This window comes from Bacteroidota bacterium (assembly GCA_018266755.1).
In the GTDB taxonomy this organism is placed as follows: Bacteria; Bacteroidota; Ignavibacteria; order Palsa-1295; family Palsa-1295; genus JAFDZW01.
The window spans coordinates 1-57,671 of sequence record JAFDZW010000005.1; the positions used below are offsets into that span (position 1 = coordinate 1).

48 protein-coding genes and 1 pseudogene (1 of these 49 running past the window's edge) are annotated in these 57,671 nt (G+C 52.2%); 27 read left to right on the forward strand and 22 right to left on the reverse strand.

Annotated elements, in window-relative coordinates; translation table 11 throughout:
- The 3 genes from JSS75_04605 to mazG form a co-directional block, all read right to left on the reverse strand.
- A partial coding sequence (locus JSS75_04605; protein MBS1902964.1) for a choice-of-anchor D domain-containing protein occupies positions 1-1,689 on the reverse strand: 1,689 nt, incomplete at its 3' end.
- A gap of 649 nt (positions 1,690-2,338) precedes the next feature.
- Positions 2,339-5,176 (reverse strand): choice-of-anchor D domain-containing protein, encoded by a 2,838-nt coding sequence (locus JSS75_04610; GenBank protein MBS1902965.1) that lies wholly within the window; start codon positions 5,174-5,176, stop codon positions 2,339-2,341.
- A 179-nt stretch (positions 5,177-5,355) separates the two neighbouring features.
- Entirely contained in the window at positions 5,356-6,111 is a 756-nt protein-coding gene (mazG, locus tag JSS75_04615; protein MBS1902966.1) for a nucleoside triphosphate pyrophosphohydrolase, read from the reverse strand.
- A 221-nt stretch (positions 6,112-6,332) separates the two neighbouring features.
- Between mazG and JSS75_04620 the strand changes: the two genes are divergently transcribed.
- The 16 genes and pseudogenes from JSS75_04620 to pnp all read left to right on the forward strand — a co-directional run bounded on the left by JSS75_04620 (position 6,333) and on the right by pnp (position 23,199).
- Positions 6,333-7,316: a hypothetical protein gene (locus tag JSS75_04620; protein ID MBS1902967.1), complete on the forward strand. Its 984-nt coding sequence runs from the start codon at positions 6,333-6,335 to the stop codon at positions 7,314-7,316.
- Positions 7,317-7,458: 142 nt separating this feature from the next.
- A complete protein-coding gene (aroF, locus tag JSS75_04625) occupies positions 7,459-8,532 on the forward strand; it encodes a 3-deoxy-7-phosphoheptulonate synthase (protein MBS1902968.1) in 1,074 nt (357 codons plus the stop codon).
- A 5-nt stretch (positions 8,533-8,537) separates the two neighbouring features.
- Complete coding sequence (locus JSS75_04630) at positions 8,538-8,957, forward strand: CoA-binding protein (protein ID MBS1902969.1); 420 nt, start codon at positions 8,538-8,540, stop codon at positions 8,955-8,957.
- 3 nt (positions 8,958-8,960) lie between these two features.
- Positions 8,961-9,695 (forward strand): 16S rRNA (uracil(1498)-N(3))-methyltransferase, encoded by a 735-nt coding sequence (locus JSS75_04635; protein ID MBS1902970.1) that lies wholly within the window; start codon positions 8,961-8,963, stop codon positions 9,693-9,695.
- A 6-nt stretch (positions 9,696-9,701) separates the two neighbouring features.
- Entirely contained in the window at positions 9,702-10,616 is a 915-nt protein-coding gene (locus JSS75_04640; GenBank protein ID MBS1902971.1) for a phosphatase PAP2 family protein, read from the forward strand.
- Positions 10,617-10,680: 64 nt separating this feature from the next.
- On the forward strand, positions 10,681-11,688 hold the full coding sequence (locus JSS75_04645) for an ATP-binding cassette domain-containing protein (GenBank protein MBS1902972.1): 1,008 nt from the start codon (positions 10,681-10,683) through the stop codon (positions 11,686-11,688).
- Positions 11,689-11,727: 39 nt separating this feature from the next.
- Positions 11,728-12,282, forward strand: a complete 555-nt coding sequence (locus JSS75_04650; protein ID MBS1902973.1) for a CDP-alcohol phosphatidyltransferase family protein — start codon at positions 11,728-11,730, stop codon at positions 12,280-12,282.
- A 6-nt stretch (positions 12,283-12,288) separates the two neighbouring features.
- The gene (ftsY, locus tag JSS75_04655) at positions 12,289-13,287 is read left to right on the forward strand and encodes a signal recognition particle-docking protein FtsY (protein MBS1902974.1); all 999 of its coding nucleotides are present in this window, start codon (positions 12,289-12,291) and stop codon (positions 13,285-13,287) included.
- A gap of 3 nt (positions 13,288-13,290) precedes the next feature.
- Positions 13,291-15,207, forward strand: coding sequence for a DNA mismatch repair endonuclease MutL (mutL, locus tag JSS75_04660; protein ID MBS1902975.1), 1,917 nt, complete (start codon positions 13,291-13,293; stop codon positions 15,205-15,207).
- Positions 15,207-16,301, forward strand: coding sequence for an efflux RND transporter periplasmic adaptor subunit (locus JSS75_04665; GenBank protein ID MBS1902976.1), 1,095 nt, complete (start codon positions 15,207-15,209; stop codon positions 16,299-16,301). The genes mutL and JSS75_04665 overlap by 1 nt, the downstream gene beginning before the upstream one ends.
- A 12-nt stretch (positions 16,302-16,313) precedes the next feature.
- Positions 16,314-17,577: pseudogene (locus tag JSS75_04670) on the forward strand (ABC transporter permease).
- A 4-nt stretch (positions 17,578-17,581) separates the two neighbouring features.
- On the forward strand, positions 17,582-18,265 hold the full coding sequence (locus JSS75_04675; GenBank protein ID MBS1902977.1) for an ABC transporter ATP-binding protein: 684 nt from the start codon (positions 17,582-17,584) through the stop codon (positions 18,263-18,265).
- Between the two features lie 13 nt (positions 18,266-18,278).
- Entirely contained in the window at positions 18,279-19,301 is a 1,023-nt protein-coding gene (locus tag JSS75_04680) for a glycoside hydrolase family 88 protein (protein ID MBS1902978.1), read from the forward strand.
- 49 nt (positions 19,302-19,350) lie between these two features.
- On the forward strand, positions 19,351-20,322 hold the full coding sequence (gene rfaD, locus JSS75_04685; protein MBS1902979.1) for an ADP-glyceromanno-heptose 6-epimerase: 972 nt from the start codon (positions 19,351-19,353) through the stop codon (positions 20,320-20,322).
- A 105-nt stretch (positions 20,323-20,427) separates the two neighbouring features.
- Positions 20,428-20,694, forward strand: a complete 267-nt coding sequence (gene rpsO / locus JSS75_04690) for a 30S ribosomal protein S15 (protein ID MBS1902980.1) — start codon at positions 20,428-20,430, stop codon at positions 20,692-20,694.
- A gap of 264 nt (positions 20,695-20,958) precedes the next feature.
- Positions 20,959-23,199 (forward strand): polyribonucleotide nucleotidyltransferase, encoded by a 2,241-nt coding sequence (gene pnp, locus JSS75_04695; protein MBS1902981.1) that lies wholly within the window; start codon positions 20,959-20,961, stop codon positions 23,197-23,199.
- Positions 23,200-23,272: 73 nt separating this feature from the next.
- Here the strand turns inward: pnp and JSS75_04700 are convergent, their stop codons facing one another.
- The 3 genes from JSS75_04700 to lexA form a co-directional block, all read right to left on the reverse strand.
- Complete coding sequence (locus tag JSS75_04700) at positions 23,273-25,504, reverse strand: choice-of-anchor D domain-containing protein (GenBank protein MBS1902982.1); 2,232 nt, start codon at positions 25,502-25,504, stop codon at positions 23,273-23,275.
- A 160-nt stretch (positions 25,505-25,664) separates the two neighbouring features.
- The gene (locus JSS75_04705; GenBank protein MBS1902983.1) at positions 25,665-25,901 is read right to left on the reverse strand and encodes a hypothetical protein; all 237 of its coding nucleotides are present in this window, start codon (positions 25,899-25,901) and stop codon (positions 25,665-25,667) included.
- A gap of 14 nt (positions 25,902-25,915) precedes the next feature.
- Positions 25,916-26,614 (reverse strand): transcriptional repressor LexA, encoded by a 699-nt coding sequence (lexA, locus tag JSS75_04710; GenBank protein ID MBS1902984.1) that lies wholly within the window; start codon positions 26,612-26,614, stop codon positions 25,916-25,918.
- 359 nt (positions 26,615-26,973) lie between these two features.
- On the opposite strand from lexA, the gene JSS75_04715 reads away from it, so the two are divergent.
- Positions 26,974-27,579, forward strand: coding sequence for a T9SS type A sorting domain-containing protein (locus JSS75_04715; protein ID MBS1902985.1), 606 nt, complete (start codon positions 26,974-26,976; stop codon positions 27,577-27,579).
- 100 nt (positions 27,580-27,679) lie between these two features.
- On the opposite strand, the gene JSS75_04720 is transcribed toward JSS75_04715, so the two are convergent.
- Positions 27,680-28,360 carry a hypothetical protein gene (locus JSS75_04720; protein ID MBS1902986.1) on the reverse strand — a complete coding sequence of 227 codons (681 nt, stop codon included), beginning with the start codon at positions 28,358-28,360 and terminating at the stop codon, positions 27,680-27,682.
- A 55-nt stretch (positions 28,361-28,415) separates the two neighbouring features.
- Positions 28,416-29,639, reverse strand: a complete 1,224-nt coding sequence (locus tag JSS75_04725; protein MBS1902987.1) for a class I SAM-dependent rRNA methyltransferase — start codon at positions 29,637-29,639, stop codon at positions 28,416-28,418.
- 55 nt (positions 29,640-29,694) lie between these two features.
- Here JSS75_04725 and JSS75_04730 point away from each other — a divergent pair, with 55 nt between their 5' ends.
- The 3 genes from JSS75_04730 to JSS75_04740 are packed head-to-tail and all read left to right on the forward strand — an operon-like array spanning position 29,695 to position 32,987.
- On the forward strand, positions 29,695-30,210 hold the full coding sequence (locus JSS75_04730; protein MBS1902988.1) for a hypothetical protein: 516 nt from the start codon (positions 29,695-29,697) through the stop codon (positions 30,208-30,210).
- 17 nt (positions 30,211-30,227) lie between these two features.
- On the forward strand, positions 30,228-31,238 hold the full coding sequence (locus tag JSS75_04735) for a phosphoribosylformylglycinamidine cyclo-ligase (protein MBS1902989.1): 1,011 nt from the start codon (positions 30,228-30,230) through the stop codon (positions 31,236-31,238).
- Between the two features lie 9 nt (positions 31,239-31,247).
- Positions 31,248-32,987, forward strand: a complete 1,740-nt coding sequence (locus tag JSS75_04740; GenBank protein MBS1902990.1) for a RecQ family ATP-dependent DNA helicase — start codon at positions 31,248-31,250, stop codon at positions 32,985-32,987.
- On the opposite strand, the gene JSS75_04745 is transcribed toward JSS75_04740, so the two are convergent.
- The 9 genes from JSS75_04745 to JSS75_04785 all read right to left on the reverse strand — a co-directional run bounded on the left by JSS75_04745 (position 32,962) and on the right by JSS75_04785 (position 44,063).
- Positions 32,962-33,255 carry a hypothetical protein gene (locus JSS75_04745; protein ID MBS1902991.1) on the reverse strand — a complete coding sequence of 98 codons (294 nt, stop codon included), beginning with the start codon at positions 33,253-33,255 and terminating at the stop codon, positions 32,962-32,964. The two genes, JSS75_04740 and JSS75_04745, sit on opposite strands and share 26 nt — an antisense overlap.
- Positions 33,245-34,399, reverse strand: a complete 1,155-nt coding sequence (locus JSS75_04750) for a PLP-dependent transferase (protein ID MBS1902992.1) — start codon at positions 34,397-34,399, stop codon at positions 33,245-33,247. The genes JSS75_04745 and JSS75_04750 overlap by 11 nt, the downstream gene beginning before the upstream one ends.
- 10 nt (positions 34,400-34,409) lie before the next feature.
- Positions 34,410-35,771 carry a cysteine synthase gene (locus JSS75_04755; GenBank protein ID MBS1902993.1) on the reverse strand — a complete coding sequence of 454 codons (1,362 nt, stop codon included), beginning with the start codon at positions 35,769-35,771 and terminating at the stop codon, positions 34,410-34,412.
- Between the two features lie 130 nt (positions 35,772-35,901).
- Complete coding sequence (locus tag JSS75_04760; protein MBS1902994.1) at positions 35,902-37,965, reverse strand: T9SS type A sorting domain-containing protein; 2,064 nt, start codon at positions 37,963-37,965, stop codon at positions 35,902-35,904.
- Between the two features lie 129 nt (positions 37,966-38,094).
- Complete coding sequence (hemL, locus tag JSS75_04765; protein MBS1902995.1) at positions 38,095-39,384, reverse strand: glutamate-1-semialdehyde 2,1-aminomutase; 1,290 nt, start codon at positions 39,382-39,384, stop codon at positions 38,095-38,097.
- Complete coding sequence (hemB, locus tag JSS75_04770; GenBank protein MBS1902996.1) at positions 39,385-40,392, reverse strand: porphobilinogen synthase; 1,008 nt, start codon at positions 40,390-40,392, stop codon at positions 39,385-39,387.
- Positions 40,393-40,474: 82 nt separating this feature from the next.
- The gene (locus JSS75_04775) at positions 40,475-41,893 is read right to left on the reverse strand and encodes an O-antigen ligase family protein (protein ID MBS1902997.1); all 1,419 of its coding nucleotides are present in this window, start codon (positions 41,891-41,893) and stop codon (positions 40,475-40,477) included.
- Between the two features lie 57 nt (positions 41,894-41,950).
- Complete coding sequence (hemG, locus tag JSS75_04780) at positions 41,951-43,276, reverse strand: protoporphyrinogen oxidase (protein ID MBS1902998.1); 1,326 nt, start codon at positions 43,274-43,276, stop codon at positions 41,951-41,953.
- A gap of 13 nt (positions 43,277-43,289) precedes the next feature.
- Positions 43,290-44,063, reverse strand: a complete 774-nt coding sequence (locus JSS75_04785; protein ID MBS1902999.1) for a hypothetical protein — start codon at positions 44,061-44,063, stop codon at positions 43,290-43,292.
- 398 nt (positions 44,064-44,461) lie between these two features.
- Between JSS75_04785 and JSS75_04790 the strand changes: the two genes are divergently transcribed.
- Positions 44,462-47,920: a hypothetical protein gene (locus JSS75_04790; GenBank protein MBS1903000.1), complete on the forward strand. Its 3,459-nt coding sequence runs from the start codon at positions 44,462-44,464 to the stop codon at positions 47,918-47,920.
- A 110-nt stretch (positions 47,921-48,030) separates the two neighbouring features.
- Positions 48,031-49,932, forward strand: coding sequence for a 2-oxoacid:acceptor oxidoreductase subunit alpha (locus tag JSS75_04795; GenBank protein ID MBS1903001.1), 1,902 nt, complete (start codon positions 48,031-48,033; stop codon positions 49,930-49,932).
- 32 nt (positions 49,933-49,964) lie between these two features.
- On the opposite strand, the gene JSS75_04800 is transcribed toward JSS75_04795, so the two are convergent.
- On the reverse strand, positions 49,965-50,561 hold the full coding sequence (locus JSS75_04800) for a TlpA family protein disulfide reductase (protein ID MBS1903002.1): 597 nt from the start codon (positions 50,559-50,561) through the stop codon (positions 49,965-49,967).
- 108 nt (positions 50,562-50,669) lie between these two features.
- Here JSS75_04800 and JSS75_04805 point away from each other — a divergent pair, with 108 nt between their 5' ends.
- From JSS75_04805 to JSS75_04820, 4 genes are all read left to right on the forward strand, one after another.
- Positions 50,670-51,386 (forward strand): succinate dehydrogenase iron-sulfur subunit, encoded by a 717-nt coding sequence (locus tag JSS75_04805; GenBank protein ID MBS1903003.1) that lies wholly within the window; start codon positions 50,670-50,672, stop codon positions 51,384-51,386.
- 102 nt (positions 51,387-51,488) lie between these two features.
- Positions 51,489-52,166 carry a DUF4159 domain-containing protein gene (locus JSS75_04810; GenBank protein ID MBS1903004.1) on the forward strand — a complete coding sequence of 226 codons (678 nt, stop codon included), beginning with the start codon at positions 51,489-51,491 and terminating at the stop codon, positions 52,164-52,166.
- Between the two features lie 16 nt (positions 52,167-52,182).
- Positions 52,183-52,929, forward strand: a complete 747-nt coding sequence (gene dapB / locus JSS75_04815) for a 4-hydroxy-tetrahydrodipicolinate reductase (protein MBS1903005.1) — start codon at positions 52,183-52,185, stop codon at positions 52,927-52,929.
- A gap of 2 nt (positions 52,930-52,931) precedes the next feature.
- Positions 52,932-53,837, forward strand: coding sequence for a 4-hydroxy-tetrahydrodipicolinate synthase (locus JSS75_04820; GenBank protein MBS1903006.1), 906 nt, complete (start codon positions 52,932-52,934; stop codon positions 53,835-53,837).
- Positions 53,838-53,897: 60 nt separating this feature from the next.
- Here the strand turns inward: JSS75_04820 and JSS75_04825 are convergent, their stop codons facing one another.
- The 4 genes from JSS75_04825 to JSS75_04840 all read right to left on the reverse strand — a co-directional run bounded on the left by JSS75_04825 (position 53,898) and on the right by JSS75_04840 (position 57,468).
- Positions 53,898-55,163: a hypothetical protein gene (locus tag JSS75_04825; protein ID MBS1903007.1), complete on the reverse strand. Its 1,266-nt coding sequence runs from the start codon at positions 55,161-55,163 to the stop codon at positions 53,898-53,900.
- Positions 55,164-55,240: 77 nt separating this feature from the next.
- Positions 55,241-55,483, reverse strand: a complete 243-nt coding sequence (gene rpmE / locus JSS75_04830; protein MBS1903008.1) for a 50S ribosomal protein L31 — start codon at positions 55,481-55,483, stop codon at positions 55,241-55,243.
- A gap of 88 nt (positions 55,484-55,571) precedes the next feature.
- Complete coding sequence (locus JSS75_04835) at positions 55,572-56,615, reverse strand: aminopeptidase (GenBank protein MBS1903009.1); 1,044 nt, start codon at positions 56,613-56,615, stop codon at positions 55,572-55,574.
- Positions 56,616-56,691: 76 nt separating this feature from the next.
- A complete protein-coding gene (locus JSS75_04840) occupies positions 56,692-57,468 on the reverse strand; it encodes a DUF2520 domain-containing protein (protein ID MBS1903010.1) in 777 nt (258 codons plus the stop codon).
- A gap of 61 nt (positions 57,469-57,529) precedes the next feature.
- Between JSS75_04840 and gap the strand changes: the two genes are divergently transcribed.
- A protein-coding gene (gap, locus tag JSS75_04845; protein ID MBS1903011.1) for a type I glyceraldehyde-3-phosphate dehydrogenase crosses the window boundary here: on the forward strand, positions 57,530-57,671 show its 5' end (the start). It continues 863 nt past the right edge of the window; 142 of the gene's 1,005 nt are visible here — the first part of the coding sequence; the start codon lies at positions 57,530-57,532; its stop codon lies beyond the right edge, outside the window.

The following is a 57,671-nucleotide window of genomic DNA, read 5'->3' on the forward strand; positions in this document are numbered from 1 at the left end:
ATAGATCAAGAAGCCGCTAAACAACTCGTTCGGACTCGGAGAGAGACAGGTACGGATACCAAGCGTATTGAGCGTGCTGGTACTGCCGACCGTCTTTCCGCTGCTGGTACCGCTAAGAGTCAATGTTGCAGTACGCAAGCCGCGCTGAGTTGGTGTTGTACAAACATTCACAACAACAAAACTACCGATCTTGAGAGTGTAGGGGAGGGTGATACCCGAGACGGTAAATTCCGTTGCGTTAGTACCCGACAGATTCAACGAACGGATCACAACGTCGGCGCCACCGGTGTTACGGATAGTGTCGGTCACACACACTTGTGTTCCAACGATGGCCGTATCGAGGATGTTTTTGTTTGCAGAGGAGATCGATAGTCCTCCATACGCCACGGCTGAACCCATCACAGGGATAATGACCGTCCCGGCAGTGTCGCGACGAGGTGTCTCGAATGTCGGAATGATATTCGTTTTCAGAACGATTGTGCCCTGACGAGTACCAGCCTGCAACGGACGGAAACAGACGTTGACGTTGCGCGTCTTGTCCGGTGGAATGCGTACATCGGTACCAGTAATCTGAGCATATGTAAAGTCACCGTCGCTGCTCGGCATACTGTTCGAGACGAGCACCAATGTATCGCTGCCCGGATTATAGACCGAGAGGGTCTTGCAGACGGTGTCGCCAAGAGCCGTCGAGTCGAATCGCATCGGATTCGGTGAGACGACAATATGTGGCAATATTCCTGTACCAATCAGAGATATTTGTACTACAGGGGTATTGATTGCATTGCTTGAGATATTAAGGGTAGCAGTTCGACGCCCTTCTCTGGTCGGAGTATATTGTACGACGAGGGTATCACTTGTACCTCCCGGAAGCGCAGATGCCGGATATCGAGCGATCGAGTATTGATCCGCATCGATGCCGGTAATCGTGAAGTTATTGAGGATCAACGTCGGAATTGCTGTTGAACTGATCAAAATGCGTCCGGTGGATGATTGCCCAAGTTTTGTAAGCGTTTTCTTGAACAAGATCGTAGTATCGACCCCGATGAACGGAGCAAGACCTATGCCTTTGAAGGTGACTTGCTGAGTGCCACTATCAAGACCGTTTGAAGTGAGTGTCAGCGTTGCAGCGCGTGCTCCGGAGGTCTGTGGTGCGAATCGAACGGTGATCGTCGCGGACTGTCCGATACCGAGGGAATCGGGAAGAGCACCAATCACGCTGAAGTCAGGATCGCCGACCAGTGTTGCGGAATTTACTTTCAATTTGCCTTCGGTGCCGGCATGTTTCACTGTCACCTGATAGTCTACATAGTTGCCGGTACTGACGGCCCCGACATCGATGCTTTTCGGTGTAGCGGAAAGCTGGACGTTCGGGACATTCTGGAACACGAGCATCACGTTTGCATTGAATTTTACCGATGCAAGATTGATACTGTTGTTTGCCGAACTACCGCTTGCAGTCGCAGAAGTACCACCGGTAGGTGTGACGCTCAGGTAATTATTCGAACCATTCGACAGCCCCATTGAGGCCGTTGTGCTCAACCCCGTACAACCATTACACCAGTTACACGTCGGGACGTTTGTGAGCTGCGGATAGATAAATTCGATACGTCCGCCTGCTTCATACAAGCGAACCTGAAAAGTACTGTAAGCAGCGTAATATGCAACGACTTCAACTTTATACCACTCCACTGTGAGAATGCGTGCGGGGGCCGAACCTGTGACCGAGTATTTTACTGTCGGTGTGTAGCACCCGGCTCCTCCTGTCTGCCATAGCTGGTCCCAATAGGGGGCAATGACCGGTACAGTTGTACTAGAGATCGTGTTGTTGGAATTGTTTGGCTGGGTACCACTGCCAAGTGAAATAAAACCGCTTATATATGGACGGAATTGTGTATAAGTCACTCCGTCAAATGTGAAATTGAATCCAATGTTGTATAATCCGTAAGCTACATTGGGTGTACGTGACCCTGGATAGCCGGACCATATCGTTGTTGCCGACGACATGTCAGTTGGCGTACCTGTTGTGACGGTCATCTTGTATGCTGAAAGTGCAGCGTTGGATGAGTTGGTCCAAGCACTTAGAAACACGAGGGAAATCATCAGCACGAGGCCGGGGAGAAGCCTCTTCTTAGTGTCCACAGTATTGATGTTCATGAGTATGAGTAGATACGATAAAAAGATACTCAAATATACACAAAACAGGGCAAAAATCCAAACCCAATTGGCCATTAACAGTAATTTGTTTTTAAGCTAAGAAAGGCTCTAAATACAAGAGGCCACGCCATTTACGGCGCGGCCTCTAACTAAGATACCTTTGTTCTGGAATCGTATTCCGCTCTTACTTTGCGATAACGATCTGCCTGTTGAGTAGTATGTTGCCGCTCTGGAGCGAGATCACGTATGTCCCGCTGGCGAGTTCGTTCGCGTCGATAGAGACGGTGTGTTCGCCGGCCGAGACGCGTCCGGTGGTGATCGTGCGAACGATACGACCGGTCATATCGCTGAGCGTCAGCGAGATGGCTGCTTCGGTCGGCACCGTGTACGAGAAGGCCGTCATCGAGGCAAACGGGTTCGGACGGTTCTGTCCGAGCACGAAGCCATCCTGTTCGGTCTGCTGACGCACCGACTGCGAGCCGGTCTGCTGCGAGAAGTTCACCGTCAGCGTATCATCCTGACACGGACCGCCGTTCGGGAAGCTCACCTGAGCCGTATAGGTATGGTTGATATCAGTCGGATCGTAGTTGACCGTCACCTGCTTATTCCCGTTACCGGCCACCGTACCGACAGACGCGACATGGAAGACGCCCGTATCGCCGAGGATCTGTAGCGATCCTGCATTCCAATCGCAGCCACCACTATTGTTGATCGTCAGCGTGAAGGTGCTGTGACCACCCGCATTGGTCGGCGGGATGATGACCGCATCGGCCGTCAAGTGTGCGCAACATGCCGCACCACCGAGCGAGACGGTCTGCGACTGGGTGTTGGCAGCCGAGATCGTCATCGTCGCCGGCGACGAGCCGGTGACCGTCGGATGATAGGTCACACAGAAGACGGCTGTTGCTCCCGGGGCAACACTCTGCGTAGATGACGGGGACACCGAGTAATCGGATGCGTTGGCGCCGCTGATTGATGCCGTGTAGACGGCGGCAATATCGCCGCAGTTGGTCACCGTGTCGCACATCGTCGTATCGCTGCCGCGATAGATCAAGAAGCCGCTAAACAATTCGTTCGGGCTCGGAGAGAGACAGGTCCGGATACCAAGTGTCGAGATAGCAACGGACGTATTTGTGACTCGATCATTCGATTTCCCGTTGATCGAAAGCGTGGCTGTACGCAAACCACTCTGTGCCGGGGTGCCGCAGATGGTAAGAATCATTTGCGAACCCGCTTTCAGAAGGAAAGGGAGTAACACTGGATTGAGAGTGTATTCCGCTGCGTTGGCGCCCGAGAATGCGATCGACGAAATCAGAATATCGGACTCGCCGCGATTGAATATCGTATCGGTTGCGCAGACTTGAGTGCCGACGATGGCAGTATCGTTAAGAACACCGCCGTTCGAATGTGCGAACACCCCAAACGGGACGCCGGTACCCTGAATGTCAAGCGTGATCAGACTTGCCGTATCACGACGCGGACTTTCAAACGTCGGGATAATATTGGTACGGAATGCCAAGCGTGCGCTTCGTTCGCCACGCTGCTTCGGCTTGAAGCAAATATTCATCGTCCGTGTTTTGTCAGGTGGGATAAGTGTATCGCTCCCCACCATTGAATAATAGGTATAGTCTCCATCGTTACTCGTCAGTGCGTTCTTTGAAATGATCAACGTGTCACTACCCGAGTTCCAAACAGTGACCGTCTTACACACGGAGTCGCCAATAGCTACAGAATCAAATCTCATCGCAACGCTGGGTGTAACGACGATATGGGGGAGGATTCCGGTCCCGATCAATTGGATCGGGAGAGCCGGACTATTCAACGCATTTGAATTTATGGTAAGGGTTGCTGTCCGTCGCCCCTCCCGTGTTGGTGTATACCGGACCAAGAGTGTGTCGGTTTGTCCAGCCGGTAATGGGTTCACGGGTGTCCGAATTACTGAATACTGATCTCCGTCGATACCGGAAATCGGATAACTCGTAAAGAAAACCGGAGCAGGTCCCGACGCTGTCACCAAGATTCGTCCGACAGTACTTTGTCCCATCTTGGTAAGTATCTTCTTGAATAGTATTGTCGTATCCACAGAAATCAATGGCGCAAGCCCAACGGCCGTCAAGCCGATGGATTGCGAACCGGAATCTCTGCCGTCAGTAATGATGGTAAGTACACCAGTGCGTGTACCGTTACCAGATGGCGTGAGACTAATTGTAATCGTCGCAGAGGCTCCTGGGGCTAACGTGCTGCCGAGCGGTGGGGCAGAAGCAATCGTAAAATCAGGAGAGCCAGACATTGACAGGTTATTTAATGTCAGGTTGCTTTTCACTCCGAGGTTTTGGATCGTGACAATCTTTGTGGCAGTGACTCCCGCAGGTTGTTGACCAAAATCTACGACCTTCGGCGAGCTTGTCAACTGGGCGTCAGAATTACTCGGAGGCGTCAACCGAATTTGTCCCGAGGGGGTAGAACTGGTTGTGGTAACGGTCAAAGAAAGGAAACTTGGAGAAGTAAAACCATTGAGACCGATGCCGGCAGATCTGCTGCCCATCGATAGGGAGTTAGTCGAATACCAGTATTCAATATTGTTGGACGTCTCATAGAGCTTTACTTGCATGTCGCAAAACGCAGTATTTCCGCTATAAAAGCGGAGGCTTTGCCATTCAACAGTAAACACACGATTAGGCGCCGTACCGGTTGTTGCATAATACATCGCTCCGGTAGTATAATCATCTTGGGAGAACCATAACAATGTGCCCTGATATGAAGTAGAGCCAAGCTGGCTCGAACAACAACCGCTTCCGGAAGTATAGAACGAAAGCAGTCCGTTCGTGCTGGCATAGATCGTCTTTCCGCTTGTTTGGACGGTGCTATCGTAATTGAATGCAAACGGAAGCGAAAGGGCATACGTATTGTCATCCCCTCCCGTGCTTGTGATTTGGGTTCCTATGCCGGCTATACTTGAATAGGTCCCTACAAATGTATTGTAGGTGTACCGGTTGACCCTCCCAATCTGAGCATGAACCATTGAACTGCACAAGAGTGCAGCCACTATGGCGACTACAACTAAACTGAAGGGCGTTTTACGAGAAATGGTATGGATTTCTTTCATAGGGGTTGATGGATTTTGGCTGAACTTATTAAATTTAGAGATGTACTACACACTACAACTGATTTAGTAACCATACAGGCGCGAATTAATTCCCCTCACTTGACAGTGCGCCAAATGTCATCTAATGCGTCGAGAGATAACTCGCTCCAGCGACTGCCACTACGTTCTACAATGTCTTCCAGACGTCGGAAGCGCGATTCAAACTTCCTTGTCGCTTCCCGCAAGCTTCGCTCGGCTTCAAGGTGGATATGCCGACTTAGATTTACCAGGGAAAATAGTATGTCGCCGAACTCATCCTCACGTTCTTCCGGGGTAGTAGCCGCCGCAAATTCCTCAATTTCTTCGCGGATCTTATCGAGCACCCCTTCAGTCGTTGGCCAATCGAAGCCCACTTTTGAAGCTTTATCCTGAATACGCGCGGCACGCTGTAGTGCGGGAAGCGATGCAGGGACGCCGTCGAGAACAGATGTTCGCCCCGTCTCGGCACGTTTGAGCTCCTCCCAGTTTTTTGCGACATCTTGTGCGGAAGAGACTGCTGTGTCGCCAAAAATATGGGGGTGTCGGTAAATGAGTTTTTCTGATTCCGAGCGCAGGACGTCTTCCAGAGTAAACGAATTCTGTTCTTCGGCCATAAGGGCTTGGAAGATGACGTGTAAGAAGAGATCACCAAGCTCTTTTTTAAGTTCGTCAACATTATGGTTTTCAATGGCTTCCACGGTTTCATACGCTTCTTCGATTAGCGGTGCGGCAAGGCTCTGGGGTGTCTGTGCTTTGTCCCAGGGGCACTCCTTGCGTAGTCTGCGGATGATTGCCTCGAAGCGTTCGAACTCCTGAATAAGATTATTGCTCATGTGTTTGTCGTATATTCGATTATCAGGGCTTGAAATTAGCCTTCAATCAGGTAGTGGGTAGAAGTGGTCAACAATTTTGATAAATTTGTAATTCTTGGCTCACTTCTTGCATAAATCATTGCAGTTGAGTATTTTTGTGGACTCCGCTAGGGGTACAAAGATACACTGAGTTGTGAAACAAGCACGTTCATAATCCATTCACGTTCTAACAATAGAAAACTATGGCAGACACAGTAGCGACCCGAGGTGCGGCACGGACGGCTCCCAAAGCAGCCAAGATCGGCCCAAAGCCCTCGGCGGTTCCGGTAATCATGCTGACGATCTTCTTTGCGGTCGTCGTTCACGTGCTCTTTTGTATGGCCGTTGGCGGCGCAGCGGATAAAGTTGAGTGGCACCCGTTCGGATTAGAGGCGAACGTCGCATTCGGCGAAGCGCAATTTATTATTAATGCCATCGTAAGCTTTGTGCCGTTCGATATATTCTTCGGCTTCTGCTTCGCAGTGCTTGCCGGGTTTGCATTGCGCGTTCCGTTCTTCCGTGATCGTGTGTATCACACCGTCAGCGATCTGAAGAAGCGCCTCATGGTGCAGCTTTCGGCTTCGCAGGAAGAGGTCGAGTCGATCCTTCGTAACGATCCGGAGAACAACCAGCGTTTACTTTCGCGCCGTGAGGATGTGAATCTCGAAAGCGTGCAGTCGGAAATTGAGTACATCAATATCGGCCAGCGCTATCTCGAAGGAAAGGCCGGCTTTATGGGTGGCATCGCGACCTACATGCGCTTCCACTTCGTCGAGCACTACGCCAACACGACACAGGGCTTGGCATACGCCGGCGCCGCATTCCTTATTATCGTCGTCGGTATCCGCGGTCTGAAGTTCATCCCGGCCGTCAAGCCGTCACCGATCCTCTTCGCACTTGGCGTTGAGTTTTCGATGCTCTGCTTGCTCGCTCTTACACTTCTCTACACGGAAGAAGAAGAGCGTACGGATCGCATTTTGAAGCAGATGGTCGATGCCGTCAAGGGTGGCAAGGGCCGTCAGGCTGTCGCAGCGATGGAAGAGCAGGAAGCATTGCTCTCGCGTACCGACTATGAGAAGATCGTCCGCGATCAGCTCGACCAGAAGCTTATTGCAATCCTTAAGGACAAGGACGAAGATGCAGTACGTCGTCTTGCGCTCGACCTCGTAAGCGGCAGCAAGAAGTAAGTTCGTTTCTTAATACTGTTTCTCACCGCACGAACGCAACCGATACCAATCGGTTGCGTTCGCGTTTTATGCTACAGCGGCACTACGGCTTGCGGGGGATTGTTTGAAAACCCTACAGGATTTGTTTGCGTACGGTACAGTAATGATTATTATTATGGAGAGGGGCGCGCGCGAAAGCGATACCGCGCATGTGGAGAAAATTCTTTCGCAACAGGGCATTCGATCCGAGCGTCTCAACGGTGAGAAACAGGTCGTCATCGGGATCATTGGTGCGACGAATGGGCTTGATGTGACGGCACTCGAATCGCTCGACGGCGTGCAGAGCGTCGTACGGGTCTCATCGCCGTTAAAACTGGTTTCTCGTGCCCATCATCCTCAGGACACCGTCATTACTTTTTCAGACGGCACCAGAATTGGCGGTTCTGCTCCGAGTATCGTCATTGCGGGGCCGTGTTCGGTCGAGAGTGCCGATCAGCTTCGCCGTACTGCAGAGCTTATCCGCTCGAGCGGCGTTCGTTTCCTTCGTGGAGGCGCATTTAAGCCGCGTACGTCACCGTATTCATTCCAGGGGCTTGGTTTTGACGGCTTAGAGTTGCTTCGGAAGGTAAGCGAAGAATTCGGGTTATTCGTCGTTACCGAAGTGATGGAGCCAGGACATGCTCCGCGTGTCGCCGAGTTTGCAGATGTATTGCAGGTTGGAGCCCGCAATATGCAGAATTTCCCTCTACTGCGTCAACTTGGGAATGTAAATAAACCTGTGCTGCTCAAGCGAGGTCCTGCAAACACCATCGAAGAATGGCTATTGGCTGCCGAATATATTCTCGCCGGGGGAAATGAAAATGTCATCCTTTGTGAGCGGGGAATTCGCTCGTTTGAATCAGCCTTGCGATATACGCTCGATTTGAGCGCAGTCCCGGTTGCAAAACAGCTTTCGCATCTTCCGGTTGTCGTCGATCCGTCGCATGCGACCGGTAAGCGGGAAATGGTTCTTCCGATGGCTCGTGCTTCGCTCGCAGCCGGTGCCGACGGGGTGATGGTTGAAGTCCATCACGATCCGATCCGCTCTCGCAGTGACGGTGCACAGGCACTGACATTCCCGATGTTTGAAGAGATGATGGGCGAACTGGTACGCATCGGCGATGCGCTCGATCGCCCGGTGCTCGTCGAGCCGTTGTCGTCGCAAACAAAGACGAAGTCGAACGTTCGAATTTCCTGATCGTTGTGACTATTTCAGAGGTCTTTCGTGATTCGAAGGTAATCGCCGTCGTCGGGTTAAGTCCCGACCCCTCGCGTTCGAGCTACTCCGTTGCAGAGCGCATGCAACGCGCAGGCTATACGATCGTGCCTGTGAATCCATTGATCAACGAGTGGAACGGCTTGGCAGCTTATCCTTCGGTTTCCTCTATCCCTTCGGATATCCAAGTCGATATCGTCGATATATTCCGACGCGAGGAGTTTATACTCGATATCATTAAAGACTCTCTCACCCGGATCCCGTTGCCGAAATGTGTGTGGTTGCAACAGGACCTGTATTGTCCAGAAGGGCGACAACTCGCAGAGGCAGCAGGGGTGACGTTTGTCGAGGATTCGTGTCTCGCTGTGAAATTCGGGTATTACCACACCCTTGGTAAGACGCTCTGATACATGGAGTGCTTCATTGTTACCCCCGAAGATATTGATCTCTCGCGCCGCGAACTTTCGCTGCAGGGCGACGAGGCCCGCCATGCTGCCAGATCGCTGAGAATGCGTGTGGGAGAGTCGTTCATGGCGACGGACCTATGTGGCTCCTGTTATCTGGCAACGATCAATAGGATTGATGACGTAGGAAAGCACGATATCGTCGTTCGTGCAACGATCGACGACGTGCTGCCAGAACATAGCGAGCCCACTATTTCCGTGGAGCTTATTCAGGGCATTCTCAATCAGCCTTCTAAGTTCGAGGAAATCATCGAACGATGCACCGAGATTGGCATTTGCGTGTTCACCCCGATGGTGAGCGAGCGTGTCGAACGGGATAACGTAAAACGAGACCGGCTAGAAAAGCTTCTGCGGTCCTCTTGCAAGCAGGCCCATCGTGCTCGTATGCCGTTGTTGCAGCGCACCCAATCATTCGACGAGGCACTGGAAGCTGCGAATAGGGCCGGAAAGGTGATTATTCTTCTGCATGAAGGGGCCGAACTCTCGAAATCGATTCGCAGTGCGCTGGGAGCGAGCTCAGGTAGCCAGTTAGCTCTTGTCATTGGGCCGGAAGGCGGCTTTAGCGAAGCGGAAGTGAAACGGGCAGTTTCGAAGTTCGGCGCGTTCGTTGCCTCACTCGGTCCCAGACGACTTCGCGCTGAGACTGCCGCATTCACCGCTTCGGCAATAGCCCTTGTATAATCAGAAATGAAGCGTTTCATATTCATCGGTGCATTGTTTTTCACGCTGGTTCACAGCGCATTTGGCTTTGGGGTTGCTGATTCCTCAGTAGCACCGACTCCGGATAGTCTACACAGCATTGCCCCGATCCGGGTGTTGGGACGGCCAGGGCCGCTCGACTGGGTCACAAACTTGCCGGGGGATTGGTGGCGTTGGGGGAAACAGACATTTACCGTCAAGCAGTTGCCGGTAGTTGCCGGACTCACCGCGATTACGGCGGCAACGATCCTGACCGATTACGACTCGTGGCAAGCGACGAAGAAGCCTTACGATCACAATTCTACCTTCCACAAGATCAATGACGTTACCGCCTATCTCGGCGATGGTAAGGTACAGTTCGGTATCGCTGCCGTCTATGCTGCATACGGATTTGCCTTTAACGATGATAAAGCGATCAGGACCGCAAGTCAAACCGTAGAAGTGATCCTTGCCTGCGGTGGCGTCGTGCAATTGCTCAAGCACGTTACCGGGCGCGAAAGTCCATTCGTTGCGACGACACCAACGGGTGCGTGGCGCTTTTTTCCGAATCAGATCGACTACGCGAAGCACGTTCCGCACTACGACGCGTTTCCATCCGGTCATATTGCAACTGCAACGGCAACGCTGACGGTTATCATAGAGAACTACCCTGACCAGAAATGGATACCGTATGTCGGATATCCGATCCTTGCAGGAGTTGCAACTGGGCTTGTAGCGACGAGTATCCACTGGTGGAGCGATATTCCGCTTGGCGTAGCGCTTGGCTATAGCTTCGGGCGTCTTGTGGCGCATCCCGAATCGTCGGTTGCCGAGGCAGAGAAGCCCGGGACGCCAAAGACCGATCTCGGCATGTCGGTACGTGCCGATGGAAGCCCCGCGCTCGCTCTGACGGTGCGGTGGTAGTTTTCTTCGTAAATTTGAGGGTTACGGTATTTCAACGGATTCATTTAATTCGATCAAGTATACAATGTCGGACATCCTGCTGGAAGTGAACGGGCTCAAAAAGTACTTCCCGATCAAGAAGGGAGTGTTCTCTAAGACGGTAGGGCACGTCAAAGCCGTGGACGATGTGTCGTTCACGATTCGCAAAGGCGAAACCCTTGGTCTCGTCGGTGAATCCGGTTGCGGGAAGACGACGACCGGTCGTTGCATTCTTCGCTTGATCGAGCCAACGGCAGGCTCCGTAAAGTTCGAGGGGGAAGAGGTCACGACGATGACGGCGAACCGGTTGCGTGAGATGCGCCGTCAGATGCAAATCATTTTTCAGGACCCATATTCTTCGCTTAATCCCCGCATCACGGTCGGTGGCATGCTGACGGAAATACTAAAGGTCCATGGACTTCGTAAAACAGATGCCGAGATTAAGGATCGCGTTGACGAGTTGCTTGACCTCGTCGGATTAAGTCCTTTGCATGCAAGACGTTATCCGCACGAATTTTCGGGTGGCCAACGCCAGCGAATTGGTATCGCCCGCGCACTCTCAGTAGAGCCGAAGTTCATCGTGTGTGACGAGCCGGTAAGCGCACTCGATGTGTCCATTCAGTCGCAGGTGCTTAACCTGCTCATGGATTTGCAAGAGAAGTTTGGCCTGACGTACCTATTCATTGCTCACGACCTTTCTGTCGTAAAGCACATCTCGAACCGAGTCGCTGTCATGTATCTCGGAGAGGTGATCGAAGTATCCGACTACAAGACGCTGTATTCCGAACCAAAGGCGCCATACACGCAGGCATTATTGTCCGCTGTGCCAGTAGCCAATCCGCGTTTCGAACGCGAACGTATTGTGCTCACCGGTGATGTTCCGAGCCCCGCGAACACGCCAAGCGGCTGTTACTTCCATCCGCGTTGCCCGAAGGTGATGCCTGAATGCAGGGATATACATCCCGTTCTTTCAACCGATGCGGATGGCCATACGGTACGGTGCCTGATCTATCCCGATAGTTTTCCGAAGACCTCACAGGCGAAAGCGGCGTAAGCTGCGATCCGGCGCCGCTGGGGTTTCGTCATCACCACCATGACCGACCGTCCGCTGCTTCGGGCTTCCGGAACGATCCTGACGCTTTCGAATAGCATCAGCTTTTTCCGTGCACTCCTGTCTATCCCTACGGTGCTCACCTTTCTCGGTGGGCAGTATACTGTAACGTGCATATTGATGGCCGTAGCATATCTAAGCGATATTGCCGACGGCTATGTCGCGAGAAAAACAAATACGATCAGCGAATTTGGTAAAGCGATCGACCCGATTGCCGATAAGATATTCGTGATCTCGCTTGTACTCGCGATGGTCACCCGTGAGCTGATTCCAGGTTTCCTTGTCGCCATTATTATCGCGAAAGATGTGCTTACCATGATCGGGGCCGTGCTCGTGCGCAAACAGTTTGCTGCGATTCCGCCGTCAAACTACTGGGGCAAATCCGCAATCCTCGTGACCATCATCTTCCTTTTTCTGGCTGTGGCCGGAGTTTCGGGGCAGGTTTTGGTGTTTGGTTGGTTTCTGGCCGCGAGCCTGCTCATTGTTTCGTTCATGATCTATATCGCACGAGCCTGGGCATTGTTGCGCCGAACGTGATCACACATGGGATTCTTCGATAAATTCAAGCTCTCTCGACTCAAAGAAGGACTTGCGAAAACGCAGGAGACCTTCGTGCGCAAGATCACGAGGATCCTGCACCGCAGTCGCAAGATCGACGCGGAGTTGATGGCGGAGATCGAAGAGACATTGCTGCTGGCCGATGTCGGCATGATGACCACCGAGCAGATCATGGAAGGCCTTCAGGAGACGATGGCCCGCATGAAATGGTCCGATGCCTCCGAACTCCGGGACGAACTTCGCAAACAAATCACCGATGCGCTCACACATCAAGGTGCGTATCGGATGCCGGAAGACCCATTTGCACTCCCGGCAACGAAGAAACCATTTATCGTAATGGTCGTCGGTGTCAATGGAGTGGGGAAGACAACGACTATCGGCAAGCTCGCACATAACTATCGTAACGCTGGGATGAAAGTCTTGATCGGCGCCGCCGATACGTTCCGAGCCGCTGCGAACTCTCAGCTCGAAGTATGGGCCGAACGTGCGGGTGTAGAGATTATTCAGCAGCACCATGGCGCTGACCCTTCTGCTGTCGCATACGATACACTCCAGGCAGCGATCGCCCGTGATGCCGACCTCGTGTTGATCGATACTGCCGGCCGCCTGCATAACAAGGCCCATCTGATGCAAGAGCTTGAGAAGATGACTCGTGTCATGCGGAAGCTCATTCCGGATGCTCCGCATGAAGTACTCCTGGCCCTCGATGCAACGACCGGTCAGAACGCACTTCAACAAGCCAAAGAGTTTTCAAAAGTCGCACCGATCACAGGTCTTATTCTCACGAAACTTGACGGTACTGCAAAAGGTGGGGTTGTGATCGCACTTGCGAACGAGATGAAAATACCAGTCAAGTTTATCGGTGTTGGGGAGCGTATCGACGATTTACAGCCGTTCGATCCGAATGAATTTGCGAAAGCACTCTTTGGCGATGAGTCGTTCCAGGGTGAATCCTACACGGTCGAAGAAGAGGTGAAGGCCTAACGCATGGCGACCATCCACAAACTCACGCCGACGTTAGCGCAGAAGATCGCGGCCGGTGAGGTAGTGACCCGGCCTGAATCCGTCGTGAAAGAACTTGTCGAGAATTCTCTCGATAGCGGTGCACAGACGGTAACCGTGGTGATCAAACAGGCAGGTCGCACACTGATTCAGGTGATTGACGATGGCTGTGGCATGTCGAGGGAAGATGCCGAACTCTCGATCGAACGTCATGCCACTAGTAAACTCAGCGAGATTGACGATCTCGAATCCTTGAAAACGTATGGATTCCGCGGCGAAGCACTTGCTGCGATCGCGTCCGTCTCTCAGTTCGAGATGCGAACTCGTCGACGCGAAGACGAACTCGGAACATTCGTTCGGGTCGAGGGAAGCATAAAACGGGAGGTACGCTCCGAGGCATGCGACGAAGGCACGACGATCTCCATCCGAAATCTTTTCTTTAACGTCCCCGCCCGTCGCAAATTTTTGAAAAGCGAAGCAACGGAGTTCAAGCACATCATCGACACTGTTACACGCGCGGCGCTCTCGAATCCTGGTGTCCGATTCGTTCTTGTAAGCGATCACGATTGCGTATTCGATCTTCCGGCGTTTCGTCCGTTGCCCGAACGTGTCGAACAGATCTTCGGCTCGAAGCTTCGTTCGGCACTGATCGCCGTTGAAAGTGTCACGCCCAGCTTCCATTTGCATGGTTTTGTCAGTGCACCGGGCTTTGTCAAGCGCGTGCGGTCGGAACAGTTCTTTTTCGTGAATAACCGTCCCGTTCATTCATCGCGCGGACTTGCCTTCGCTGTATCGAATGCATACGAGCATCTTGTGGAGAAAGGCGCATTCCCATCGTGTTTTCTCTATATAGATATTGATCCGGCCAAGGTGGATGTGAACGTCCATCCTCAGAAGCTCGAGATCAAATTCGATGATGAACGCTCCATCGTTGATGAGATCCGTCGATCACTTTCCGATGCGCTGCAGCGCGCAACGCGCCTGAGTGCAACCGAGGGGGCAATGTCGCCAGAGATGACGATGCCGGCGAATGTGAATCAGACCGATGCAGCACGGTTACGTTTCCCTGAGTATGGCTCTGCGCCGCTCATGCGCTCAGGCCGTGATAGTGCTGTAGCGACGAAGCCGCCGGTTCCGAATAACGGGTTGGGGACGGTCGACCGCCTCTTCGGCAAAGGTACACAAGATCTCTTCGGAACGACAACATCTCGGCTTGTACCGAGCCCACAGACGACTGAAGGCGAACCGGAATTATCCCCCACCACGTCGGCAGCGGAACGCCGTGCGATTACGGCGGAAGCGCTTGCCGAAAAGCCGGTACTCTGGCAGATGCACAATAAGTACATCTTTAGCCAGATCAAATCCGGAATTATGATTGTCGATCAGCACGTCGCGCACGAGCGTATTCTGTACGAGCGTATTCTGCATTCACTCGAATCGGGTTCGGCTGGCTCGCAGGAACTGCTGTTTCCGCAGCCTGTCGAATTGTTACCGCGCGAGATCGCTATGATTCGTGAATTGCAAGAACCGCTGACCGGGATCGGATTTCATATCCGTCTCTTCGGTGGAACATCGGTTGTGATCGATGCGGTACCGACGGATGTTAAAAGCGGCTCCGAGGCAACCATCCTCCACGAAATGCTCGAATCCTACGACGAATACGAACGTCTTGGTACGTTCTCGTCTCGTGAGGCGCTCGCGGCAAGTTTTGCGTGCCGGGCAGCGATCAAATCGGGTGATAAACTCTCCCAGGAAGAGATGCATTCGTTGATCGAACAGTTGTTTCAAACACGCATGCCGTACGTTTGCCCTCACGGTCGGCCCATCGTGATCAAATTGGCACTGGATGAACTCGATCGCCGATTTGGACGAACCCCAGTTGCACTCAAAACAGAGAACTGATGAGACTCAGGATTGCAGCACTGCTTCTGTTTCTTCTTCCACTGTCCGCCTGCAAACAGCATCCATCGACCCGTCCGCAGCGAAAGAATATTGTCGAAACCGTCTATGCATCCGGGACGATCAACCCAGAGAACGAGTATACGGTCTACTCGCTCGTGAGCGGTACGATCGTGAGAAAGCTCGTACACGATGGCGATTCTGTGTCGAAAGGGCAAGTAATCTACATTGTCCGAAACGAAGCACAGAGCGCGCTCTACGATGCGGCTAAACAAGCATTCGAGACGGCACAGCTAAATTCGTCAGAGACATCTCCGATCATTGCAGACCTGCGCCTGACGATGCTCAATACCGAATCGAAATTCCGCACCGATTCGCTTCAGTATATCCGTTCCAAACGTTTGCTCGATAGTGGGGCGATCACACAATCTCAGTTCGACGATATGTCGACGCTGTATACGCTTTCGTTGAATGCAAAACGCTCGGCCGAACAACGTTATCGCTCAACCGTCCGTGATCTTGCCGTAGCAGCAGCAAACGCAAAGAGCCAATTAGCTGCGGCTGAGAACGATCTCGAAAACTTTTCGATCAGAAGTGACGCGGACGGTGCAGTATTCCAGACAATGAAAGAACTTGGGGAGGCGGTACGTGTGAGCGAACCCGTTGCGATCCTTGGTGAACGCACCAAGCGAACGATCCGGCTTGCTGTAGACCAACAGGATGTCGACCGAGTAGAGGTTGGCGCACAGGTACTGTTGAAATCGGATATCACCGGGGCTTCAATCTATGAAGGCAAGATTGTGAAAGTATATCCTGTGATGAACGTTGCAGACCAGACCTTTCGGGTAGACGCTGAATTCACCGGAACAATCCCGACCTCGTTCGTACATTCGAGCGTCGAAGCCAATATTGTTATCCAGAAAAAGCCGAATGCACTTGTGATTCCGCGGTCGCTACTGCTTCCCGGCGACAGTGTCCTTGTTGTTAGCGACAGTAAAAACAAAGCCGTAAAGGTAACGACAGGGATACTGACGCTTGACGACGCGGAGATCCTTTCCGGTTTGGATGAGAACGCGATACTCGCAGAACCGAAATAACCCATAGTTGTCATGTCGCTCGCGATCAACATCGGCATCGCCCGCACACACCTACTTTCGCGCAAGCGGCAGTCACTTGTGGCAATGCTTGGCGTGACATTCGGCATCGCGATGTTCATCCTGATGATCAGCTTCATGAAGGGGGGTAAATCAGTTCTTGGAGGACACTATGCTCTCCTCGACGCCTGATATTCATATATATAACGACGTCACTACCGACTATTCGAAGTCGATCGCATCGGAATATTTTGCAAAGGATGAACATGATTTGATAATCGTTCGCCACCCGAAGCCCAAACTGATTACGCTTAATTTGAAGAATGCGGAGGCAATTGTTGCGGACCTGAGACGCGATCCGAAAGTATTAGCAATCTCCCCTCAACTCAGCACACAGGTGTTTTATAATTACGGTCCTGTACAGATAAATGGATATATCAACGGTGTTGATATTTTGCAGGAGGATGCACTATACGGTCTCAAAGGGAAGATCGCAAGCGGCCGCCTCGAGAACTTACTGACAACCGATAAAGGGATACTGATGGGGCAAGGATTGGCGGATAAACTCAATGTTCGCCTGGGCGATCTTGTTACCCTTGCAACACCGACCGGCACGTCGATGCGTTGTCGTATTGTCGGTACCTTCAAGATCGGCATCGGTGCCGTCGATAATGTGAAGAGTTATGTAAATACTGCAACCGTTCAACAACTGCTGGGGAAGGATCGGAGCTATATTACCGATATTAACATAAAGCTCCGTGACATCAATCAAGCACGACCGATGGCAGGTATTTATGCACAGAAATACGGCTATAAGGCTGACGACTGGGAGACGACGAATTCATCGGTGACTGCCTCGAATCTTGTTCGCGATATTCTCACGATCGTTGTAAGTGCGACGATGCTAATCGTTGCGGGCTTTGGGATTTACAACATTATGAATATGACGATCGCAAACAAAATGAAAGATATTGCGATCTTAAAGGCGGAGGGTTTTGCGCGCAGAGACATTGTCCAGATTTTTCTGACGCAATCCCTTGTCATCGGCGTGCTGGGTGCACTTACAGGAATAGTGCTTGGTTTTTCGCTCTCGTTCGCGCTTTCGCGCGTCCCTTTTCCAAAGAATGAGTTCTTGGGCTTGAAGTATTTTCCAGTGGTCTTCCGCGCTTGGTACTATGGCTTCGGGATGCTCTTTGGGGTAATCACCACATTTGCAGCCGGAGTGCTTCCGTCATTTAAGGCATCGCGAGTCGATCCGGTAGCCATATTGCGAGGCTAAGCCTATGGGAGAGATTCTATCTGCAACGAACCTTAACAAGTACTTCCGCGAGGGAGAGGAATTCCATGTGCTCAAGGATGTCTCTGTTCGCATCAATCAAGGTGAGTTTGCAACAATCATCGGTAAGTCGGGTAGTGGGAAATCCTCGTTGCTCTATTTGCTCTCTACGCTCGATACCTCGTATGAGGGCGAGATTGTTATCAACCGCACCAGGGTTACCGGTCTTACACAGAACGAACTTGCCCATTTTCGTAACGAGCACATCGGCTTTGTCTTTCAATTCCATTTTTTACTGCCGGAATTTACGGCGCTGGAAAATGTGATGCTCCCCGCAGAGAAGCTCGGGCGGTATTCGAAATCGGAGATCAAAGAGCGTGCGATGGAGAAACTTCGCGCTGTCGATATGGATTCATTTGCCGGAAAACTTTCGAGCAAACTCTCCGGAGGTCAGCAGCAACGCGTGGCGATCGCACGTGCGCTCATTAATGACCCGATGATCATTATGGCCGACGAACCTACCGGGAATCTGGATTCTGCCAATACGCAGATCGTGTTCAATATCTTCAGCGAGCTCTCACGCGAAAGTGGCAATACGATCATTGCAGTCACGCATGACCCGGATTTCGCGACACGCTCCGACCGTCGGATCGAACTTGTCGATGGTAGGATCGTCGATCAGGAATCGTAATGAACGAACGTGTATGACAAAACAAGAGCGCATCGAACTGCTGTGTACCGTCCGCGATTCGTGGGTATCACGTCATCGGCCGGAATCGGAGTCGACTGATTGGGGACAATCGCTCGCGATGTACGGTCTGTTGCGCACACTCGATATTACTGACGATGCGCCCACAAGAGAGTTTTTGAGGCGTTGGTTGTATTTCCATTTGAACGAACACGTTCACATCAATTATTTTTGCGGTTCATGGAGCTTTGGACTGCTCTATCCGACTGTGGCAACGCATTTCCCAGGGGTTCGACTTCAACTCGACCGAACGGCGCAAGAGATGTTCGATTTTATTGCTGCGAAAGCATTACGTAACGGCGAAGGGATCATCCTCCACAATGTCGATCTTCCGAATATTTATATTGACACGGTGTATTATTCGTCGGTCCTACAGGCGAAGCTTGGCACATATCTGAAGCGTGAATGGAAGCGCGATGCAATGGTACAAGTTCGAAAACACTTGAACGTGTTACGAGACGGAGAACGACCACTCTTCATACACGCGCAAGTAAATCTTTCCGGCGACCGTTCGCAGGGCGCGTGGGCGCGAGGGAATGGGTGGGTGATGATGACATGTGCGGAGCTGCTGACCGTACTCAAGCCTTCATCTGTCGAATATCGAGAAATCCTCAATGACATATTCGTGCCGATGTGCCGGATGCTCAAACGGTTGCAATCGTCGTCCGGCCTCTGGCGAACGATCCTCGATGATGCTTCGGCATATGAAGAAGCTTCGGCGACGGCGATGTATCTGTTTGCGCTAGCGCGTGTCAATCGGTTGAGGGTGTTACCGAAGGAGTTCAAAGGCATGCTCACTCGTGCCGAAGAGGGGCTTGTAGCATGTGTAGATAGAAACGGACGATTTGTACATGTATCTGAAGGGACGTGGCCGGGCACAGTTGAATACTATAAATCACTAGACCGGGGAGAATGGTGGTGGGGGACGGGTGCATATCTGTTGGCCCTCAGCGAACTCGTAGCGGACAAATTACCGTGACTTTCCGCATTCGCCGTGTGTTTGTGAGTCCGTTATATTCGCGAATAGCATGATTATTCTGACCGGAGGCGCAGGGTTTATCGGTAGTGTACTGCTTGCAGAACTCAATGCAGCAGGGTTTCACGACATCGTGGTTGTGGATAATCTAGCCTCGACTACCAAATGGAAGAACCTGTTGGGCAAAAAATTCTCCGAGTATTTTCACAAGGATGATTTTCTCGATATTTTCGAGGAAGACCTGGATCCTTCCGAGATCGAAGCAATCATCCATCTTGGTGCCTGTACTTCCACAACCGAGCAAAATGTTGATTACCTGATCCGAAACAATTACGACTACAGCAAAGCATTAGCTGAGTGGTGCTTCGAGCACGATGTGCGCTTCATTTATGCGTCGAGCGCGGCCACATACGGCGACGGCACTCGCGGTTTCAGTGATGATAATCTGATCACACCGTCTCTGCGACCGCTCAACCCATACGGCTATTCAAAGCATCTCTTCGATCTTTGGTTATTAGAGAATCGCTTCGACCAGTTATGCACCGGTTTTAAGTTCTTCAATGTGTTCGGTCCTAACGAATATCACAAGGGAGCCATGGCCAGCCTTGTATTTAAAGCGTACGAGCAAGTGCAGAAGACAGGGAGGTTAAAGCTGTTTCGATCGGCTGACCCTAAATGGAAGGATGGCGAGTTTGTTCGGGATTTTATCTATATCAAGGATTGCGTCGATGTTATCATGTGGTCGCTTGAAACAGGACGTGCCAAAGGGATTTACAATCTTGGGACCGGATTAGCTCGCTCTTGGAATGACCTTGCCGCCTCGTTGTTTTCAGCGCTTGGTCATGAACAGCAGATCGATTTTATCGACATGCCGGAAGAACTTCGTGGTGCCTATCAGTACTATACACAAGCAGATATGGGGAAGCTGCACGCTGCCGGCTATACCAAGGGGTTCACTACCCTCGAAGACTCGGTTCGGGACTATGTCGAGGGGTACCTCACGCGTCCTGACCAGCACCTCTAAATCGGAATTTTAGTAAGAATTTTCTGGTTTTCGGTGGTTCGCAAAGGGCCGGAGCTTTCATAGCGGTAGGTTCCGGTATTGTCAAACGCTATAAAAACACGAAATATGATTACGAAAGAGACAAAGGGCGGCTTAGTTGCAAAGTATGGTTCGAACGGTAAGGATTCGGGCCGCACGGAAGTGCAGATCGCCATTCTGACGGAGCGCATCAATGCGCTGACCCCACATTTCCAGGCAAATCCGAAGGATCACCACTCGAAGACTGGCCTGTTGAAGATGGTTGGCAAGCGCCGCTCTCTTCTTGATTATCTGGCGAAAAAGGATATTAACCGATACCGCCAGATTATCGCTCAGCTTGAGATTCGTAAGTAAGCTGTATTCTGGTTGTGGGCCGGCTCGAAGTGTTCGATCCGGCCCGTTTTTGTTCGTTGACACCACTATGTAATGAAGCGTCGCGAAGGCTCCGTATATGCGATGAGACCTTCTGACCTACTCGACTGCTCCGAAGACCTCTCGGAATTCCCGTTCGCTTTCCGACGCGCAGCTTGCATAGTGTTTTCATCGCATTGAAGATCAAACACACATTCTATTTTCACTTCGTGGGCGCCGATGCGTACCACGCTATCTATTGCTGTAATGAAATATACAATTGACATTCCGGGGGGAAAACAACTCGGATTCGACGTCGGCCTCTATGCGAAGCAGGCCGCAGGTTCGACGATGGTAAGCCTGGGCGAAACGATGGTTCTGACGACTGTCTGCGCCGACTCGAACGAAAAGGTCGGGATCGACTTCCTGCCCTTGCAGGTAGAATACCGCGAGCGTATGTCTGCTGCCGGTAAAATCCCGGGTGGCTACTTCAAGCGTGAAGGAAAGCCTTCCGAGAAAGAAGTGCTCTCGGCACGTATTGTCGATCGCCCGATCCGTCCGATGTTCCCGAAGGGATGGTACTACGAGACGCAGATCGTTGCATTTATTGTCTGCTCCGACCAGCAAAACGATGCTGATGTACTTGCAGTTTGTGGCGCATCGCTTTCACTCTTGCTCAGCGATATCCCGTTCGCAGAATCGATCGCCGCTGTGCGTGTCGCTAAAGTTGACGGCCAGATCGTGATTAACCCCACCTTCGACGAGCTCGAGAAAGCTACCTACGAGTTCATCGTTGCAGGTACGAAAGACTCCATCGTCATGGTTGAGGGCGAAGCCCACGAAATCAGCGAACAGGAGTATCTTGAAGCGTTGCGCGAAGGTGCCGCCGCAGTCAAGATCGTTTGTGAAGGTCTCGAGCGCATCGCCAACGAGTGTGGTCTGGCAAAGCCGAAGCGCGTGCTTACCGCTGCTCCCGATTTTTCGGAGCTCCGTGCGAAGGTCGAACTTCTCGCTGCAAATAACCTGAAAGCTCTTGCCCGCACCGTCCTTGCAAAGGAAGAACGTGCGACCAAGACCGCCGAGGCCAAGAACGCCGTGAAGGAAGCGCTTAAGGCAGAGCTTGGTGAAGAGAAGTACGCCGAGATCGAAGGCGTGCTCGCCGGAATGCTCAAGGACATCGAAAAGCGCGAGATGCGTGAGATGATCCTTGCGGATAATATCCGTCTTGACGGCCGCAATACGACGACCGTTCGCCCGATCTCGATCCAGGTTGGTATTCTTCCACGTGCCCACGGGTCGAGCCTTTTTACTCGTGGCGAGACTCAATCGCTTTCGACCGTAACGCTCGGTTCGAAGCGTGACGAACAGAACATCGAAGGCTTGCGCCCCGAGACAACTAAGCGATTCATGCTGCACTATAACTTCCCACCGTTCAGTGTCGGTGAAGTCGGCCGCATGACAGGTACCGGACGCCGCGAGATCGGACATGGTAACCTTGCAGAGCGCGCGATCAAGAACTTACTGCCACCCGCTGCAGAATTTCCGTACACGATGCGTATCGTCAGCGATATTCTCGAATCCAACGGATCGAGTTCAATGGCAACGGTGTGCGCGGGAAGTTTAGCATTGTTCGATGGCGGTGTGAAGCTCAAGAAGCCGGTCGCCGGTATCGCGATGGGCCTTATCAAGGAAGGCGATCGCTCGGCGATCCTGAGCGATATCCTCGGCAATGAGGATTTCCTCGGCGATATGGACTTCAAGGTCTGTGGTACCCGCGACGGTATTACCGCTTGTCAGATGGATATGAAGATCAAGGGCATTGACTTCGCATTGCTCGAGCGCGCGCTCATGCAGGCGAAGGAAGGCCGCATGCATATTCTCGGCAAGATGGACGAGGCGATCACGACACCGCGCGGTGATCTCTCGGCGTATGCACCGCGTATGACCTCGATCAAGATCCCGGTCGAAATGATCGGTCTTGTCATCGGACCTGGCGGAAAGATGATCCGAGAGATTCAGGCCGAGTCGGGTGTCGAGGATATCTCGATCGAAGACGATGGTACGATCACGATCAGTGCTGTGACCGGCGAGTCGGCCAAGAAGGCACAGGATATGATCGAAGGGCTCACCAAGTTACCGGAAGAGGGGACAGTGTATACTGCGAAAGTAACGCAGGTACGTGAAGGACTCGGCGTCATCATGGAGTTCTTGCCGAAGAAGGAAGGCCTGATGCATATTTCCGAGATCGACTACAATCGCGTCGAGAACATCGGCGACCTCATTCAGGTCGGCGACGTCTTTGATGTGAAGCTCATTGCCGTCAAGCCGGACGGAAAGTTCTCGCTCTCTCGCAGAGCACTGCTCGAGCCGCCGGAAGGCTACGTCGAACGTCCTCGTCGCGAAGGCGGCTTTGGCGGTGGTCGCGGAGGTGATCGTCGAGGCGGCGGAGACCGCGATCGGCGCAGTGGCGGCGGTGGCCGAGGAGGATTCGACCGCGGTCATCGATAAGATCTCAATAAGACTCAAAAAGAAAGGCGGCTCCGAAACGGGCCGCCTTTTTTTTTACTGTTCACAAGTGTACTTACTCGAATATGACCGATCTACCGATCTTCATCGAACGACTTTGAAGAACGAGTACATAGCTGCCGTTTGAAAGCGAAGCAGGCTTTTGCCAGCTAAAGGACAGGTCGCTCGAGGTGATAGATCCTGCAAACATCGTAGCGACCGCTTTGCCAAGTTTGTCATAGAGCGTCGCTGTCAGGCCCTGACCGATGTATTTCGACATACCATTGAGCGACACTGAAAGTTGGCCGACCGATGGATTAGGGCTGATCGTAAGATCGACGCCACTGGGCAGCGGGGTATTCACCACACCCAAACCGTCTACGTTCGCGGAAAGCTGAACAGAGAGGATTGATTCGATCGGGTCGTCAGTCGTAATATCGACATTTGCAGTTTTTACCCCATCGCTTGCGGCGGTAAACGAGAGTGCAAGACTCAACGTATCGCCTGGATTCACATAGTTCTTGCTTGGCTGCGTGACGGTAAACATCGGGGCGTTCGTTCCGCTGAGCACGACCTTCTTGATCGTCAGCGGTGCGTCGCCGTCGTTTCCAACGAGCGCCACTGTCGTATCGTGACGATTCCCATCGCTGATGATCCCGAAATCAACGCTTGTTGTCGCATAAAATGCATGCTGTTGGGTGCCGGTGCCGTTGAGATATACCGTGTCGCTGCCACCTTGAGCATTATGGTAGATGATCATCATCCCATAGTTCGGCCCAGTGCTGAGCGGGCGATAGGTAACAGTAAAGCTCTGAGTCGAGCCGGACGCAACGGTGAGAGGGAATTTTGGAGCATTCTTCAGAGTCCATTCGGAGTCATTCCCGTCGAGTGGAACGAACTGAACGCCGAGGATTTTCAACGGTACGGAGCCCGTACTTTTAACAATATCCTTTAGGAGCGTGTCGCGTTTTGTAGAAAGCTGTGTGTTCGGGAAATTGACCGAATCTGCCTTTACCTGTATCTGCGCGAGCGATTCAAGGCACGGGGCAGCATCGATACGAACTTTGAGGGTATCTTGGACACGCTGCCCGAATGTAAAGTCTTTCTGATTACAGTAGCTCATGATCGTGCCTTTGGTTTGCACCGGGGTCCAAGAGCAGCTCCCGCCGCCATCATTGGCAACACAGTGGTCGATACCGTTCGGTGGGTATGCAACGCAGTTGTGTGTGTGATACGAGCCAACGTTATGACCAAGTTCATGCGCCATGACCTCCTCATCGATAATTGGGAGTGAGGTATTCCCGGTCACATTTGTCACGCCAAAGCCATGGTCCGGGTCACACATCACATCAACCCAGGCAAGTCCTTGAGCACCACTACCAGAGCCAAGCTTATTATCCATCAGATGTGTCATTGTGCGGCTGATGGAGCTATTTGAACCAACAGTATTCCATGTATTCGTGAACGACGAAAGCAGGGAATTGAGGTCGCTGCCACTATATGGATCGGCTGAAGTCCATATCTTTACCGTGCCGATCTGCATGGCCATATCAACTTCCGTCTCATACACACTCGTGATGGCGCCCATTATCGAGACGAGATAATCCTGCACCTCTTGGGAGCCGCCGTATGATTGGTAGCACTCATAGTCGGCGTCGAATGCGACAATGGCAGTTTTCGTAGCTGTTTGGACCGATTGCGGACGGGCATTCTTACCGGCCCCTCGTTCGGCAAGATAGAGTTGCGAACGCTTCATGTCGTATGCGGCTTCGTTCGTGAGTTCGCAGCGCGTGCGGTCAGAGGCATTGTGGATAGAACTTGCCGCTGTAATAACGGAGTTGAATACCTGTCCTTTGGGGTATCCGATCGAATATTCCTCACCGCCGCTGCGGATTCGTCCGCTGACCTTCCCTGATCGAGTGATCGCCAAATATGCAAAGCTTCCTGGTTCGCCGACGACAGTGCCTCGATACAGCTTGATTTCGGGCAAGGGTAATTCGGTGATGGAATTACCGTTCTGCTCAAGAAAATGTGTTTCTGGCCCGAAAACCGAGAATTCAGCTACATCGATAGAGACAGCTTTTGCACTGCCGCTTGCAGGCAAAGCGATGTCCGTCGCAATGAAGTGCGGGCTATCATAGGCGCGGGCCAACGCACTCGGATCGACGGAAAATGCGGCACCTCGTTCGGCGACGAGCGTTGAAACTTGTCCGCTCTTCGACGGTGCGAACAGGCGCACCACCGGCTGTGCAACCGCAGAGCCACAGACAGATACCACGATCAGACACAACAACAATGAACGTTTCATCTTTGACGATACTCCTTGTGAATGGATGAGAATACCGAATTGTAACCCCATTTATCCACGGAGAATTTCAGAGACGAACGCCCTGCCGCCGATTCATACTATAAGCGCCGTTATGACCGTTCGGAGAGTTCGTAGAACGGACAAACGGGGCCGCACCCTATTAGTACCGTGCCCGCAGCTTATCGCAGAGTGCTGCGAGGCGAGCTTCGAGATCGAATGGGGCACCGGGTATGTCCGGGCCGCTTTCCACGCGTTTGTATCCGAGTACACCATAGGTGGTCGAGCCGTAACCGGTTTCGCGAAAGCCGGATGTTTCCGGAAGCCTACAGAGGGCGGACGACATTGGGGAGTTCGACGCCTGATGCGTCTGGAGTCGGTTCTTGGTTGAGGTATTCATCACGGTATACAGATTTAGTTATTATACTTAAATTGGATCGGACCCGGTTTATGGTCGTCGAGCGAGCGGTAAACACTGGTTACTTTCCCAAGGACGGCAAAGCCACTGTCTTCGGTAATGGGGATCGGTTTGAACTTCTCGTTGGCGGGTTCGAGCTCATATATTCCGCCCTTTTTACGGAAGGTCTTTACCGTAGCCGAATCATCAAGTAGGGCAACGATGATCTCGCCGTTTTCGGCCGTGTCCTGCTGTCGACAGATGACGTAGTCGCCATCCATGATGCCCTTATCCTTCATACTTTCACCCTGCACGCGCAAAGCAAACATCTTCTGAGAATCTTTGACGGGCTTATAGGCCAGCCAGCCTTCGATATGCTCGACAGCAAGGATCGGCGCGCCGGCAGTAACACGGCCGACAACCGGGATCGAGTTGCCGCCACGACCGGAGGCCGTGCGGGCCGGCAGGATTGCCCGGGATAAACCCGGACCGCCACGGACAAGAAAGCCCTTTTTAATCAACGCATCAAGGTGCTTGCGGATGCCGAACGTGGAAGAGACGTCCAGTGCTTCGGCAATCTCCAGGATCGATGGCGGATAGCCGGAAATATCGATGAATTCCTCAATAAAACCAAGGACTTGCGCCTGACGCGGCGGAAGGTCGTCGCGTTTTGGAAGGGGAGTCTGTTTTGTGGTGTCTATTCTCTCGCGTGTCATGATCTATACCCTTTCTGAAAAGATAGGTGCTCGTAAAAGCACGTACCAATATAAGCATACTTCTGGGCAAATGCAAGAGGGGGATAGGTGCCCGTAATATTAAATCTTTTGGTATGATCCGAAGCCTGTGCTGGGTTCAAACAGGTCTTGAAAATAAAGATTATGCAGGAATGGGCAAAATTATTTAAAGATGGAAAGTAGCGGAATGCTCTAACTTATTGAAAACATACAAATTCACCACTTTTCCCCATTTTGGAATTTCAAACATTATTTCGTATAATTGTATGTGTGAAGTTTGAACTGACGGTAGCCCCACCGTTAATTTTGCATCAATTAGCTATAGGAAGTACCACGTCACGATGGTGCACGTACGAAGCTTTCTCTCGATTATTGGGTTGGTTTGTGTGATGGTTGGGAGTTTGCATGCTCAGCATGCAAACAAGATTTGCTCTATTCCAAACCTGAGCGGAGCCCCGCTCAGTATCAATGCAGTTTGGGTTGACGATAGCGTGAATTTCAGCGTGGAGCCGCTGGCTGCGTATCCGCTCGAAGTCAGCGAGAGCGGGACGATCGATGTTCGAGTTACGATCAAATCGCATGACGGGATGCCGCATTCGACGGCCGTTCATTATCGCGATGTAATGGGTCGAAGTGCTGCCTATACGATCACGCTCATTGCGCCACAGGTACTCAGTACGAACGGTACCAGCCAACCGATACAGGGAATGCCGGCATATCCGAACCCGGCAAAAGACTACTGCACCGTGGACGTCGATATTCGCCTCTTCCCGAATGTGCAGGTGGATCTCTTCACGAGCAGTGGAGGAAGGGTACTCGGTCTCGTGAAGCCGACGGCAGACAAGCTTATTGTGGACACACGGAATTTGGCTGATGGAAAGTACAATGTAGTAGTATCCTCCAACGGAGCAGTAATAAAAAGCGAAGAGGTGGTTGTTAGGCACTAAATCTTCTTCGATCTCCGACTCTAAAGGACAGGCATAAAAAGAATGGGAGACTTGTGACGATGTCTCCCGTTTTTTTTTTGTCCCGGGTGTAAGAAAATCCTTAGAAGCAGAAACCGTAACTGATGTTCAGCGAGAATGCGCTGAAGTCATTGAGGAAGGTCCCGGCTGTGCTTTCAATACCAGGGGACTTATAGGGGATAATATAGTACTTCAAACTTGCGCCGAACATAGATTTTGGGTCCGAACCGAAGTATGAACCGACTCCGATCATAGCGCCGCCAGTCGTTCGAGTGATGGGGCTACCCAGCGCCGCAAAGAAATCGCGCTGGCCATCGGTGGTTACAATAAAGACCGGGCCGGCACCAGCAGTAATGTACGGCCTAAATCCTGCTCCGAGCACATCGCCAAGTATCCGATATTGCAGCGATGCGAGCAATGGAAATACGAAAATACGGTTGAGTTTGACCTCGGTATAGAATCCGAACTCCTTGGGCCCTTTGGCTGAGCCAAGATCGAGTGTTGTGGCAACGCTGAAGTCGCTTGAGAGGGCACGACGATAGTACAGCCCCACGCCCCAACCGAAATCATTGAAGAAGCCACTGAATCCCCACGAGTTAGCAAGGCTAGACGATGCAGTTGCTGATTCATCGATGAGGGGATGGCTCGGAGTGAATATGATCGTCGAATCCTTGGCACGAGGCGTCTGATGAGCGCCTTCGGAGCCCGGTTGAGCCTTGACACTTGCGCTAACAAGCAGCGCAAATAATACCAATTTGATCACAAAACCCCTCATATGTGAATTAACGGACTCCTAAACCTGAAAGTTACACCAGCCGTCAGAAAACCCGCACTGCCATGAAATGCAGATATTCCGTCTCGGGCATCACGGCATGCACGGGGTGGTCTGCGCCGGCGCCATGTTCCTCGAGGATGCAGGCAGTTCGGCGAAGCGTGCCGGCGGCGTCACGAACTACATCATGCAGGTCGGTGCGCCCGAAGTGATGCGAGCAACTTGCTGTAAGTAAGACACCGCCCGGAGCCAGGAGTTTCATTGACCCACGATGGAGCCCGAGATATGCCTGTAGGGCATTCTTCAGATGTTTCTTCGATTTGGCAAGTGAGGGAGGGTCGACGACGACGACATCGTATTGTCCTTCGGCTGTTTTGAGATACTCGAAACAATCTGCATTAACCAGGTTCCACTCTGCCGAATTTGGGTTGAGCACTCGGTTGGCCTCGACGCGTGCTAACGCAAGCTTGGATGCATCTACCGCAGTGACGGTCTGCGCTCCGGCGAGTGCAGCATTCAGTGAAAAACCTCCCTCATTACAGAAGAGGTCGAGAACGTTGGAGGATTTGGTAACATATCTGCGGATAAGCGTCCGGTTATCCATTTGATCGAGGTATCCGCCTGTCTTTTGGCCGCTGAGCAGGTCAATCTCCATCGTTGTACCGGCACGGTCATAGATCGTAGCGACGGTTTTCGAGCCCTTAACGATTGCCTCGACCTCCGGCAGTCCTTCGAGAGTCCGCAGATGCGAGCTGTTTTTCTCAATGATAGATGCTGGTGAAAAGAGATCGTCGATAATCGAAATAATCTCAGATTTCATAGCCTCCATGCCTGCAGAGACGATCTGGAAAGTACAGATGTCATCGTAGCGTTCAATCACAAGTCCGGGCAGTAGGTCGCTTTCGCTATGGACCAAGCGCACTGCATTCCGCTCTGGCTCGATAAAGGCTCTTCTGGCAGCCGACTCGGCGATTCGTTGCCGCAGGAAATCGGCGTCGATCGTGGCCGCAATATCGCGGCTAATGACACGGGCGCTGATGAGGGAGTTGGGATGGTAGAAGGCAAGCGCAAACGGTTTCTTGTCGAATTCGCGCACGAGGCGAACAACCGTCCCAGGGGGGATGGATTTGTCGACCGTTGCCAATTCATTGCTGAAAGCCCACAGGTGCCCTTTGACGAGTCGGCGCTCGTGATGTGTGCGAATTATGATATCCTGATACACTTGATCGTTGTTTGTCGCGGGAGACAACAGCGCCAACAGCGATTCCATTACATTCGGAACGGCGTTCGTTCCACGCTCGTTTAGCTCGTAACCACCACCGATTATGAAGAATACATTTCGCATCATTCCGCTGCTGTTCGTCGCTCTTGTCGCCGGTTGTTCGCAAGTAACCAATGCGATCGACAGCTTTTTGACATTTAACGACGAACGAACCTTTGATCTGCCATTTCCGAAGCTGACACCAGTTGGAATTGCTCTGCCGGCTTCGTTTCCGCTTTCACCCGATAGTGCTACACTTGCGAAGAATAAGACGGGGCTTTCACTCCTGAAGACGGCCAAACTCACGAAGCTCACGTTCACATTCAGCGATCCAACGTACACGATGCAGTCGGTAGACACGATGTATCTACAGGTGACGAACCCGACGCTGGGCGTTGTGGATCTGGCCAGTTACAGCCATTCGGTCGATTCGATGCGTATGACGAATAATGATTTTGGAAAGTTCGTAAAGGACACGGGTTCGCATTTTATCGTCACGTTCAAGTTACTTGCCGCACCGAACAGCGACATTGTTGCGCACTCCGATGCCGTGATCACGTATACCGCTTCGCCACTATAATGCCAGAAACCACTTCGCTGACGTATGCTGCTGCCGGTGTCAATATCGATGCCGGAGAAGAGGTCGTCCGTCGTATTAAACCCCTCGTACGCAAGACATTCGACGCGAATGTCCTGACCGATATCGGCGGGTTTGGCGGGCTCTATGATGCCCGTTTCCCCTCGATGCGGCACCCGGTGCTCGTCTCGAGTACCGACGGTGTAGGCACAAAGATTAAGGTGGCAATTGAGGCGGGGCGTTACGACACGGTTGGTCAGGATCTGGTGAATCACTGTACCAACGATATTCTCGTCTGCGGTGCGCGTCCTCTCTTTTTTCTCGATTATTTTGCGACCGGGAAACTGGACGTTGAAAAGGGGACGGCCATCATCAGCGGCTTTGCGAACGCATGTCAGGAGAATGGGTGTGCACTGATCGGCGGTGAAACGGCAGAAATGCCGGGGATGTATGCGAACGACGATTTCGATCTCGCGGGGACGATTGTTGGCATTGTCGAACGTGACGAACTGCTCTCACGCGAAGAGGTACAAGCATCGGATGTGCTAATCGGCCTCCCGAGTACCGGTCTGCATACTAACGGGTATAGCCTCGCGAGGAAGGTGCTCGTCGACACGCTTGGTGTCAATGCGAAGCCTGCCGAACTCGGAGGCGAGTCGGTTGCCGATGTTTTGTTAAAAGTTCATCGGTCGTATTTACATCCGGTCATGAAGCTCCTTGGTGAATTCAAGCCAAAAACTGATGTTCATGCCCTAAGCCACATTACAGGTGGTGGAATTGTAGGTAATACTTCCCGTGTGCTTTCGAGCGAACTCACGCTCGATATCGATTGGTCGTCTTGGCAACGCCCAGCTATCTATGGCCTTATTCAACAACTCGGTAATGTACCGGAAGATGATATGCGCCGGACGTTCAATCTTGGTATCGGACTCATTATCATCGCAGCGAAAGAGAAAGCCGACGGGATCGTCTCATTCCTTCGCTCGATCGGCGAGCAACCTGTCGTCATGGGCTCGGTGCGTCGGCAGTAGGGCTGCATTGTGAACGATCGGATACTTGCTGGCCTCCAGAGCATTTTCGGTCTCGACTCGTTTCGGGATCATCAGCGCGAAGCGATCGAATCACTTCTTGACGGTCGCGATACGTTGCTTGTTATGCCGACAGGCGGTGGGAAATCTCTTTGCTATCAGCTTCCTGCCGTCTTGTTGCATGGAACGGCGATCGTCATTTCGCCGCTCATCAGCTTGATGAAGGATCAAGTGGACAAACTCCGCAGTCTCTCGATTCCTGCTGCAGCACTCAATAGCTCCGTTTCATACGAACAAGCTCGTGATATTGCGTCTGGACTTGAGCAAGGCAAGCTGAAATTGCTGTATGTCGCTCCGGAACGCCTCGAAAGTCGTGCATTTATTGAATTGCTTGGTCGCGCTCATATCTCATTTTTCGCCGTCGATGAAGCACACTGCATCAGTGAGTGGGGGCATGATTTCCGACGGAGTTATCGTCGTATTCCGAGCGTTTTCGGGCATATTGGTGGGGCCGATCGTCCGCCCATTGTCGCATTGACGGCTACTGCAACTCCCGATGTCCGATCCGATATTACAGCACAACTGCAACTGCGGGATCCGTTCGAGATCGTGACGGGGTTTGAGCGGCCGAACATTCGCTATGCTGTCCTGCGTGAAAGTCAGAAGGACATCCGGCTCATTGACATCGCTCATACTGTGGCGCATGGAATGATCGTATATGTCTCGTCACGTGCAAAGTCGGAGTCTGTGTCGTTGATGCTCTCGCAATTAGGATTCGCTGCTCGAGCATATCATGCCGGAATGGCATCCGAACAGCGTGATGCAACTCAGACGAGCTTTGTCAGTGGCGACTGCGATATCATCGTTGCGACCAGCGCATTCGGAATGGGGATCGATAAAGCCAACGTGCGAGCCGTCGTACACTATGACCTCCCATCTACTCTTGAAGCGTATTATCAGGAATCGGGCCGAGCAGGCCGTGACGGCGAGGAAGCAATGGCGATCCTGCTGTATAACCCTGGAGACGAACGCATTCACGAGTTCATGATTGCTCGCAGCTATCCTGAGCCGGAATCGGTGCGGCGTGTCTATGATGTGATCGCACGTGTTGCTCACTCAGGTGACGGTAGTATCCGGCTGACCGCATCACAGATCGAGGCATCAGCGGATCGTCAGATCATGTCCGTGCCGCGAATTCTCGACATCCTCTCAGATGCTGGGGTGTTGGAGTGGAGTGAGGCGTCTGAAGACGGGAATTCTATCGAAGTCAACGTAAGTGCGAGTCGTGTCCGTACGGAGGAATATATCAGACGTAGCCGCGATTCTGTCCAGGCTCGATTGTTCAAAATCCTCGCCTCCGGCAAGAGCACTGAGCCTGAATCGGTGACCGAGGAGAAATTGTCGGAATTAGCTAACGCAACCGTGCAGGAAATCAAGATTGCGCTGCGTCTCCTATCTCAAAATGGTCTTATCCATGTTCGACGAGTTTCGCACGAGCGCAATCACGCATCGGTGTTTACAATCCGATTTTTCAGCGACGCCCCATCGTGGGGAGAAGTTTTCAGGAGTGTCGAAGCAATGAACACCAAGCGCGAGCATACGTTGAGTAAGTTAGAGATAATGCGCAACTATGCAACAACGTGGGAGTGTCGAAGTGCGTATGTGTTGCGATATTTCGGCGAGCGAACCGGTTCGTACCGCTGTGGCACCTGCGATGTATGCACGGCTAGTGGCCGCGGAGCGAGTCGCTGATTGCCCGAAAGACCTTCTCCGCTCGGTCGGGTTTTGACGAGAACGCCTCCGATTCGGTTCGAAACGTGGTTGAGTCCGTTTTGAACAATCGGTAGACGGAATCAAGCTTGAGCCGCACCATTGCAGAATCAGTCCCGACTGCGCGAGCATTCAACAGGGCAACCGAGAGCTTCACGTAGCGTTGTTCTGCGGCCGTAAGGGCATCATCCTTCTGACAGCCGCCAAGAAGCATGGCTGCGAGTGCGGCAACGAAGAGTTTAGATCGCATCGAGTCCGCGTTGAGTATCGGCGAGTAGGTCTTCATAATCCTCGATCCCAACACTAAGGCGAACGAGCCCGTCGGTAATACCAAGTTCGGCACGCCGTTCCGGCGGAACCGAGCCGTGGGTCATCGTTACAGGATGGCAGACTAGCGATTCGACCCCGCCTAGGCTTTCGCCGAGCGTGAATATCTTCAGTGCCGAGGCAAAACGTTTTGCAGCTTCGATGTTGCCGGTTTCGACGGAGATCATTCCACCGAATCCACGCATTTGTTTCTTGGCAAGATCGTGCTGCGCATGGGATTTCAAGCCGGGATAAAACACCCTCTTAATCTTTGGCTCGATCGAAAGTACTTCTGCAATTCTCATTGCATTCGCACAATGCGCGTCCATACGAATAGCAAGTGTCTTGACACTTCGCAGGAGTAACCAACAATCCCACGGTCCAGGTACACCACCAGCCGAGTTTTGGTAGAACTTGATCTGCTCGGCGAGCGAGGCATCGCTCGTGACAACAGCACCACCGATCACATCGGAATGCCCACCGAGATATTTCGTTGCCGAGTGCACGACCACACTAATTCCGAAATCGAGTGGATTCTGTAGATACGGCGACATAAACGTATTGTCGACCACCGTAATGCAACCGTGCGCCTTTCCGATCGCCCCAAGACCTTCGAGATCGGTAAGGTTCATCATTGGGTTCGTCGGCGTTTCGCTGTAGATCAGTTTGGTATTGGGTTTGATCGCCGCCTTGACGTTTTTCAGATCGCGCATGTCAACATAGGTAAACTCGACATTATAGTTCGAGAGCACCTTTGAAAAATAGCGATACGAACCGCCGTACATATCACTGCCGGCAATGACATGGTCACCGGCTTTTACGAGGGAGAGCGTTGCGGCAATTGCAGCCATGCCGCTTGCGAAGCAGTAACCGTGCGTTCCGTTTTCAAGAGCGGCAAGACTCGTTTCGAGCGCCAGTCGGGTAGGGTTGATCGTTCGTGCGTAATCGAACTGTGGGTGTTCGCCGAGCTCACTCTGCGCGTACGTTGATGTTTGGAATACCGGAACGGCAACGGCGCCCGTTACTTGTTCCGGTTCCTGGCCGGCATGTATGGCTTTGGTGCGGAATCCTTGCTTGGTCTGTGACATGCGCGTTCTATTAGATAAATTCGAGAACGTCGTGACGAGTTATAATGCCAATGACACGGCCGAATTCGGCAACGAGCACGGCGGGTGCATCCTTGAGTGCAGCAATAGCCTGTTTGGCGTCCGCGCCGTCATCGAGCACGGGGAAAGAGGCTTCCATGAGCTCGATGATCGGACGATCGAGAATATCGCGTGAGTCGAGGGCACGGGCCATTAGTCGCGATTCGCGAACGGCACCGACACTCTGGCCTTCGGAATCGATCACCGGAAGCTGCGAAACGTTATGCGTATCCATTTTCATGATCGCATCGCGAACAGTGTCGTGCGGTGCGACCGAAACAATTGGGACGACCGTCGCATGCTTGAGTCGTGCAACCATCCCTGCCGTCATTTTTTCCGTTTCGAGCAGGCGCTTTTCTTTGAGCCACTCGTCGGAGTGATGCTTGGTGAGATAACGCTCGCCGGTATCGCAGATGATGACGACGATGACGCTGCCGTCCGGAGCCTTCTCGGCGATACGCAGCGCAGCATAGACGTTCATTCCACTCGAACCGCCGCAAAAGAGTGCTTCTTCACGTGCGAGGCGACGCGCAGTCATGAATGCATCCTTATCGGATACGTTAATGACTTCATCGACGTATTTCAAATTAAGATTTTTTGGGATGCGCTCCTGACCAACGCCTTCGATCAAATAGGGAAGTGCTTCGACAAGGCGGTTCGTCTCGAAATATGTCTTGATCGAGGAACCGACCGGATCGGCTCCGATGACTTTGATATTCGGATTCTTTTCTTTGAGGAAGCGCGCTGTGCCCGAGATCGTCCCGCCCGTACCCATTCCGGCGATGAAATGCGTGATCTTCCCGTCAGTATCGGCCCATATTTCCGGGCCGGTGGAGTAGTAGTGGCTCTCTGGATTTGCCGGATTATCGTACTGATTCAGCATGATCGCATTCGGCAGTTCGTTGGCCAGACGCTGCGCTGTATTGTAGTAATATTCCGGTGAACTTGGTTTTGCGGCGCTCGAGACAACGACAATTTCTGCGCCGAGTGCTTTGAGGTAGCGTACGCGTTCGATCGACGCTTTGTCGGTCATCACGAAAATGCACTTGTACCCTTTACGGATGGCTGAGAGCGCTAATCCGATACCAGTATTACCGCTGGTGGGTTCGATAATCGTCCCGCCGGGCTTGATTTTTCCGGCCTTTTCCGCTTCTTCGAGCATGCGAATGCCGATTCGGTCTTTGACCGAGCCGCCCGGGTTAAACTGTTCGAGCTTGGCCAGGACGGTGACACGCGCGTTCGGCGGTGTAAGTCGGGTGAGCTGCAGCATCGGCGTGTTACCGACGAGCTCCAGAATAGAAGAGACGTATTTCATTCTCGCTGGTATAGTGTTCGTACAAGCGGTCGCCGCCACTCGGCGGATATGCTCGCGCATAGAACACCCATCAAAACAAAACGGCTCCGTACCGAAGTACGGAGCCGTCGGAAAAAGCAGTTGCAGTTGCTTACTTTACCACGTTGAGCTGCTTGACGAGGCGGACACCGTTCGATTCGAACGTGACCGTGTAAATACCCGTCGAGAGTTTCGATGCGTCGAAGCTCAACTCATGCTCGCCGGCTTCGAAGGTGCCGTTGGCAATGGTGCCGACTTCGCGACCAAGCTGGTCACGAACCGACATCGTTGCATGACCCGATTCGGCCATGACGAACGTGATCTTCGTCGCTGCCGAGAACGGATTCGGGTAATTCGAGATGGAATACCCGAACGCTTCGCTGCGAGCGACGCCCGAAAGGTCCTTGTAGATCGTAAACGGTCCGAACGTTGCAGAACCGGAGTTCTGGAGATCGCCCTGAACACGGATCATAGCTTCTGTCGTCGGATAGTCCGGAATTGGATTCCAATTGAATGAGCTATTGTCACCCGTTACCTGAGCAATCGGCGTTGTCATCCAGGTTACGCCATTATCAGTTGAGAGAGAGATCGTGATCGTATTGCCTACCGGACCACCATCGGTTGTCCACGAGATCGTGCTATGGTCACCAACTGCGATCGAATCCGGATTGCCATACATGCGTGTGGCAGTTACCGTCTTGATCTTTCCAGGCTGTACACCTTGGGCTTTCACGGTGAACTGTCCGCTGATATCCGACACACCGTTGTCGTCGGAGAACTTCACAAAGCAGGCAGTCGACGTCGAAGCAACATTCCAAGAGAATCCTGCAATGGTAGTCGCAGTTGCACTGCTGAGAGTCTTGAGCGGTGTCCATGTCTGCATGCTATCCGACGAGAAGTACAGCGTCTTCTTTGTGGTGAGATTACCACCCGTGAAGGTCACGCTGTCTGCATTACCAGAGGTAAACACATCACCAGCTGCAGGATGTGTGATATGAACGATGCCCGGAGTTTTGAACGGCTCGCTATTAGACTTGACGCTGCCATTTGCAACATCCGTCGCGCGAAGGATAACCGTCTGACCATATGCGCTGGTCGGAATATCCCAATTGTACGGTGAGTTGGTGGTGTTCGCCGTCACAAGATTCCATGTTGTCCCGTTGTCACCGCTCCACTCGATTTTTGCGCTGTTCGATGTGTTGCCGCCATGTGCCCAAATGATCTGGGTCGGTTTGGAAGCAGACGTCGTCGAGTTTGCATTCGGAAGCACGATCCAGATCTTATCCGGTGCGGAAGTCGGCAAGGTTGCAATGTAGCCAGTTTGAGCGGCGTTCATCACGTTGTTGTTTTCGGCCTTATATTTCTTTCCGTTGTAAATAACATCGACCAGATTAATCCCGTCAAACGCCGTCTTGACACGAAGTTGGTTCGCGTTCCAGTTCATATAGTCAACCGTGAACTCATAATGTACACGCAACGGAAGCGTGGCATTCGGATCCTGGGTGCCGAGCGTTACCGCATCACCACGAACACTGCCTCCGACCGCACGGGCTACGTTGTAGTGAACAAACGGCGAGATCGGGTTCGGCAACCCATGAAAGTTGTTGTAGTTATGCTGATCATAGATCAGGCCGTCTTCCGTGAGGACGGCAAGAGTACGATAGTACTCAGTATCCTCGGTCGGCATCTTCGACATATCGTACGGGGTAATGTCGAGATCAAAGCTGCAAATGTGGGTACTCGGGTCGTACGCAGCGTTGACGATGCGGCAGTCAACGAGTGGCGTCTGTTTGCAGACGTTCTTCATCGCCGTATACATCGGGTCGCTGGTGCTCCAATCGTTGACGTCAGACCCGCCAGAACGCATGAATCCAACGTTGGGGAATCCCTGAACACCGAAGTAACCTTCGACAGTATCTTCGACGTTAGGGATCGTCATTTCGTCAGCGTTGTGCCAACAGATCTCGACAACATTATTCGGCATGTACTCTTGAAGCGAATCCATGAAGAATGCGCCACGTGGACAATATCCGCACCACGTACCGGTGAATTCCTCGATGATCCCACTACGCTTGTATGTGGTCTGAGCCGAAGACATCGAGGAGATGAAGGAAACGAGTGCAAGCGCTGCAAGGACCAAGCCAAGCGAACGCCTGTACGAGATGATGTTCTTCATAAGTTATGATTATGATCGATAGTGAAAAAAACTGGACGTCGAGCGCCACCCCGAAACTACACAAAACAACTGAATATGGAACACCCTCCAAAGAAGATGGTTGCAGGAAAAAACGGGCTGAAAACGGGGTTATTTCATCGTCGCTAACAGAGCAGTGCGGGCGGCGTTTGCAGTTTGTTCCAGGTCGGTGTCGGTGTGCACCATACTAATAAACATGGCCTCGAACTGCGATGGGGCAAGGTAAACGCCACTATCCAGCATCGAGTGGAAATAGCGGCCATAGGCGCCAGTGTCCGATGTTATGGCATCGTCGAAGTTCGCCACAGCTTTATCAGTGAAAAACAGGCAGAGCATTGAACCGACCCTGTTCTGCGTCGTCGCAAGTCCAGCAGCCGTAGCATGAGAGGCAAGTTCGCCTGAGAGCCATGCGGCTTTTTCCTCAAGGTCTGGATACGGGTTCGTGTTCTTCAGAACGTTCAACGTTGCGATCCCCGCTGCCATCGCTAACGGATTGCCAGAAAGCGTACCGGCTTGATATACAGGTCCGGATGGGGAGATCATGGACATGATGTCGCGTTTCCCGCCATATGCACCTACCGGAAGTCCGCCACCGACAATTTTACCAAGTGTCGTGAGGTCAGGACTGATCCCATACACTTCCTGTGCACCGCCGAGCGCGACGCGGAACCCGCTCATAACCTCGTCGAAAATGAGAATGATCTTTTTTTCCGTGCAATACGCTCGAAGCTGTTGCAAGAACTCCTTCGTTGCCGGGACGACACCCATATTCCCGCCGACGGGCTCAATAATGACCGCGGCGACGGCATCTGCATTTGCTTCGACAAGCGACTTCACGCTCTCGATGTCGTTATACCGAGCATTGAGCGTGTCCTCGGCGGTGCCGTGCGTGACACCTGGTGAATCGGGAACACCCAGTGTCAGTGCGCCAGAACCGGCCCTGATTAAAAACGAATCGGCGTGGCCGTGATAACATCCCTCGAATTTGATGAACTTCGAACGCCCGGTATATGCCCGTGCCAGACGAATGGCCGACATTGTCGCCTCAGTACCCGAATTGACCATGCGCACCATTTCAAGCGATGGCATGACTGAGCAAATCAACTCAGCGAGTTCTACTTCAAGCTCGGTCGGAGCGCCAAAACTTGTCGCTTTGTGTAATTGCGACGCTAATACCTCAGTAACAGCAGGATGACCATGGCCAAGAATAAAGGGACCCCACGAGCCGACGTAGTCGATGTATTTATTGCCGTCAGCATCCCAAAGGTATGCTCCCTGTGCACGCTCCATGAAGAGCGGGGTCCCTCCGACAGAGCGAAATGCGCGTACCGGGGAGTTAACTCCGCCAGGAATCGTACGTTTTGCGCGCTCGAAGAGAGCGGCAGACTTGTGTGAATTCATTTAGAGACGTGTTGCTGCTTCGAGTGCGAAATAGGTAAGGATAATCGTAGCTCCGGCACGTTTGATCGAGGTCAATGTCTCGAGCATCATGCGATCTCCGTCGAGCCAGCCATTCTCGGCGGCTGCTTTGATCATCGAGTATTCTCCGCTGACCTGGTATGCAGCGATCGGAACGTCGAACTCGTCTTTCGCTCGTTGAATAATATCCAGATAGCTCATCGCCGGTTTTACCATTAGGATATCGGCACCTTCGTGGAGGTCACGCTCCATGACACGGACAGCCTCGTCGCTATTGGCCGGATCCATCTGATGTGAACGTCGATCGCCGAAGCTGGGGATGCTGCCTGCTGCATCACGAAACGGTCCGTAGAATCCCGAGGCATATTTGGCCGAATAACTCATGATTGGCGTATTGACAAAGCCAGCATCGTCGAGAGCCGAACGGATCGCACCGATGCGGCCATCCATCATGTCACTCGGGGCAATAAGATCTGCGCCTGCCTCTGCATACACCACCGCTTCACGCGTGAGAAGGTCGACGGTTTCGTCATTCAGAATTTCGAACTCGTGCGAATGCGTTTCGTGCACAATGCCACAGTGGCCATGAGAGGTGTACTCACACAGACATACATCGGCACTGACCATGAGATCGGGGACACGTGTCTTGATCGCACGGATCGCCTGTGGGACGATTCCATCGGGTGAATAGCCGGAAGAGCCTCTGTCATCTTTATCGGTCGTTACCCCAAAGAGAATCACGCCACCGAGACCGGCCTTTGCTGCTTCGTCGCAGAGCGAGAGCAACGAATTTATGCCGTGCTGATACACACCGGGCATCGATGCGATCTCATTGCGCGCATCGGGATGCTCGTCAGTCACGAAGATCGGAAGAATGAGATTGCGGGGTTCGAGAGAGGTCTCGCGCACCAGTCGGCGCAGACGTTCGCTCGAACGGGTCCGGCGAGTGCGGGATGAGGCGGCGATCTCGGGTATCGTGAGGCTGCTCATAATTATCGTTGATTGAGTGTCGGGGGTGAGAACAACGAACGGGGCAGTGAGAGTTTGCACCAATCGAAGAAGATACCGGCACCTATGATTGAGCTCCGCCTTGTACAACGGCGGAGGAAGTCTGCGGTGAGGGGCGTTTATCCCAGAAGACGAGTTTGCCAGCTTTCAGTGTCGGAAACAGTTTGACATCCCGAAGCGTCTTCACGCCAAGTTCTGCTTCAAGCATCAACTGCAGCCAGGCCATCAGTACCGCCATGATGATAAAACCGTCGGCGTATAGCAGACCCAGAAAACACGCAACGTGGTAGATAACGAGCACCTGTATGCCCAACTGAGAGAAATATTGTGTTTCCTCGTTATACACCGCAACTCGGCGTTGGATCAGAAGTGTCTTCCAATTGCGCATCAGGAACCACCAGAATGCGAACGTACCGGGTATTCCTGTACGTAACGGCCAGTATAGATACGTATCATGGCAACCATACAACGTATAGACAGCAATCAACGGCATCCGATAATACTGCTTCCAAAATGTCCCGACCGGAACGCCAAGAATTGGATTATGATAAATATTGAGAAGGATATTCGGTAGCTCCATCAAGCGGATGTAAGCCGAACCTTCATCTTTGGGGTTCATGACACCACCGACCAATCGGGTGAGGAAACCAATCGGATCGGTCAAGAGGATAAAGACGAACATACCCAGCACCATCGTTACCAGCAACCAGAAGTGCTTCATCCGACGGTCTCGGGGCAAGGTCAAGAACATTGCGAGCAATCCGGCGAGTGAGGCCAGAAGAAACGTGCGGCGGTAGCTGACGATCAGCGCGAAGAGCAAGAGCGGAAGCGACGCGATCATCGTCCAGCGTAACCACTTGAGGGCTGTCCCTTTGTAATGGAGCATCAGGACAACGGAGACAATACCAACCGCCAGCAAAAAACCGTCGCGCCACTCCTGTAGTACACCCCAGTTTTTGATCGGGCTCGATGAAAAGAAGTAGATCAATGAGCCGTCAAGCGCCTTGGCGGCACAGGCAAGGATCAGGATTGTCGGTAATACTCGCCATTCACCCGGCTCGCGAAACAGATTCAGCACGATAAAATATGCGACGGGCAGCATGATCGCTTCATGCGCTTCGACAACCGGTTTGAAGTGCTGAAGCATGTAGGCACCTCGTGTATACGAGAGCACGAGACTAAAGGTCATGAGTAATAGCGGCCCCCAAAAGTACGACCGCTTCATTTCATAGTAGCCTACCATCACGCGCTCGATCGCAAGAACGGCAAGGCAAAGAAATAGCCATACTTCAAACCCGTTGAAGGGTGCGGGACTGCCAATGTGTTCGATAATCTGGATCGGCGAGCCCGGGACCATATTATCTTGCCAGAGCAGGAGCCACAGAAGTATATACTTCAGCGAACGGATCGACCACACCGCCTGGTCGTGGTCGGAGACCACTTGGTACGATGGGGATGAACACACAAGCTGAAAATTTCTCACGGAATCGTGGTTATCGCGAGCGATAACAGGTGCTCGGAAAGCGGCGTTCGTCAAAAATCATTGACCGATGACAGTTGTGGCAATCGATTTTGCTGTCGTGATACAGGATCCAATGGAGATCCCGCCGCGATAGTTACCTCCAAAATGCAGGCCCGGAAATTGGTGTTCATAGGCATCGAGTGCCTCGATCGTACGCCAATGACCGAGGTTATATTGTGGAATGGAATGTTCCCACGTGTGCGAGTGGACGAAGGCTGCAACCGTGGGTGTGCCGAGGTAGGCGGCAAGCGTCTTGATCGCTCGTGTTTCTATCTCTTCTTTCGATAAGTTGCAGATATCGGGCCGGCGGGCTCCACCCATCAGGACTGTCACCATCGACTTGCCCATTGGTGCACGGTTCGGGAAGAGGGCAGAGGTATAAATGCAGCCGAGAATATCCGAATTCTCCGATGGCGCCACGAGGAAGCCAAAGCCATCAAGTGGACGAGGAATTGAAGTCGTTTTGAACCCAAGATAGACAATGCTGATCGGCGGGCGATACACAAGCGGCAGAGCGTCGGCGATGACGCCCCGAAGCAAGTTCGTTGTCTGTTCGAGCGGGGTAGTCAGGATAAGATTCTTTGCTTCGATGAGTTCTCCATTCGAGAGTTCGACTAACCACACGGCCTCTCTCTGTTGTATCGAGGAAATCGATATCCCTAACCGTATCTGCGAACGAAGTGTGGAATGCAACGCTGATGGCAGTTGCGAAAGCCCTTCATCGAACGAAAACATACGCGGGAGATTCGGTCGTTGCTTTTTCTTCGCCTTCATCATGCCCCGTAGGAGTGAGCCATGTGTACGTTCGTATTCATAGAACTTCGGGAAAGCGCTTCGGACCGAGAGCTGTTCAGCATCACCTGCGTAAATGCCGCTCATGAGTGGTTTAATTAGCATCTCGACGGCCTCCGTCCCTGCACGACGACGAAAGAACGAGGCGACACTCTCATCTTCGACAGCATGGGCTGCATGAAAGGGTTCAGCAAGGAGATATCGCTTTGCTTTGCCACTCAGGAGCTTCGTAGAAAGCAGATCGATTGGTGATCTGGGGACCTGAACGAGTCTGCCACCCGTCGCGATGTAATTCTTCGTCCGAGTGATCACCGGTGGTCTGACGGCCTCGCGCAGACCGACGCCGTCAATTATCTCCTGTAATTCTACCGAATCCCCACGTAAGGAATTCGGACCATGTTCAAGCGTATAGCCGTCAAGATGTTCGGTCCGGATGAGACCGCCTACCTCTGATGATCGTTCGAGAATAACGAACTTCTTACCGGCGATTGCGAGATAGTAGCCGGTTGCAAGTCCGCTGATTCCCGCGCCAATAACGATCGCATCAAGCATCGCAATACGTGTGTCAGATCGAGGCGTTCATCGAAAGCAACTGCCATGCGCCGGATTCCGACGAGAATTTCATCGTTACATGTAGCAATTGCGGGCTCGTTTGGAATGTACATTCGACGAGCAAAATTCTCGGTTGGTTTGGTAGGTCACTCGAAATATATGGGGTCACAATGGCTTTGGAACTTAGTGCGGCGGAGATATTGATACTGTTCTCGATGAACTTCGAGAAGCCTTTCATCAGATTATCCGTAGAACTAAGACGTTGTCCTGTCGGAGACATCTTCGAGTAGAACTCTGAGAAATCTTTGGCCTTGATCGAGCGATCGAGCAGGGTTAGCCATTGGGCGACAAGACCGCGTACGACTGCATCGGGTGGAAATTGTTGGGAGATATTTCCGGCAAGGCCGAAGCCAGGCAGGCGCTCCATGCCGTTGACTTTCCACTCGCCGTTGACCTGCGAAAGGTGCAATTTGACCGGCACGACCACGCTGTCTTTTCGCGTAATGGCCCCCTCGACATAACCGGAAGAGTCCATTTGCATGTGCCCATACCAACGAAGCGAGCGGTAATCTGCAAGTCCCAGAGTTTGGATAAACGCCTTAAATTGATCTTTATTCGTGACCTTTTGTAAGGTCGGCGACGTGATCGTATAGGCGTCATCAAGTTTTCCGTCGTGGATCGTCGTCAAAAACTGTGACGAGGTCACCTCCATCGGATCGTTGCGCGAACAGCTCGACAGAGTGAGTGCCGCCAGGGCGACAAAGACGAGAAGGATGCGATGATTCATTGGGTATTGATATACTATGATGGGTACAAATTTACGCCCGAACCGCAGCCACCATGATAATTTACAGGTAACAGTGATTCTGAGAAAATTTTCATTTACGGTTCTGTAACTTCCCAAATCATGCTCGTATAGTATGCTTAGTTTCATAGGGACAAACTCCCAACCATAAAGACACAACACAACTCAAAGGAGCTCCGGGCACTTCTCTCTCACCGCCGGGGCTTTTTTATTGGTACGAAGTCCTTCGCATTGGTTAACCGTGTCAGGCAATCGAACAGAGAAGTCTTGCTCGCGCGTTGTAACTTTTTCCTGTGGCATCGGTTATATAATTATGAAGCGGTTTATAACCTAACCTGACACTCAGCCGACACATACAGCGTCGACTCCTCCTGTTCTCGGTGATTTTCACCGGGCTTGTACTCTCTTCATCTGTATTTGCATCGTGGCAGAAGGTATTTACCTTCAAGTATGGCCGCACTGGTACCTGCGGTTTTTTCTTCAACGAGTTTGTCGGCTTCGTTGGCACATCAGCTGACGCTGGGGGCATCCTAAAGACCACTGATGGCGGCAGGTCCTGGAGCGTCTGCACACTCCCGCCCAATTATGTGGACAATGTGACGCAGATCCAGATGACGGACGAGTACAACGGCTGGGCATCTGTGGAAGATCAATCGAATGTACGAACCGGCATATTACGGACTACTGACGGAGGGCTGACCTGGACGGCGGCTGGGCCGAAAGGGGATTACTCATGTATTTACGCTACGCCATCAGCGGTTGTAGCCGTGAGTCGTGGTAATTACGGTACGGGAGAGATCTCGACGAATCTTGGCGCGTCGTGGACAGTCGACAACACGATGAAGTTTATGAATGGTATCGACTTCGTTGACGATATGCATGGTGTCGCTACAGGCTTCTATGCCACTTCATGGAAGCGAACGGTCGATGGCGGACGCACCTGGACGGCGATCAATCCGCCGCAGCAAACCGAGTCATGGGGTGTCTACGCAGTCAAGGGAACGAGCTACTTTCTTGCATGCCCGGAAAAGGATCAGACGATCGTGTCTAATCAAACGATCGGTTCGGTCATGATATCGTCCGATTATGGAAATACCTGGAGTATCGTATATCCAAATCTTGTCGGTTCGACAGGGGCTGTTATCGGGGTGAACGGGGCAATCTACATCCAGGCATACAATAATAAATCTGTCAACCCTACAGCGACCGGTCTCTTTCGCTCCACTGACATGGGCAAGACATGGGTGAATGTCGGAGGTCCAAGCAGTCAGAAGGATACCCGTTTTGTGGCTACCGGTTGTAATGGCGGGGTTGTCTATGCATTTGACCAGCAGGGGAATATCTGGAAGACACGCGACGGTGGGGACGGAGCCATCACGGAACCGCCGTTTGATCTGATCTTCGATGCAAATTCGATCTCGATGTCTGGGCCGATCTGTTCAACGACGTTTGCGACCGTACGACTCCGAAATCCATATTGTGAAGATGACTCGCTCGTCTCGGTTACACTTATTGATTCCAGCTCACCGTTGTTTTCGAGCGGTGCGCTCTCGCTCGTATCGCAAATGAATCTTCCGCTTATCTTGCGTCAGAATGAGCAGGATTCACTTGTATTCCGATGGGATCCATCCAAACTCTTTCATCGCGATACAAATATTATTACGAAGGTTCGTTTGCACTACTACTCAAAGATCCTTCAGCGTTTTCTCGATACTATCGTAACCATCACTGCTCATGCGATTGGGCAAGGTCCTCTGGCTTCGTTGGAGCCGACAAGTATGAACTTCGGTCCGGTTCATTTCTGTACACCATACGATAGCTTGTTCACAATCAAGAACAATAGTTGCGATACACTCTATATAACCGGCTACACGGCGCTACAGACGGGAGGGTATCTCCTTACGAACGCGGCAGGTGATCCACTTGTGTTTCCGCTGGCCCTTATCCAAGGGGATTCGGTAATATTCCGTGTTCGTCTCTCACTCGATGTTGCGGGGTCATACTCGAATCGACTGACGTTTCATTTGCTTCATCAAGGAATTGGTACCGATTCTTCGATCTCATTTTCGGCATCAATGTCGTCAGCTGGTTCATTTGCCCTCAGTGATTCGCTATACGTGGAGGACGTATCGACCTGTTCAGAACTCGACACATTTGTTTTAGTTCATAATTATGGATGTAAGCCGTTAGTGATTAGCTCCGTGAGCCTTCAGAATCAGGTTGCATTTTCTATTGTCGGGACCCCAGGGTTTACATCCCCGATACCGCCAGATAGCACAGGAAAGATCTTTATCAAATTCAAACCGCCAATAGCAACGATCTACACTGATCGACTCTCGATCAATATCGAATCTCTCGGAGAAGGCAGCGTTCTGACAATCCCACTTCAGGGTGCCGGAGTTACACAGCCGGCAATGTTGCTTGCCTCGCTGCCGATCGATACATTGTTCGCTCTGCGGTTGACACGCTGCGACAGTCCGAAACAGTTTCTGATACATATCGGAAATCCTGGATGTCAGACGCTTTCCATACTTTCGATTACCCAATCATCGACGACGAATCCCAATGTGACCGTCTCTCACGGTGCTGTGCCAACGACGTTCACCAGTGCCAGAGCAGGGGTTGATATACGTGTTGTGGCAGATCCGAAGGTGGTACGGTCCGATAGCGGCACGATCACTATTCGGTTTCAATTGCAAGGCGAACTTGCTCGCGATACAGTAGTGCGTTACTATCTTACGGTTGGATACGGAAGCCGCACACTTACCGTTGCGCCGGATACGCTCGATCTCGGGACGATGAAGTTCTGTGACACACGCGATACGACTATATTCATTCGGAGCGAAGGATGTGATACTGTAGAATTGCTTTTCACGCAAGTTACGGGGAATGGAAATCTTACGTTGGAGCAACCGCCAGGCACGATGATGCCGGCAGGTACGATATATCCACTTCACTTGCATTTTGAGCCAACGATGGCAGGGCCGATCACTGGAGCGATAACCATTTCGGCCCACTCTGATCCGGATTCGGTCCAGCAAATCCCGATCATCGCGAACGTGATCCCAACGGATACTCTGACCTTCGATTTCTCAGCAAGTAAGGATTCTATTCGAGCAGGGGATACGATCACATTCGTCATGGTGCCGAAACAGGATGTTCATTTCAAAGCGTTACAAAATATCTCTTTCGTACTGCATTATAATGGCGATTTATTGACGTTCATCCCGAAGTACTCAAATGTTCTCGTTTCGAACGCCGCATTTTCTGCAGACCCGCCCGGTGGCACGCCAAAACACACTACTACTCACATATCCCTGCAAGGGGTTCCATTTCTAGATTTTACAGCAGGACAACCTGCGATCAAGCTCACATTTGTAGCCGCACTTACCGACTCGATCTCGTCGACGATGTATCTGTCCGATATCAAGCTCAATAACGACGATCAGATATATGCGAAGTGCGAACTCGGAGTCGTGTCGGTGGTACTCGAATACTCGCTTGCCCTCGGCTGCGGTGACCCGTCATTGATTCGGTACATGCAGCTCGGCAATGCTGAAACACTCCTGCTCGGGAATGTGCAACCCGATCCTATTAGTGCCGCAACCGCGTTTCGCACCTCGCTGCCATTTACGACACACCTTGCCGGAGATGTAGTATGCGAGTTGTTTGATGCACTCGGTCATAGTATCCTATCTACTACGCAGAAAGACCTTCAAACTGGGAAGCACGTGTTCTCACTCGATCTGTCCTCCGTCCCGACAGGGACGTACACATATATTGTCCGCCACACGGCTAACAACGCCTCGGTCGCGGGTAGACTAACGGTTGTTCGGTAGTTTGCAGCGACCAGACAAATCGAAACTCGCCCGAACCTGCTTTTCTTTCTCATTGTTTACGTGGTGCTCCGCACATCTGCGGGGAAAATGAATTAGCAAGAGATACGAATATGTCAAGCGAAGCCGAAGTAGTACAAACCAAGACAGGCACGAACGGGCACACAACCCCGGAATCGATCGGACAACGACCGAAGGTGCCGCTGACCGTTCTCGATGAAGTCACGATTCGATTTGCTGGCGACTCCGGCGACGGTATGCAGCTTACGGGGACACAGTTTACGAATACTACTGCTCTGCTTGGCAATGATCTCTCGACGCTTCCTGACTATCCCGCCGAGATCCGCGCCCCAATCGGTACGCTCTATGGTGTCTCAGGATTTCAGATCCACTTTAGCTCCAAAGATATTCACACGCCGGGAGACAATCCGGATGTGCTCGTTGCAATGAATCCGGCGGCACTGAAAGTCAATCTGCGCGACCTGAAAAAGGGTGGTGCGATCATTCTGAATGAAGACGCATTTGACGAAAAGAACCTGAAGCTTGCCAAGTACGACTCGAATCCGTTGCTTGACGATTCTCTCAAAGGGTACACGGTCTATAAGTTTCCGTTAACCAAGATCACAATCGATGCGGTGCGTGATTTGAAACTTGGCACCAAAGAAGCTGGCCGCTCGAAGAACATGGTGGCCCTCGGCTTGGTGTACTGGCTCTACAACCGTCCGATGGACCCGACCCTTCAGTGGCTCAAGGAGAAGTTCGGCAAAAACGAGCTGATCTATGAAGCAAACGTTCGTGCACTCAAGGCCGGCTACTATCTCGGCGAAACGGCTGAGCTGTTTCATGCACGCTACGAGGTCAAGCCGGCGAAGTTCACACCAGGTGTGTACCGCAATGTGATGGGGAACGAGGCAACAGCGCTCGGTTTTGTTGCTGCTTCGGTCAAGTCGGGACTCGATTTGTTCCTCGGTTCGTACCCGATCACTCCTGCATCGGATATTTTGCACGAACTTTCGAAATATAAGAATTTCGGTGTCAAGACGTTCCAGGCTGAAGACGAAATCGCAGGTATTTGTACAGCGATCGGCGCTTCGTATGCGGGTTGTCTTGCACTTACGACAACGTCGGGGCCTGGGTTGGCACTCAAGGCTGAAGCCATCGGTCTTGCAGTAATGACCGAGCTTCCGCTCGTTATCGTTGACGTTCAACGCGGTGGCCCGTCGACCGGTCTGCCGACGAAGACGGAACAGGCTGATCTGATGCAGGCGATGTACGGTCGTAACGGCGAGTCGCCGGTTGCCGTCATTGCGGCACAGTCGCCGGCCGATTGCTTTAATACGGCCATCGAAGCCTCGCGCATTGCGCTGAAATATATGCTTCCGGTTATCATGTTGACCGACGGTTATATTGCCAACGGCGCAGAGCCGTGGCTGTTGCCGGATGTCGATGCAATCCCGGCGATCGAGAACAAGCGCGTCTCCAAGAAGGGCGATGGCGACTTTATGCCGTATGAACGCGATGCGGACAATGCTCGTCCGTGGGCCATACCCGGGATCGAAGGTCTCGAGCACCGCATCGGCGGACTCGAAAAACAGCACCGCACGGGGAATGTCAACTACGAGCCGGCAAATCACGACTTTATGGTCCGTTTGCGCCAGCAAAAGGTCGATGGTATCGTAAAGGATATTCCACCGACTGAAGTTAACGGACCGAAGAAGGGGAAAGTGTTATTGCTCGGATGGGGCGGTACGTATGGTGCTATCACGACTGCAGCAGAGCAGTTGCATAGTAAAGGTGTTGCTTCTGCTCACCTGCGCTGGCTAAACCCGCTCCCGCCGGATCTGGGTGATATCCTGAAGAACTACGAGAAAATCGTTATTCCTGAATTGAATCTCGGACAGCTCCGCCGTGTGATTCGCGATCGTTTCTTGGTGGATGCGATCGGAATCAATAAGGTACAGGGACTTCCGTTTACTCCGCCGGAAATCATTTCTCAAGTAGAGAAGCTCCTTTAATCGAGCCGGATAACTTCCAAGTAGAAAGAAGTTTATAGAACGCTGTTTACAGCATCTATAAACTTCTTTTTAGTTTGCTGGCCGATCATTTCGATCGCAATGTGTCCCGTCCGGTCGATTATATATGTGGTAGGGAGTGCGTCGCGAACACCGTAGTTGAAATAGGTATATGCTTTCGGATCGATGACAATTTGGTACCGAAGCTTATAATAATCTACGAAATCCTTCACTTTGGACCAGATATTATCTCCTTGGTCAACGGAAATGCCAATGACATGTACACTATCGGCTAGCATGTCTTCCGATGCCGACTCGAGATCAGGAGTCTCGTACAAGCAAAAGGTACACCACGTTGCCCAGAAATTGAGAACGACGACTTGACCGCGAAGTTCGGAAAGCGAATGAAATCTGCCAAGGGAATCACGCCAGGAAAAATCGGATGCTAGTCGCAGTTTCGTGCTGTCGGTATAGACCTTGTCTCCGTGCCCGTAGAGCGTAGAGATGTTGTTGTAATACTGCGAATCGATATTTGTATTTGGTTGAGCACTCTCTGTAACCGAGGGGGCGCAACCTACGCTCCAGCTCAGGAGCGCAAGGATTGCCAGCGACGCGAAGTGGGTGTACCTCATCTATCTGAACAACGCCCGGCCATGGAGAAAGTTACACCGTTGCGCCATCTTGACAGAAGGGGCGCGAAAATTCCGTAATTTTGTATCAGTTAGATCTACGAACCAGGAATGAACGTCACTTTTCGCATTCAGCGCTACAACCCGGAAGTTGACAAAGAGCCGTATTTCAAGGATTATACCCTTGAGAACCTCTCGGGGACGTATCGCGTACTCGATGCGCTGCACGATATCAAGTGGAAATTCGACGGGACGCTGACGTTCCGTCGTTCGTGTGCCCATGGCATGTGCGGTTCCGACGGTATTCGCATCAATGGCAAGAACACACTCGCATGTTCGCTGTTGCTGCAAGATATCAAAGGCATCGGGTCCTCAAAGCCGGTCGTCATTGAGCCGCTTCCATATCTGCCGATCGTCAAGGATCTTGTTGTAGATATGAAGGACTTCTACGCAAAGTACGAGCTTGTGAAGCCGTATCTCATTGCGAAGGATGCCCCGCCGGAACATGAGAGACTCCAATCCGAAGAGGATGCCGAACTACTCATGGAATCCACGAAGTGCATCATGTGCTCCTGTTGCACGACGAGCTGTCCGTCGTTATGGTCGAACGAGAACTACCTCGGGCCGGCCGCCTTCCTTAAGTCGTTCCGTTTCGCCTTCGATACCCGTGATACGAATCCGGAAGAGCATCTGGCTGCCGTCGATTCTGCCGATGGTATCTGGCGCTGCCACACAATCTTTAATTGCGTGGAAGCTTGTCCGAAAGAGATTAATATCACGTGGCATATTTCCCAATTGAAAAAACGCTTAGTTGCCGACGAGCTCTGATGAGTTGTGAGATCTACTAGCGACGGTGGGTGAGCACAATGGTTCACCCACCGTTTTTTGTCTATGGCAACCTTTTTCATTGGTAGTCGTAGGAAATGTCTGATGAGATATGGCTTGATTATCCTTGTTCTTGTGCTCTCTTGCGGGAGCATTTGGGCCCAGACCCGAACGGTGAACCGTTCGTCGTCCGTGTTTCGCATCGCTCGACTGAAATATGAAGGCGGGAGCGACTGGTACAACGGACAGACGGAAGAGCCGAATTTGTTGCGCTTCGTCGCCCAGCACACAAATATTCAGACCGATCCGGAATATCTCTGGGTGGATATTGCAAGCGACGATATTTTCTCATATCCGTTTCTGTTTATGACCGGCCACGGGAATGTTGAATTTACTGAATCCGAGGCGAAGCGGCTTCGCGCGTATCTCGATGCCGGCGGATTCCTCTATATCGACGATGACTATGGTCTCGACAAAGCACTCAGACGAGAGATGGTGAAGGTATATCCCGACCAGGAATTCAAAGAACTTCCATTTTCTCACGAGCTATTCCATTGTCATTTCGATTTTCCGAACGGCACCCCTAAGATCCATGAGCATGATGGAAAGGCGCCTCAGGCATTCGGCCTCTTTAGTGGTGGTAGGATGACTGTTCTTTATACGTATGAGTCCAATCCGAGCGACGGATGGGACGATCCGGATGTACACAACGACCCGCCCGACAAGCGCGAAGAAGCGTTGAAGTTCGGTACGAATATTGTAGTGTACGCATTGACGCATTAAACCGTATTTTCGCACCATGAAGATTGCACTCATCGGGTATGGGAAGATGGGCCACGAAGTCGAATCGGCCGCGATCTTGCGTTCCCACGAGATTGTCGCGAAGTTCGATGTCGATTCTCCGCTGTCTGTCGAGTCGATGCAGCAATCCGGCGCAGTCGTTGCGATTGACTTCACCCAGCCCGATACCGTGTTGGGAAATATGCGGATCGCCGCTCGGGCCGGTGTGCCTATCGTGATCGGGACTACCGGCTGGGAGAAGCAGATGGATGCGGTCGCTTCCGAGACGAAGGCATCGGGTATCGCCTGCGTATTCGCGTCGAATTTTTCCATTGGAGTGAATCTGTTCTTGCGCATCGTAGCCGAAGCGTCGAGGTTGCTTGATAAAGCCGACTACGACGTGTATATTAACGAGGCGCACCACAATGCGAAGAAGGATTTCCCGAGTGGGACAGCCTTGCGACTTGCCGATGCTGTATTGTCCGGTATGAAATCTAAGACGCACTTCTCGTCCGAGCTTGAACAAGGTACCGCCCCTCAGCGCGATGCCCTCTATATCAGTTCGATCCGTGCAGGTGCTATTACCGGGACGCATACCGTCGGGTACGATTCCGCGGTTGACCAGATAGAGCTGACCCATCGTGCCAAGTCCCGTGCAGGTTTTGCGCTCGGAGCCGTTCGTGCTGCCGAGTGGATTGTCGGAAGGCAGGGGATGTACCGCTTCGAAGAACACATTAACGAGATCCTTGGAATCTCGGAGGACTGATTATGATCGATACCAAACTCATTCGCGGTACGGGTACCGCCATCGTTACACCATTCACTGCATCTGGTGAAATCGATTATGACGCCACCAAGACGCTCCTTGATTATCAGATCGATGGCGGTGTCGAAATGATCGTCCCGCTCGGATCGACCGGGGAGAACCCAACGATCACCGCAGCGGAACGAACCCGGTTTCTTGCTTTTGTGACAGAGTATGTCAATAGCAGGGCAGTTGTCATTGCAGGTACAGGAACGAACGACACGCGTTCGTCCGTCGCCAACACGCGCGAGGCGTTAGAACTTGGCGCAGACGCCGTGCTTGCGGTGACGCCCTACTATAACAAACCTACTCCGGACGGCCTGTTCGCTCATTTCAGTGCAATCGCCGAGGTTGGGCTTCCAGTAGTGCTCTATAATGTCCCTGGCAGAACAGGTTTGAACATGTCGGCCGAGACGACCTTACGCTGTGCCGAGATCGAGAATGTGGTCGCAGTGAAGGAAGCAAGCGCGAACATGGAGCAGTGTATGGAAATCATTCGTAATTCTCCCAAGGGTTTCCGGTTGCTTTCAGGTGAGGATAATCTAACCGTACCGCTGATCTCTGTTGGTGGACGCGGGGTCATTAGCGTAACTTCCAATGTTGTCCCGAGTGAGTTCTCACGGATGGTTCGCTTTGCGCTCGACGGCCAATTTGCAGAGGCAAAAGCGATTCATTATGAATTACTAGACCTGATGAAAGTAATGTTTGTCGAATCGAACCCCGGACCGGTAAAGGCCGCTCTATCGATGATGAGATTGATAGGGGAACATTACCGCTTGCCGCTTGTGGCAATGCGAGCAGAGAGCAGAAAACGCGTTCTTGAAGTTCTCATGCAACTCGAGAGCGTGGTGGTGGAAGAATTTCAGTAAGCGAAAAAAGAAAGGGGCTGAGCAGCCCCTTTCTTTTTTGCATGTAGGTAATTAGCGTAATTACTTCACAAGATGCTCGAATAGTGCTTCGTCAAGTGGCCCGAATGTGACGTTGCGACGGCCGGTCACTTTCTTCGCGACTTCAATCGCTTTATCGACGCGATACGGCTCGATCCCCTGAGCACCACCCCAACTGAAGTTCGGCATCCATTTCGGTTGAAATCCGTAGCCGAATACATTGCAGCTTACCCCGATGGCGGTTCCGGTATTGAGGAGTGTTCCGATAGCCGTCTTGGAGTGATCACCCATGAACGTCCCGACGAAGAGTGCTTTCGATTCCACTGTCTCATTCTCGATCGTCACTCGCACATTCGAGTAGTCGTTTTTCAGGTCGCTCGTCGTCGTGCCGGCGCCGAGGTTGCACCACTCGCCGATAAAGCTGTGGCCGACGTAGCCATCATGCTGCTTATTGGCATAGCCCTGGAAGATTGATGTCTCAACCTCGCCGCCAATTTTACAAACGGGTCCGATCGTCGTGCCTTCGTGGATGCGAGCGTTGGCGCGGATCACCGAGCCGCTGCGGATGACAGCCGGTCCCATAATGACCGCACCTGACTCGATCGTAACTCCTTTTTCGATGAAGATATGGCCGCCGGTAGCATCCAGAGCTGCGCGCGGAGCGACGTAACAGCCCTCTTCAAAATGGATCTGCTTCTCTTCGCGCAGACCGACCTTCGGAAATATGCGAGCCTGCTTGTGGATCTTGCGGTCGCCTTTAGCAAGGATGCGGCGAATGTCTGCCTGCATAACCACACCGTTCGAGTTGACCATATTCCACAACGAGGTAAACAACTTCGCTTTCGGAAGGGCCTTGAACGGCAGACCAAGGGATTTTGCCGTGCACGGATCGCCATTTGTAACTGCGGCGACCACGGAAGCCGGCACTTCTGCATTCATCAGAACCGCGAGTACATCATCCTGATTGTCCTCGACGTGGAAGACCGTGTTCGGTTCGGTGCGGAATTGTTCGAACAGGTGGTCCGTGAGCATCAACCGTCCGTTGATGAAGAGCGTATCAAGCGTCGGATCGATGGTGTTCACGGCGATATTCGGGTAGCGAGCCGCGACGACATCCTTCAGATACGCACGGGTGTGCAGCACGATGCGGATCTCAGGTCCGACCATCGTCTGCAGACGTTCAAGAGCGGTGAAGAAGCCGACACGAAGTTCTGCGATCGCTCTTGTATAGCTCAGGGGCTTGAAGAGCAAACCCTGGGCATTGAGGTCTTCGAAGAGTACGATCTGTGAGACAGGATGTAGAGACATTGACGATCTGATTATATAAAAAAAGTCCTGACCCGAAGGTGCAGGACTTTAAACAAATGCGAAACGAAGCGCTGACGTTAGGCCGCAGCCTTTGCCTGCTTTTTCTCGGCCAACGCTTTTCCGAACTTCTTCTGGAAGCGTTCGACACGGCCGGCAGTATCGACGAATTTCTGCTTGCCGGTAAAGAATGGATGGCAATTATAGCAGATTTCGACGCGTAATACGTTCTCGTTCGAGGTCGAACGGGTGGTAAACTCGTTGCCGCAACCGGCGCAGTGCACCTTTACGGGATGGTAGTTCGGGTGAATTCCAGCTTTCATGAGTAATTATTCCTTCTAAGCGACGATCTTTGCCGTCTGGTTTGTTCTAAGCCTATCATAAACGAAGAGGGTAAGCATGCGGTTCCTCTTATGGTTTTATGAGAAATTTGCCTCTTTCCATGATCTGTAGGTCGTCGATCCAGATATCGAATGCCCGGCCGACCACGTCAATGTGGGTCCCCGAGTACCAGGTAGCGCCGGTATGCTCGCAGTAGGGGTAGCCGAAGGCGATATGGCAGCCTGGGATCTTCTCGTCTTGCAGAATGAGACCTCGGACGTCGGCAACTCCAATATTCGTCCCGATCGCGAATTCGCCAACGCGGTCGGAATTCTCGTCGCGATGGGTGTATTCGAGAAATTCTTCGAGCAATTCCTGATTCGCGCATTCGCACTTCGTAATTCGGGAATCCGTGACGTGGATCGTCAGCGGTGTGGCCTTCAGATCGCCGTACTTCGCGCACAGGTAGTCGCCGACAACGCCATCGACAACATACACGCCATCCACCCGCGCCGGGCAGGTCAGTACCTCGCCCCCGGGGAGGTTACCCCATTTCTCACGGGAGATGATGCCGCTTGTCTTCAACCATTTTAAGTCGGGCGAGAATGTCGCCTCGATATGTGTGCCGGCAGGGGACTTCGCAACGATCTTCTTTGCCTGCTTCGCTAATTCCCAGACCCGGATGCTGATCGCGTCCACGGCCTTGAAATCGGCCTGCATTCCTTCGCACATGATCTCATGATTGATATTGACCATGTGCGCGTGACGCGGCTTGATGCGATTGACAACGCTCATCATTTCTTTTCGCGTCTGCAACTCGTTCTCCTGCCCCTGCATGCAATAGATCGAAACGTCGGCATTCTCGAGGTCTTCGAGTATCTCGGCAGGCATGTGCTGGAGGGGACGCTCTGCGTAGTCTTCGACAACAAAACTGTGGACGTTCGCACCGACCTTCACCAACTCATCGAATAGACTAGCTGCGATCTCTTTCGTCGCAATGTCGGTGATGAGCGTAGCCCGCTCCCCGGGCTGGACTCTCAGACAAGTACGGATGGCATTCTCAGCGGCATGAGTGTATGCAGGATCGTAGGAAATACCTGAAAGCGGGGTGATTGTGTTAATAGTATTGCCCATTACAGAAACGATAGAGTTTAGGAATAATAGTAGAATAATACGGGTAAAATAACGTGGTATCGTAACCCGTCAGGGCTCAACTTAGCTCCCGCGCCAGACCGACGAACGCATCGTATATGGTCAGCAGATCGCGTCGGCCAATCTTTCGCAATGCCGCTCGATGCGAAGCGATCGTCTCCGTGTCTCCGCGAGCGATTGGGCCGGTGAGGGCTGCGAATGCTGGCTTGTGAAGTGCATTTGCCAGAGCAGTCTGCATCAGTGGTGCAAGGGCGGCCTTGAATCGTTTGGGAGCCTGGTCCAGATCGAGGGAGATAGACTCGACCGCCGCAACAAGCAGGGTAACGAAATTCGCCGCAAAGACCGTTGAAGTGTGGTAGAGTGGAAGCTGTCTTTCGACCAGCTCGATCACATCCTTGCCGCCAATAGCTTTCGAGAATGGAAGGGCAAAATCACGTGCCTTCTTGTCCGTAGATTGGAGCCCGAATGTGATGCCGTTGAATGCGCGGGCACTCGGCTTCGCAAATGTCTGGATGGGATGAAGCATGGCGCGCGCAACTCCGAGGTGCGAGGGGAGCACGCTAGCTGGCAGCGACCCCGCACAATGGATCGCGATCGTCGTATTGACGCCACAGGCCGCGATTGCTCGGGCTGCAGTGTCTCGGACGAAGCGATCCGCACAGACGACAAACACGACGTCGGGGCCGCCATTCTTACCGAGACGTGCGAATGATGCCGTCCTCGCGGGAACATTGGCGAAAAGGGTATAACGGCCATGGCAAGACTGGATAGCAGCGCTCAGAGATCTTCCGAGTTTTCCCTTGCCGATAACGGCAATGGAAACAGGGCGGGGCAATCTTCGTAAATTTGTATTCTTCAATTCGGATTTCTATCTAACAATTCTAAATCTTACCTCAATGGCAATCAAAGTCGGTATCAATGGGTTCGGCCGAATCGGCCGTTCGGTGTTTCGTCGTGCAATGGAAGTCGGCGGCATTGATTTCGTCGCGGTCAACGATTTGACCAATGCAAAGACACTTGCACACCTTCTTAAATACG

Excerpts from the sequence above, each read along its gene's own strand:
- JSS75_04610 (MBS1902965.1), bottom strand. The coding sequence starts at position 5,176 with ATGGTTCATGCTCAGATTGGGAGGGTCAACCGGTACACCTACAATACA.
- mazG (MBS1902966.1), bottom strand. The coding sequence starts at position 6,111 with ATGAGCAATAATCTTATTCAGGAGTTCGAACGCTTCGAGGCAATCATC.
- JSS75_04620 (MBS1902967.1), top strand. The coding sequence starts at position 6,333 with ATGGCAGACACAGTAGCGACCCGAGGTGCGGCACGGACGGCTCCCAAA.
- aroF (MBS1902968.1), top strand. The coding sequence starts at position 7,459 with ATGATTATTATTATGGAGAGGGGCGCGCGCGAAAGCGATACCGCGCAT.
- JSS75_04635 (MBS1902970.1), top strand. The coding sequence starts at position 8,961 with ATGGAGTGCTTCATTGTTACCCCCGAAGATATTGATCTCTCGCGCCGC.
- JSS75_04640 (MBS1902971.1), top strand. The coding sequence starts at position 9,702 with ATGAAGCGTTTCATATTCATCGGTGCATTGTTTTTCACGCTGGTTCAC.
- JSS75_04645 (MBS1902972.1), top strand. The coding sequence starts at position 10,681 with ATGTCGGACATCCTGCTGGAAGTGAACGGGCTCAAAAAGTACTTCCCG.
- JSS75_04650 (MBS1902973.1), top strand. The coding sequence starts at position 11,728 with ATGACCGACCGTCCGCTGCTTCGGGCTTCCGGAACGATCCTGACGCTT.
- ftsY (MBS1902974.1), top strand. The coding sequence starts at position 12,289 with ATGGGATTCTTCGATAAATTCAAGCTCTCTCGACTCAAAGAAGGACTT.
- mutL (MBS1902975.1), top strand. The coding sequence starts at position 13,291 with ATGGCGACCATCCACAAACTCACGCCGACGTTAGCGCAGAAGATCGCG.
- JSS75_04665 (MBS1902976.1), top strand. The coding sequence starts at position 15,207 with ATGAGACTCAGGATTGCAGCACTGCTTCTGTTTCTTCTTCCACTGTCC.
- JSS75_04675 (MBS1902977.1), top strand. The coding sequence starts at position 17,582 with ATGGGAGAGATTCTATCTGCAACGAACCTTAACAAGTACTTCCGCGAG.
- JSS75_04680 (MBS1902978.1), top strand. The coding sequence starts at position 18,279 with ATGACAAAACAAGAGCGCATCGAACTGCTGTGTACCGTCCGCGATTCG.
- rfaD (MBS1902979.1), top strand. The coding sequence starts at position 19,351 with ATGATTATTCTGACCGGAGGCGCAGGGTTTATCGGTAGTGTACTGCTT.
- rpsO (MBS1902980.1), top strand. The coding sequence starts at position 20,428 with ATGATTACGAAAGAGACAAAGGGCGGCTTAGTTGCAAAGTATGGTTCG.
- pnp (MBS1902981.1), top strand. The coding sequence starts at position 20,959 with ATGAAATATACAATTGACATTCCGGGGGGAAAACAACTCGGATTCGAC.
- JSS75_04700 (MBS1902982.1), bottom strand. The coding sequence starts at position 25,504 with ATGAAACGTTCATTGTTGTTGTGTCTGATCGTGGTATCTGTCTGTGGC.
- JSS75_04705 (MBS1902983.1), bottom strand. The coding sequence starts at position 25,901 with ATGAATACCTCAACCAAGAACCGACTCCAGACGCATCAGGCGTCGAAC.
- lexA (MBS1902984.1), bottom strand. The coding sequence starts at position 26,614 with ATGACACGCGAGAGAATAGACACCACAAAACAGACTCCCCTTCCAAAA.
- JSS75_04715 (MBS1902985.1), top strand. The coding sequence starts at position 26,974 with ATGGTGCACGTACGAAGCTTTCTCTCGATTATTGGGTTGGTTTGTGTG.
- JSS75_04725 (MBS1902987.1), bottom strand. The coding sequence starts at position 29,639 with ATGGAATCGCTGTTGGCGCTGTTGTCTCCCGCGACAAACAACGATCAA.
- JSS75_04730 (MBS1902988.1), top strand. The coding sequence starts at position 29,695 with ATGAAGAATACATTTCGCATCATTCCGCTGCTGTTCGTCGCTCTTGTC.
- JSS75_04745 (MBS1902991.1), bottom strand. The coding sequence starts at position 33,255 with ATGCGATCTAAACTCTTCGTTGCCGCACTCGCAGCCATGCTTCTTGGC.
- JSS75_04750 (MBS1902992.1), bottom strand. The coding sequence starts at position 34,399 with ATGTCACAGACCAAGCAAGGATTCCGCACCAAAGCCATACATGCCGGC.
- JSS75_04755 (MBS1902993.1), bottom strand. The coding sequence starts at position 35,771 with ATGAAATACGTCTCTTCTATTCTGGAGCTCGTCGGTAACACGCCGATG.
- JSS75_04760 (MBS1902994.1), bottom strand. The coding sequence starts at position 37,965 with ATGAAGAACATCATCTCGTACAGGCGTTCGCTTGGCTTGGTCCTTGCA.
- hemL (MBS1902995.1), bottom strand. The coding sequence starts at position 39,384 with ATGAATTCACACAAGTCTGCCGCTCTCTTCGAGCGCGCAAAACGTACG.
- hemB (MBS1902996.1), bottom strand. The coding sequence starts at position 40,392 with ATGAGCAGCCTCACGATACCCGAGATCGCCGCCTCATCCCGCACTCGC.
- hemG (MBS1902998.1), bottom strand. The coding sequence starts at position 43,276 with ATGCTTGATGCGATCGTTATTGGCGCGGGAATCAGCGGACTTGCAACC.
- JSS75_04785 (MBS1902999.1), bottom strand. The coding sequence starts at position 44,063 with ATGAATCATCGCATCCTTCTCGTCTTTGTCGCCCTGGCGGCACTCACT.
- JSS75_04795 (MBS1903001.1), top strand. The coding sequence starts at position 48,031 with ATGTCAAGCGAAGCCGAAGTAGTACAAACCAAGACAGGCACGAACGGG.
- JSS75_04800 (MBS1903002.1), bottom strand. The coding sequence starts at position 50,561 with ATGAGGTACACCCACTTCGCGTCGCTGGCAATCCTTGCGCTCCTGAGC.
- JSS75_04805 (MBS1903003.1), top strand. The coding sequence starts at position 50,670 with ATGAACGTCACTTTTCGCATTCAGCGCTACAACCCGGAAGTTGACAAA.
- JSS75_04810 (MBS1903004.1), top strand. The coding sequence starts at position 51,489 with ATGAGATATGGCTTGATTATCCTTGTTCTTGTGCTCTCTTGCGGGAGC.
- dapB (MBS1903005.1), top strand. The coding sequence starts at position 52,183 with ATGAAGATTGCACTCATCGGGTATGGGAAGATGGGCCACGAAGTCGAA.
- JSS75_04820 (MBS1903006.1), top strand. The coding sequence starts at position 52,932 with ATGATCGATACCAAACTCATTCGCGGTACGGGTACCGCCATCGTTACA.
- JSS75_04825 (MBS1903007.1), bottom strand. The coding sequence starts at position 55,163 with ATGTCTCTACATCCTGTCTCACAGATCGTACTCTTCGAAGACCTCAAT.
- rpmE (MBS1903008.1), bottom strand. The coding sequence starts at position 55,483 with ATGAAAGCTGGAATTCACCCGAACTACCATCCCGTAAAGGTGCACTGC.
- JSS75_04835 (MBS1903009.1), bottom strand. The coding sequence starts at position 56,615 with ATGGGCAATACTATTAACACAATCACCCCGCTTTCAGGTATTTCCTAC.